This window comes from Pseudomonas sp. MYb541, assembly GCF_037479595.1.
Classification (GTDB): Bacteria; Pseudomonadota; Gammaproteobacteria; order Pseudomonadales; family Pseudomonadaceae; genus Aquipseudomonas; species Aquipseudomonas canadensis.
Window position 1 is genome coordinate 1 of record NZ_JBBGYS010000027.1, and the last position, 57,348, is coordinate 57,348.

A 57,348-nucleotide genomic window follows, 5' to 3' on the forward strand; every position below is an offset into this window, starting at 1 on the left:
GTGTTTGCCTACGCGCCACGTCCCTAAAGACGAGACCCCTTTGTAGGAGCCGGGGGGGGGGGGGGGGGGGGGGGGGGTGGGGGGGGGGGGGGCCCCCCCCCCCCCCCACAACAAGCCCGCTCACCACAGGATCCCCAGAGGTCTCGCGATGAAATATCTGCCCTTATTAGTCCTGCTATGCCTGCCCCTGGCCCACGCCGACGACGGTGACGACGCCCCCCTGGTCATCAACGGTTGCACTCTTGCCGAGCACAGCCAATGCCCCGGCGCCAATCTCAAGGGCGCCAACCTGCGCAACCAGAACCTGAGCGGCATGAACCTGGCCGGTGCCGATCTGCGCGATGCCGACTTGCGCCACGCCAACCTGGACCTTGCCAACCTGGAAAAAGCCCAGTTGCAAGGCGCCAACCTGACCCGCGCCAGCCTGCAACAAGCCAACCTGCGCCTGGCCGACTTTACCGGCGCCACGCTGATGGCCGTGCAAGGCTGGGGGATGTTTGCCCAGGGCGCGCAATTTGAAAACGCCAACCTGAGCGCCGCCTACCTGCAATTTGCGCGGCTGTCGGGGGCAAAAATGCACAAAACCAACCTGCGTGCGGCCGACCTGGAAATGACTTGGCTGAGCAAGGCTGACCTGCAAGGCGCGGACCTCAGCGACGCCAACCTGCAAGAAGCCAAGTTCGGTGAAAGCAACCTGGAACAGGCCACCCTCAGCGGCAGCCGCCAGCATTACGCTAACTTTCAGGACGCGAATATGGAAGGCTGCAAGGACTGCCCCACCACTTGGGACCGTTAACCCGCCACCCGCACCACGCCCATGTCGATGCCCAGGTGCACCAGTTCGGCATGGGAACTCACCTGCAACTTGCTCTTGAGCAAGGTCAGGTGGTTGGACACGGTCTTGCTGCTGATACTCAGCTGCGCCGCAATCGAACGAGCCGGGGTGCCCTTGGCGAGCATCAGGAAAATCTCCAACTCGCGTTGGGTCATGCTTTGGAGGCGGCGATCGGTGGGGTGGTACGCCAGCTGGGTGGCCAGGTCCTGTTCGATATAGGTGTGGCCGTCAAGGATGCGCTCAACCGCTTCAAGCATCACCGCAGGCGAAGCGCTCTTGGTGAGATATCCCGAAGCGCCCGCGTCCAAAGCCTGGCGCACCAGGGGCAGCTCGGCATGCTGGCTGAAAAACAGCACGCGCAATTGCGGCAGGCGCTGACGCAGGCGCCGGGTGGTTTCCAGGCCACTGATACCTGGCAGGCCAAAGCCGATGATCACCAGGTTAGGCACCGCCTCATGCACCCGCGCCACGGCCTCTTCGCCACTGGCCGCTTCACGCACCTCCATACCCGGCAGGCCGCTGCGCAACAGGCCGGCATAGCCCAGGCGGACCACGGCGTGATCGTCGACCAACAGGATGTTCATAGCGCCTCCAATGGCAGTGCGTGCTGTGCATGCTAGAACCCAATGGCCTGCGGCGACCTACTACTTTGGTACTGGTTTACCTGTCTATCGTCGCATTCCCAAGGCAGCGGGACTCGCGTGTAATGGGCGCATAACGATAAGGATTGGACCCGCCATGCTGCCCGCTCGACTGCCCCTTGCGGCACTGTTGTGCCTGTTCATCAGCCACGTACAGGCCGACACCCCATTGTTTTCCGCCGAGGGCTACCGCACCAGCCTGTACCGAAGCCCTACGCCCGATCATCTGCCCGGCGCAACCATCGTCGACACCCCAGCGCTGCAAACCCTGCTCAACCAGACGCCCGCACCGGTACTCATCGATGTGTACCGCCGCCAATGGCTGCAAGGTCGCTTCATCGAAGACCAGCCCCACGCCAACCTGCCCGGCAGCCACTGGCTGGCCAATACCGGCGACGGCGACCTCACGCCGGAATGGCAGGGCTACTTCGTGCGGCATCTGTACAAGTTCACCGACGGCCAGCTGGCACGCCCGCTGGTGTTCTACTGCCGCTCCGATTGCTGGCTGAGTTGGAACGCGGTAAAACGAGCCGCCAGCCTGGGCTATACCTCTGTGTATTGGTATCGCGATGGCTTGGACGCATGGGAAGCGGCAAAACTGCCAGTGATGGCTGCGACACCCGAACCCTTTGAATAAAAAACCACAACAAGAAGGTGAACGGCCATGTACAAAATTCTGATTGCCGACGATCACCCGCTGTTTCGCGAGGCGATTCATAACGTCATCAGCGACGGTTTCCCAGGCAGCGACGTGATGGAAACCGCCGACCTGGACAGCGCCCTCGCCCTGACCCAGGAACACGACGACCTCGACCTGATCCTGCTGGACTTGAACATGCCCGGCATGCACGGCCTCAACGGGTTGATCAACCTGCGCAACGAGTCACCGACCATCCCGGTGGTGATCGTCTCGGCCGAGCAGGACAAGCAAATCGTGCTGCAAGCCATCACCTACGGCGCCGTGGGTTTCATTACCAAGTCATCACCGCGCCTGCAAATGACCGAGGCAATCCAGCAGATTCTCAACGGCAACGTGTACTTGCCGCCCGACATCATCCGCACCCAGAAAAACCCCGGGCAACGGCGCATGCACGACAGCCCGGGGTTTGCCCCGGAGCTGCTGCAGGCCCTCACGCGCAAACAGTTGCTGGTGCTGGAACGCATGACCAAAGGCGAGTCGAACAAGCAGATCGCCTATACCCTGGAGATTGCCGAGACCACGGTGAAGGCCCATGTTTCGGCGATTTTGCGCAAGTTGAATGTGCACAATCGGGTACAGGCGATACTCAGTGCCGGGGATATTGATTTCGGCTCGTACCTGCGGCGCTGAACTGTCTGATGCATGGCGATCAAATGTGGGAGGGGCGACTGAGCAAATGGCTCATCGCGGTCTTGAGCTTCATTGGCCGCACCGGTTTATGCATCAACGTATGCCCCAGCTCGCGAATCTGCAGCTTCAACTCGTTGCTGTAGTTGGCCGTGATCATCAACGCCGGCACCGCACGGCCTCGTCGGGCGTTGATCCGCGCCACCGCGTCCACGCCGTTCTGGTCGTCGTCTAGGTGATAATCGGCAATCAACAGGTCTGCCTCGGCATGGTAGTTGTCCACCTGCCGGGCCAGGTCCTGTTCCGACAGCGCGGTGATCACCCGGCAACCCCAGCCTTCGAGCAAGGTGCGCATGCCGGCGCAGATCGCCGCGTCGTTATCCAGCACCCACACCCGCGCGCCTTGCAGGCGTTCGAGCATCGGCTCGCTCATGCACGGGGCCGGCAATGACTTGGGTGCAGTGGCGCTCAACGGCACCTCGACCGAAAACATCGAGCCCTTGCCTGGCCAGGATTTGACGCTGATACGGTGGCCGAGGATGCCGGCGATCTTTTCCACGATGGCCAGGCCCAGGCCCAACCCGCGATCCTGGTCCGGACGCTGCACATCGCCGCGCTTGAACTCTTGGAAAATTTCCTCCAGTCGGTCTTCGGTAATGCCCATGCCGCTGTCCCACACCTGGATCGACAGGCGCTGATGCTGGCGCCTGCACCCCAACACCACGCGACCTTTGTAGGTGTAGCGAAGGGCATTGCTCAGCAGATTGCGCAGGATCCGCGCCAGCAACTGGATATCGCTGCGCACCAGCGCCGAGCACCCGACAAAGTGCAGTTCGAGCCCTTCGGCACGGGCCAGTTCGGTGTACTCGGCAGCCAGGTTTTCCAGCAGTTCACTCAGGGCAAACGGCGCGATATCCGCCTTGATCACCCCAGCATCCAGCTTGGAAATATCTACCAACGTACCCAGCAGGTTTTCCACGTCTTCCAGGGAGTTGCTCACATTGCGCACCAGGGTTTCGCTGGGGCGCTCCAGCAAGGCACTGGTGAACAACCGCGCCGCGTTCAGTGGTTGCAGCAGGTCATGGCTGACGGCGGCAAGGAATTTGGTCTTGGACAGGTTGGCCTGCTCGGCCTCCAGTTTGGCTTCGCGCAACCTTGTTTCCATGCGGCGGCGCTCGTCGATTTCCTTCAATAATTGGTCATTGAGCGAGGTGAGTTCCGACGTGCGCTGCGCCACGCGCTGCTCCAGGTGCTGATAGGCCTGGTGCAAGGCCTCGGCGGTGCGGCGGCGTTCGGTGATGTCGCGGATCAACACGAAGATCCCCACCACCTCGCCACTGGCCAACAGGTTCGGCACATAGGAGCGCAGCATGTAGCGCTCCTGGTTGTTGATGTTGGTTTCGGCAAATTCGAAGGTCACGCTCTCCCCCGCCAACGCGCGGGCGACGTAGGCGTCCAGACGCCGACAATGTTGCTCACTGTGCACTTCGCGCAGGCTCTGGCCGAGCATCATGCCACGCGGCCAGCAGTACCATTCCTCATAGACTTTATTGGTGAATTCGTAGACCAGATCAGCATTCAGGTAGCCGATCAGCGCCGGCACGTTGTCGGTGATCAGGCGGATCCAGCGTTCGCTTTCCTGGGCCTTCTGCGCGGCGGCTTGCTCGCCGCGCAGGGTTTCGGCGCGTAGCCGGGCATTGATCAGCAGGTGGTTGCTGGCCTTGAGTTCGGCCATCGCCTGGTTCAGCGCGTCGGTGCGCTCGCGCACTTGCTCGGCCAGCACCACCGAATGCTGGAAGGTGGTGTAGGGGTTGTTGCCCTGGGTCATGCCGGACTCGATGCGCTCGATCAGCGCCGCATTGATCCGCGCCAGCTTGTGGTTGTCCTGTTGCAGCCGGGCCAGTTGAGCGGACAGGTCAGCGCCGGCCTCGGGCAATGGCGACCCCGGTGAAGGTCTGGTTGATGTGCATGCCATTGAACTGTTCTCCGTAGGTGTTGAAGCCCATCACCCGATGGTCGCGCAAATACCCGCCGATCTGTTCCAGGTTGCCGGTGTCTTCCAGTTCCAGGCGGCGCAGGAAGCAATCGCAGCCGATGGTCAGCAACAGGTCGCCAAGGCGCGCTTGCAGGCCGTCGAACAGGGTTTCCAGATTGGGCAGGATCGGGCCAGGCTTCATGACGGTGAGCACGATGCCGTTTTCCACCGCGCAGTAGAAACTCAGGCTGAGGTCGGCGTGTACTTGCTGGATCGAGCGCATGTAGTACTGGTCGTGAATGCGCACCGCCAGCGGGTGGGCGGCGAAGACGCGATGGTCGAGGTCGGCCACTGCCACGCCGATATGCCGTGCGTACTCTTCGGCAGCGGGCTCGGCGTTGAGTTCGAAGACGCGGCGTGACGGGCTGTCGGCGCCGGTGACCACCAGCTTTTCCGTGCGCGGCAGGATGTGGTGCGTGGTGAACACCTCGAAATCCAACCAGGTATTGACCAGCACTACCACCGCCGCGCCACTGTGGAATACACCGTTGAAATACACGTGGGTGTGGGTGAGGAAGTTGTCGTCACCGGCCGAGCCGCCGAAGTGCGGGATATCCCCGAGGGCTGCACTGAGCGCGGCCAATACCATTTCTTCGCGGCTGGACAGGCCGTCAAGCAAGGTCAGGGCGAACGTGTTGCCCTTGATCGGCGCCAGGGTATTGCTACGGCAACCGCCCACCAGTCGCTCGACCATGTCCTGGGCGTTGATCAGGTTGAAATGCTCCACCTGGTCGATGAGTTCGGTGGCGATGGAAAAGTGCGCATGGTTGAAGCCGACTGCCGTGATGCAGTTGCGACCGTAGCCTTGGGGGGTGATCTCACCGGCGCTGGTGCAGCCGACCACTCGCACATTGCCGAAGCACTGTTGCAAGGCCTGGCCCAGGGCCTGTAGATCGTAGGACGCGGAGCAGAAAAACAGCACGAAACCCAGGTACGGATGCAGCAGTTGCCGCGCCAGCTCCTCGGCGGCCTGCCCGGCATCGGTGGCCTGGGACATGGCGCTGACTGCGCCTTCACTGTTGTGCATCGTTGCCTCCCCCCTCTGAAGCATCAGTGTACGAAGGGCCTGGGAATGGACCTATGCTACTTGGGTACTGGGTGGGGGATTCAATGGGATGAATTGCCACTGCCTCTGCAGGGGCCGGCTTGCCGCCAATCCGGCTCCTGCAAAGTGAGGGGTTACCAAGTGAGGACTGCCGGCAAATTCGATTTAGTCCAGGTCCGGCACTTAGGACGTAAGACCGGCCTTGACCAACATGCCAACGGCCACCAGTACACACAGGCTGGCAAACCCCACCTGCAAGGTGCGCGCAGGAATCACCGAACACAGGCGTCGACCGGCCAGCATGCCGACGATGCTCGCGCCGATAAACACCCAGCCCACCGATTCGATGCGTACACCGGCATGGAACGCGCCAGCCACACCGACCAAGGAGAGCAGGCTGATCACCATCAAGGAGGTGGCGACGATGCCGCGCATCTGCACATCGGTGAGTTGCTTGAACGCCGGCACGATCAGGAAGCCACCGCCCACACCGAGCAGGCCGGATACCGCACCGGTCACCGCGCCGAGGGCGGCCAGGGTCGCGCTGCATTTGGCGGTCCAGGCGAAGCGCCCGGTCTGCTGATCGAGCATGCAGTTCTTCTGGCCCCAGGACGCCGTGCCATGGTCACTCGGCCCGGTCTCACGTTTTTCACGCTGCAACATGCGCCAGGCCACCAACACCATCAAGCCACTGAACAGCCCCATCAGCAACGCTTCCGGCAGTTGGTGGGCGAGAAACACCCCCACCGGCGAGAACAACGCACCGAGCATGGCGATCAACAACGCGGCGCGGTAACGCACCAGGCCATGGCGCAAACCATCGACCGCTCCCACCGCCGCCGCCGCACCAACCGCAAGCAACGACACCGGCGCGGCCTGGGTCATGCTCAAGCCCAGGCCCAGCACCAGCGCCGGCACCCCAAGGATGCCGCCGCCCGCGCCGGTCAGGCCCATGACCAGGCCCATCAATAACCCCAACACACTGGCCAGCAGCATTCAGTCCACCTTGCTCAGTCGGGTCAGCCACTCGCGGCCCTTGAGCATGCCATTCCAGTAGAACCACGGCAGCAAGGTGGCCTTGAGGAACCACATCGAACGCCGCGCCTGGGTCGGGTCCAGGGGAAAGGTCGGCAGCAGCTTGCCGCCGTAGCCGAACTCGGCCAACACCACCTTGCCCTTCTCCACCGTCAATGGGCAGGAACCATAGCCATCGTATTTGAGCGGCAGCGGCGCCTGTTTGCGCAGGGCCAGCAGGTTTTCGGCGACCACCACGATCTGCTTGCGCACCGCCGCCGCGGTCTTGGCGTTGGTGGTGCCGCACACATCACCCAAGCCGAAGATGTGTGGGTAACGCAGGTGTTGCAGGCTGTGCGGGTTCACTTCGCACCAGCCGGCGGCGTCGGACAGCGGGCTTTGGCGGATGAAGTCCGGAGAGACCTGCGGTGGGACCACGTGCAGCAGGTCGAAGGATTTTTCTTCAACGCGGGCATTGCCTTCGGCGTCCTTCACTTCGAACCAGGCCTTACGCGCTGGGCCGTCGACTTTCACCAGGTTGGCGTTGAACGCCAGGCGGGCGTTGTACTTCTCCACGTATTTCATCAACGGCGGCACGAAGGTCGCCACGCCGAACAGCGCGGCACCGGCCAGGTTGAATTCGACGTCGATGTTTTTCAGCGCGCCCTGCTTGAGCCAGTGATCGCAGGACAAATACATGGCCTTTTGCGGCGCGCCTGCGCATTTGATCGGCATGGCTGGCTGGGTGAAGATCGCCTTGCCGCCCTTGAGTTGCTGCACCAGTTGCCAGGTGTAAGCGGCGTGCTGGTAGCTGTAGTTGGACGTGACGCCATGCTTGCCGAGGGTGTCTTGCAGGCCTTCGATCTTCTCCCAGGCCAGGCGCAGGCCGGGGCAGACGATCAGGTTTTGCCAGCTGACACGCTGGCCGCTGTCGAGGATCAGGGTCTGCTCGTCGGGCAGTACTTCGGTGACGGCGGCTTGCACCCAGGTAACGCCGTTGGGCAAGACATCAGCCAGCGGGCGGCGGGTCTTTTTCAGGTCATAGGCGCCGCCACCCACCAGGGTCCAGGCGGGCTGGTAGCAATGATGGTCGCTCGGTTCGATCAGGATGATATTCAGGTGCGGGTCGCGCTTGAGCAGGCTGGCCAGCAGGCCAATGCCCGCCGAGCCGCCGCCGATGACTACGATGTCGCCACTGATGGTTGGGCCCCAGTGTTGGTCGGTCATGGTCTATCGCCTTTGTCATACATGCACACAAGGGTCGCTGCCGGATGGCGTCACGCCCAGCTTTTTATGACCGCGCCGCAGTACAAGCCGGACAGGGTCTTCATTACTTGAATCACTTCGTGGCTGGCCAACCCGTAGAAGATGTATTTACCTTCCCGACGGGTGGCGACCAACCCTTCGTCACGCAGGATGCCCAACTGTTGAGACAGCGTGGGCTGACGCACGCCGGTCAGGGCTTCCAGTTCGCCGACATTGCGCTCGCCCTGGGTCAACTGGCACAGGATCAACAAACGATCCTCATTGGCCAGGGCCTTGAGCAAGGAGCAGGCCTTGGACGCCGATGCGCGCAACTGGGCGACTTCGCCCTCACTCAGAGTAGATTCCATTTGCCTCGGGTCCTTTTTGTCACTTAAGCTCAAAACATTATGTGAAAACGTAAACTGATTGTAACTACTTTTTTCTTCATCCGGGACAACCGCCATGCCAGCGCTGATCCAAGCCTTTCTGGACGAGGCATCGTCGACCTACACCTATGTGGTTTATGAAACCGATGGCGGCCCCTGTGCCATCGTCGATTCGGTGCTCAACTACGACCCGGCCTCGGGGCGCACCGACACCGCCCAGGCCGACAAGGTAATCCGCTTTGTGCGCGAGCATGGGCTGCAGGTGCAATGGCTGCTGGAAACCCACGCCCACGCCGATCACTTGTCTGCCGCGCCATACCTGCGCCGCGCGCTGGGTGGCAAGATCGCCATCGGGCAGTCGATCAGCAAAGTGCAGGGGGTGTTCAAGAACCTGTTCAACCTGGAGCCGGAATTTCGCGTGGATGGCTCGCAGTTCGATCACCTGTTTGCGCCGGATGAGGTGTTTCACATCGGCACGATCAAGGCCCAGGCCCTGCATGTGCCAGGGCATACCCCGGCGGACATGGCCTACCTGATCGACGACCGACTGATCCTGGTGGGTGACACGCTGTTCATGCCGGATGTCGGCACGGCGCGCTGTGATTTCCCTGGCGGCGATGCGCGGCAGTTGTATGCGTCGATGCGCAAGTTGCTGGGCTTTCCCCTGGAAACCGAGTTGTACGTCTGCCACGACTACCCGCCTGAAGGCCGTGAGGCAAAGTGCCGGACCACGGTGGCCGAGCAGCGTGCGGGAAATATCCATGTACATGATGGCGTGGATGAAGCCACGTTTGTCGAGATGCGCACCACGCGTGACGCAGGGCTGGGGATGCCGACGCTGTTGCTGCCGGCGATCCAGGTAAATGTGCGGGCGGGGAATATGCCGCCGGCGGAGGACAATGGTGTGGTGTACCTGAAGATTCCGGTCAACCACCTCTAACCCAGGTTGATGCCGTTGGCCGGTAGCGGCAACGCGGTTTTGTAGCGCACCTGCTTGAGGGCGAAGCTGGAGCGGATGTTGGCGACGCCCGGCACCTTGGTCAAAAAGTCCATCATGAAACGCTCCAGCGACTGGATTGTCGGCACCAGCACCCGGATCAGATAGTCCGGGTCACCGGCCATCAGGTAACACTCCATCACTTCTGGCCGGTCCGAGATCGCGCCTTCGAACTGCTGCAACGCCAACTCATTCTGCTTTTCCAGGCTGACGTGGATGAACACGTTGACGTGCAGCCCCAATAGATCGGCGTCGAGCAGCGTGACTTGGTCACGGATCAAGCCCAACTCCTCCATCGCCTTCACCCGGTTGAAACACGGCGTGGGCGACAGGTTCACCGAGCGGGCCAGGTCGGCGTTGGTGATGCGGGCGTTCTCCTGCAGGGCGTTGAGAATGCCAATATCGGTACGGTCCAGTTTGCGCATGAGACAAAATCACCTGTTTATTATGCTTATGCAGTTTTTTTATCCGCAAATGATCCCGAGCGCAATGAAACACAGATAAATATTCTTCTACGCCCCGCCTATGATTGTTGTAGGACAAGATTTCTCCTATCCGGAGACTGACTGTCAGCTAGCGCGCCCACTACAAGAAATTCACAAGATAGAGCGTAGAAAGCCATGACCCAGCAGTATGAACCACTGCGCCTGCACGTCCCTGAACCCTCGGGACGCCCAGGCTGCAAGACCGACTTCACGTACCTGCGCCTGACCGACGCGGGTCTAGTGCGCAAACCCGCCATCGACGTAGAACCCGCCGACACCGCCGACCTGGCCAAAGGCCTGATCCGCGTGCTCGACGACCAGGGCCAGGCCTTGGGGCCATGGGCCGAAGGTGTTCCCGTCGAGATCATGCGCCGCGGCATGCGCGCCATGCTCAAGACGCGGATCTTCGACAACCGCATGGTGGTCGCCCAACGTCAGAAAAAAATGTCGTTCTACATGCAAAGTCTCGGCGAAGAAGCCATCGGCAGTGCCCAGGCCCTGGCCTTGAACATCGACGACATGTGCTTCCCCACCTACCGCCAGCAAAGCATCCTGATGGCCCGCGAAGTGCCACTGGTGGACCTGATCTGCCAACTGCTGTCCAACGAGCGTGATCCGCTCAAGGGCCGTCAATTGCCCATCATGTACTCGGTCAAGGACGCCGGCTTCTTCACCATTTCCGGCAACCTCGCCACCCAATTCGTACAAGGCGTGGGCTGGGGCATGGCCTCGGCGATCAAGGGCGACACCAAGATTGCATCCGCCTGGATCGGCGACGGTGCCACCGCCGAATCCGACTTCCACACCGCCCTCACCTTTGCCCACGTGTACCGCGCGCCGGTGATCCTTAACGTGGTCAACAACCAGTGGGCCATCTCCACCTTCCAAGCCATCGCCGGCGGCGAAGCCACCACCTTTGCCGGACGCGGCGTGGGTTGTGGCATCGCCTCCCTGCGTGTGGACGGCAACGACTTCATCGCGGTGTACGCTGCTTCCGCCTGGGCTGCCGAGCGTGCGCGCCGCAACCTTGGTCCTACGCTGATCGAGTGGGTCACGTACCGCGCCGGCCCGCACTCCACTTCTGATGATCCGTCGAAATATCGCCCAGCCGACGACTGGAGCCACTTCCCCCTGGGCGACCCGATTGCCCGCCTCAAGCAGCACCTGATCAAGATTGGCCAGTGGTCCGAAGAGGAACACGCGGCGGTCAGTGCAGAACTTGAAGCCGAAGTGGTCAAGGCACAGAAAGAAGCCGAACAGTACGGCACCCTCGCCGGCGGCCAGATTCCAAGCGCCGCGACCATGTTCGAAGACGTCTACAAAGAGATGCCGGAGCATTTGAAGCGCCAGCGTCAAGAGTTGGGGATCTGACATGAACGATCACAACAACAGTATTGAAGTGGAAACCGCCATGACCACCACCACCATGACCATGATCCAGGCCCTGCGCTCGGCCATGGATGTGATGCTCGAACGAGACGACAACGTGGTGGTGTTTGGCCAGGACGTCGGTTATTTCGGCGGCGTGTTCCGCTGCACCGAAGGTTTGCAGACCAAATACGGCAGCTCGCGGGTATTTGATGCACCGATCTCCGAGAGCGGCATTATCGGCGTGGCCGTGGGCATGGGCGCCTATGGCCTGCGCCCGGTGGCCGAGATTCAGTTCGCCGACTACGTCTACCCCGCCACCGACCAGATCATCTCCGAAGCGGCGCGCCTGCGTTATCGCTCGGCCGGCCAGTTCACCGCGCCACTGACCATGCGCATGCCGTGCGGCGGTGGCATCTACGGCGGCCAGACCCACAGCCAGAGTATCGAAGCGGTGTTCACCCAGGTTTGCGGGTTGCGCACGGTGATGCCGTCGAACCCCTATGACGCCAAGGGCCTGCTGATCGCCTCCATCGAAAACGATGACCCGGTGATCTTCCTTGAGCCAAAACGCCTGTACAACGGCCCATTCGATGGCCATCACGACCGCCCGGTAACCCCGTGGTCGAAACACCCGCAAGCCCAGGTGCCGGACGGTTACTACACCGTGCCGCTGGACGTGGCCGCCATCGTGCGTCCGGGCTCGGCCGTTACCGTGCTGACCTACGGCACCACCGTGTATGTGTCGCAAGTTGCCGCCGAAGAAACCGGCATCGACGCCGAGGTCATCGACCTGCGCAGCCTGTGGCCGCTGGACCTGGAAACCATCGTCAAATCCGTGAAGAAGACCGGCCGTTGCGTGGTGGTGCATGAAGCCACCCGCACCTGCGGCTTTGGTGCCGAGTTGGTGTCACTGGTGCAAGAACACTGCTTCCACCACCTGGAAGCGCCGATCGAACGCGTCACCGGTTGGGACACCCCCTACCCGCACGCGCAAGAGTGGGCGTATTTCCCAGGGCCGTCCCGAGTGGGCGCGGCGTTGAAACGGGTCATGGAGGTCTGAATGGGCACGCACGTTATCAAGATGCCGGACATTGGCGAAGGCATCGCGGAAGTTGAACTGTCGGTGTGGCATGTAAAGGTCGGTGACATGGTCGTGGAAGACCAGGTGCTGGCGGATGTAATGACCGACAAGGCGATGGTGGACATTCCCTCGCCCGTGCACGGCAAGGTGATTTCCCTCGGCGGCGAGCCGGGTGAAGTCATGGCCGTGGGCAGTATTCTGATCAGCATTGAAGTGGAAGGTGCCGGCAACGCCAAGGAAGCGCCCGCCGTGAAGGAAACGCCGAAGGCCACCCCTGTGGTTGAGGCCAAGCCTGCGCCGGTTGCGGTTGAAAGCAAACCTGCACCGGTTATCGCAGCCCAGGCGCCTCTGGCACGTGAAGCCGACGATCGCCCGCTGGCCTCCCCGGCCGTGCGCAAACACGCAATGGACGCCGGGATTCAACTGCGTCTGGTCCAGGGCACTGGCCCGGCGGGCCGGATTCTGCACGAAGATTTGGAGGCTTTCTTGCTCCAGGGTCCGACGCAGAATAAAACCGCTGCCAACCCTTACGCCGAACGCCACACCGAAGAACAGATCCCGGTGATAGGCATGCGCCGCAAGATCGCCCAGCGCATGCAGGACGCCACCCGGCGCGCCGCACATTTCAGTTATGTGGAAGAGATCGACGTCACCGCCCTCGACGAGTTGCGCGTGCACCTCAACGAGAAACACGGCGCCACACGCGGCAAGCTGACCCTGCTGCCGTTCATCGTGCGCGCCATGGTGGTGGCACTGCGTGACTTCCCGCAGATCAACGCGCGTTACGACGACGAGGCCCAGGTCATCACCCGCCTCGGCGCCGTGCACGTGGGCGTCGCCACCCAGAGCGATGTTGGCTTGATGGTGCCGGTGGTGCGTCACGCCGAAGCCCGCAGCCTGTGGGGCAATGCCGAAGAAATCGCACGTTTGGCCACGGCTGCGCGCAATGGCAAGGCCAGCCGTGACGAGCTGTCGGGCTCGACTATCACCCTGACCAGCCTGGGTGCCTTGGGCGGCATCGTCAGCACACCGGTGCTGAACCTGCCGGAAGTGGCGATTGTTGGCGTCAACCGCATCGTGGAACGGCCGATGGTGATCAAGGGCCAGATCGTGGTGCGCAAGATGATGAACCTCTCCAGTTCCTTCGATCACCGCGTGGTCGATGGCATGGACGCGGCGCAATTCATCCAGGCCATTCGCGGCCTGCTCGAACAACCCGCCAGCCTGTTCCTGGAGTAAGGCATGACACAGACATTGAATACCACGCTGCTGATCATCGGCGGCGGCCCTGGCGGTTATGTGGCAGCGATCCGTGCCGGGCAACTGGGCATTCCGACCATCCTGGTAGAAGGCCAGGCGCTGGGCGGCACCTGCCTGAATATCGGCTGCATCCCATCCAAGGCCTTGATCCACGTGGCCGAGCAGTTCCAGCAAACCATCCACCACAGCCAGGGTTCGCAATTGGGCATCGAAGTGGATGTGCCGACCCTGGACATCCGCAAAAGCGTGGAATGGAAAGACGGCATTGTTGACCGCCTGACCACCGGCGTCGCCGCCTTGCTGAAGAAACACAAAGTGCAGGTGATCCACGGCTGGGCCAAGGTGGTGGACGGCAAGACCGTCGACGTCGGCGACCAGCGCATCCAGTGCGAACACTTGCTGCTGGCCACCGGCTCGAAAAGCGTCAACCTGCCGATGCTGCCGATTGGCGGGCCGATCATTTCGTCCACCGAAGCCCTTGCGCCGAAAAGCGTGCCCAAGCGCCTGATCGTGGTCGGTGGAGGTTACATCGGCCTGGAACTGGGCATCGCTTACCGCAAGCTCGGCGCCGACGTGAGTGTGGTCGAAGCACAGGATCGCATCCTGCCCGCCTATGACGCTGAGCTAACGCAGCCGGTGAACGAATCCCTCAAGCAACTGGGCGTGAAGCTGTACCTCAAGCACAGCGTCACGGGTTTTGCCGATGGCAGCCTGCAAGTACGCGACCCGAATGGCGACACCCTGTCGCTGGCAACCGATCAGGTGCTGGTTGCCGTTGGTCGCAAACCCAACACCCAGGGTTGGAACCTTGAGGCGCTGAACCTGGAGATGAACGGCGCGGCGATCAAGATCGACAGCCGCTGCCAGACCAGCATGCGCAACGTGTATGCCATCGGCGATCTGAGCGGCGAGCCAATGCTCGCGCACCGAGCGATGGCCCAGGGTGAAATGGTCGCCGAACTGATCAGCGGTCAATCCCGCGAATTCAACCCGGCCGCGATCCCGGCGGTGTGCTTTACCGACCCGGAACTGGTGGTGGTCGGCAAGACCCCGGACGACGCCAAGGCCGCCGGATTGGATTGCATCGTGTCGAGCTTCCCGTTCGCGGCCAATGGCCGGGCGATGACCCTGGAGTCCAAAACCGGCTTCGTGCGGGTAGTGGCGCGGCGTGACAACCACCTGATCGTCGGCTGGCAAGCCGTGGGGGTTGGTGTCTCGGAACTGTCCACCGCCTTTGGCCTGAGCCTGGAGATGGGTTCGCGCCTGGAAGACGTGGCGGGCACCATCCACGCCCATCCAACCTTGGGCGAAGCCGTACAGGAAGCCGCATTAAGAGCGTTGGGGCACGCGCTGCACCTGTAAAACCGAGGTGAGGCCATCGCGGGCAAGCCCGGCTCCCACAGTGGAATGCATTGCAAATGTGGGAGCTGGCTTGCCTGCGATAGCGGCGGATCAGCCAATACAGAGGCTGAATGGTCCGCCCACCCGCTCCCACACCGGCCAAGAATGAAGTATTGTTGCGCCCATCCAGAAAAAAACCGACTTGACCAACGATAGAGGGTGTCATGGGTAACGAAAGCATCAATTGGGACAAGCTGGGTTTTGACTACATCAAGACCGACAAGCGGTTTCTCCAGGTCTGGAAAAACGGCGAATGGCAAGAAGGCACCCTGACCGACGACAACGTGCTGCACATCAGCGAGGGCTCCACCGCCCTGCACTACGGCCAGCAATGCTTTGAAGGCCTCAAGGCCTATCGCTGCAAGGACGGTTCGATCAACCTGTTCCGCCCGGACCAGAACGCCGCCCGCATGCAGCGCAGCTGCGCCCGCCTGCTGATGCCGCATGTGCCGACCGACGTGTTCATCGACGCCTGCAAACAAGTGGTCAAGGCCAACGAGCACTTCATCCCGCCGTATGGCAGCGGCGGCGCGCTGTACCTGCGCCCGTTCGTGATCGGCACCGGTGACAACATCGGCGTACGTACCGCGCCGGAATTCATCTTCTCCGTGTTCTGCATCCCGGTCGGCGCCTACTTCAAAGGCGGCCTGGTGCCGCACAACTTCCAGATTTCCACCTTCGACCGCGCCGCGCCACAAGGCACCGGTGCCGCCAAGGTCGGTGGCAACTACGCCGCCAGCCTGATGCCAGGTTCCGAAGCGAAGAAATCCGGTTTTGCCGATGCGATCTACCTGGACCCGATGACCCATTCGAAAATCGAAGAAGTCGGCTCGGCCAACTTCTTCGGGATCACCCACGACAACCAGTTCATCACGCCGAAGTCGCCTTCGGTGCTGCCAGGCATCACCCGCCTGTCGCTGATCGAACTGGCCAAGACCCGCCTGGGCCTGGACGTGATCGAGGGCGAAGTGTTCATCGACAAGCTGGACCAGTTCAAGGAAGCCGGCGCCTGCGGTACGGCTGCGGTGATCTCGCCAATCGGCGGCATCCAGTACAACGGCAAGTTGCACGTGTTCCACAGCGAGACCGAAGTCGGCCCGATCACCCAAAAGCTCTACAAAGAGCTGACCGGTGTGCAGACCGGCGACGTTGAAGCGCCGGAAGGCTGGATCGTCAAGGTCTAACCCATAAACCCTGCAGGAGCCGGCTTGCCGGCTCCTACAGGTTTACGCGCAGTTCTTGGGGATGTTTTCGGCAATCTTCTTGCCCATGCTGATCCTCGGTTCCACTCCATACCCCAACGCCTCATAAAACCCCGCCACCGCGTCGTTGCCACTGGTGATCTGCAAGTTGATCTTCATGCAGCCCAGCGCCGTCAATGCCTGTTCCGCATGGCGCACCAGCGACGACCCCAGGCCATGCCGCCGATAGTCGGCGTGCACTGCCACCGAATACAGCCAGCCGCGATGTCCGTCATAGCCGGCCAGAATCGTCCCGATCACGGTTTTTTTGTCCATCGCGACGAAAAACAGCCCGTCGTTGACCGCCAGCTTTTTATCAATCGCCAGCGTCGGCAGGTTATGCGCCGTGTCATAGCCAAATGCTTCCTGCCATAACGCCACCACCTGCGCCCGGTGCGGGCGGTCGCGGTACGGCCCGATAGGGTGGCGGGACAGCAGCGCTTTTTCCATCACCAGCGTACGCTCGTTGCCGTGGTAGACGTCGCGCACAGTATGGAACCCCAGCTTGGCGTAGAACGGCTCGGCCGTCAGCGAAGACGGTACGCTCAGCACCGTCACTCCGGCTTCGCGGGCGCGTAGCTCAATCTCGATCATCAACAGCCGACCAATGCCCTGCCCTTGCAGCGCCGGGTTGACGAACACCGAGCGCACCACATTGCCGTCGAGGGCCGCAGTGGCGACGATTACCCGTTCCTGAACCGCCACCAGCACCACGCGACGCTTGAGCAGTTCCAGCACCGCCTCCGGCGTGAAGTTAGCGGCAACCCGCGCGATCACATCCGCCGGATAGTCCCGCGCATTGCTGCTGTGCAGTGCCGCCAGAATGACCTGGCTGATCCCCTCGGCATCAGCGGTTTGGGCCGTACGAACAGCGGTAGACATGCATTCTCCTTCCTGGTTCGGGTTTCGCGACCGCCCCCATACTAATGTAGGAGCTGGCTTGCCAGCGATAGCGGTCTGTCAGACCCAGCGCTATCGCTGGCAAGCCGGCTCCTACCATTTGATCGCATTTCAACCTCCACAGCCGATTCGGCTGCCATACCCCACTTTTCAGCTTTCCCGGCTGAGCCGCCCTCAGGTTTCAGCCGGGATTCATCGGCCATACCGCACAAAATAGCCCCACAGCTCACCCCATGGACCCGTGCACCCATGCAAACCACCAATACTGTCTTGATGATTCGCCCGGCGCGCTTTGCCTTCAACCCGGACACCGCGATCAACAACCGCTTCCAACGCCGCCCCCTCGACCCGCTCAGTGCACAGCAGAAAGCGCTGGAAGAATTCGACGGCTATGTCGATACCCTGCGCCAGCACGGCGTGGAAGTACTGGTGGTGCAGGACACCCCGGCACCTCACACCCCCGACTCGATCTTCCCCAACAACTGGTGGAGCAGCCACGCCGACGGCAGCCTGGTGCTGTACCCGATGGAAGGCCAGAACCGACGACTGGAGCGCAACAAAGGCGTGCTGCAAGTGTTGGAACAACGATTTACGGTCAAGGACACCATCGACCTCAGCCACCTCGAACAACAGAACATCTTCCTCGAAGGCACCGGCAGCATGGTGCTCGACCGCCAGCACCGCATCAGCTACGCCTGCCACTCCGGGCGCACCCATCACGACGCGCTGCGCCAGTTCGCCGAACGCCTCGACTACCAGCTCTGCGTGTTTCACGCCGTCGACCGCCATCACGCGCCGATCTACCACAGCAACGTGATGATGAGCGTCGGCCGCGACCTCTCGGTGGTGTGCCTGCAAGCCCTGCCCGACGCCAGCGAACGCCAGGCCCTGGAAAGCTCTCTGCGCGATACCGGCAAAGACATCCTCACCCTCGACTTCGACCAATTGGAAGCCTTCGCCGGCAACATGCTTGAAGTGCATGACCGCGACGGCCAGCCGCTGCTGGTGATGTCGGCCAGCGCCTGGGGCGCCCTGCAACCCGCCCAGCGCCAGCACGTGGAGCGCCATACGCGCCCGGTGGTGGTGAACATCGACAACATCGAACGCATCGGCGGCGGCAGTGCCCGCTGCATGCTGGCGGAAGTGCACCTGCCCGCCCGCGCCACCGTCCAATAACTCAAGGAGTCTTGCCATGACCCGCTATATCGACGTCAACGATCTCTGCTACCTGGTCTCGCAAAAAGGCCTGCAAACCTGCATCACCGAGATGGCCGAGTACATCCGTGCCGACTACCTGCGCTGGCAGGATTTCGAAAAATGCGCGCGCCTGGCCAACCACTCGCCGGACGGCGTGATCGAGCTGATGCCAGTCTCCGACGCGTCGTTGTACGCGTTCAAATACGTCAACGGTCATCCGAAAAACACCCTGGCCGGCATGCTCACCGTGATGGCCTTCGGCGCCTTGGGGGATGTAGACACTGGCCTGCCCGTGCTGCTGGCGGAAATGACCCTGACCACCGCAATTCGCACTGCCGCCACCTCGGCGCTGGTCGCCCGCTACCTGGCCCGCGACAACAGCCGCAGCATGGCTGCTGATCGGCAACGGCTCGCAAAGCGAATTCCAGGCCCTGGCCTTCCACGCCATGCTCGGCATCAATGAGATCCGCCTGTTCGATATCGACGCCAAAGCCACCGCCAAGCTGGCGGCCAACCTCAAGGCGTTCCCGGCGATCAAGGTGATCCTGGCAGCCAGCGTCGCCGAAGCGGTGAAAGGCGCCGACATCGTCACCACCGTCACGGCCGACAAGGCCTACGCCACCATCCTGACGGACGAGATGATCGAGCCCGGCATGCACCTCAACGCCGTCGGCGGCGACTGCCCCGGTAAGACTGAACTGGACCGACGTATCGTCGAGCGCGCCCGCGTGATCGTCGAGTACGAACCGCAAAGCCGTATCGAAGGCGAAATCCAGCACATGCCGGAAAATTCGCCGGTCACCGAACTGTGGCAAGTGATCAACGGCCAGCAGCCCGGCCGCGAAAATGCGCGCCAGGTCACCCTGTTCGATTCGGTAGGTTTTGCCATCGAAGACTACTCGGCCCTGCGCTATGTGCTGGACGTGGCCAAGGCACTGGATGTAGGCAGCGACCTGGAGCTGGTACCGGACCTGGCCGACCCGAAAGACCTGTTCGCACGCCTGGCCCAACAACCACGCGTACAGCAGAAAAAGCGCGCCTGAAAACGCTCTGGCCTGCCGCTTTGCGTCGAGGGCGGGCCAGATTCACCTTGGTGAAAAGCCGATTCAGCGGGTGCCTCAGCCGATTCCGCTGCATTGCACGTTTTAACAGCGTAATTCGCGCTTTGTGGGAGGGGTAAACGACACAAAAAACGCACCACCATGAAGCATTCTCTCCCTCCAACAAAAACTATTTGTTTCAATTTAAAGACTGCCCTGACATCAATTACAAAATATAGGGACTCCACATGACTCCACTGCGATCACTCTTCGCCGCGTTGCTGTTGCCACTCTGCGCCACCGCCGCCCACGCTCAGGACTGGAAGGAAATCCGCTTCGGCGTATTCCCCGAGTATCCCCCCTTCGAATCCGTCGCCGCCGACGGCAGCCTGCAAGGCTTCGATATCGAGTTGGGCAACGCGATCTGTGCCAAGCTGGAAGTGAAATGCACCTGGGTTCACAACGAATTCGACGGCATGATCCCGGCCCTGCGCGCACGCAAGTTCGACGCAATCATGTCCTCCATGGCCGTGACCCCGGCCCGCGAAAAGATCATCGACTTCAGTGATCGTCTGTTCCTCAGCCCGACCTCCGTGATCACGCGCAAGAGCGCCGACTTCGGCGACACGCCGGAATCTCTGAAGGGCAAGCAAGTCGGCGTGCTGCAAGGCTCGCTGCAAGAAGCCTATGCCCGGGCGCATCTGGCCAAACTCGGCGCGCAGATCAAGGCGTATCAGTCCCAGGACCAGAACTACGCCGACCTGCAGAACGGCCGACTCGACGCGACCCTGACCGACAAGCTCGAAGCCCAGCTCAACTTCCTGTCCAAGCCCGAAGGCGCCGACTTCAAGACCGGCCCGGCCTTCAAGGACCCGACACTGCCCCTGGACATCGCCATGGGCCTGCGCAAGAACGATCAGGAGCTGCGCGCGCTGATCAACAAGGGCATCGCCGCCGTACAGGCCGATGGCACCTACGCACAGATCCAGAAGAAGTACTTCGGCGATCAGGACATCTACAACGAGTGACGCCCTCACCTCCCTGTGGAAACTTGCTTGTGTGGGAGGGGGCTTGCCCCCGATTGCAGTGGGTCAGTCAACTGATTTGGCACTGATACACCTCTATCGGGGGCAAGCCCCCACCCACAAAAGGCAGCGTTCACAGTCAATCTCTGTGCTCCATCGAGATCATTTCCATGAATGAATTCCTCAACTTGCAGGGCTACGGCCCGATGCTCGCCCAGGGTGCGTGGATGACGCTCAAACTGTCATTCCTCGCCTTGGCCCTCAGCCTTGCCCTGGGCCTGATTGCCGCCGGCGCCAAGCTTTCCAGCGCCAAATGGCTGCGCGTGCCGGCCACGCTCTACACCACCTTGATTCGCAGCGTGCCGGACCTGGTGCTGATCCTGCTGATCTTCTACAGCCTGCAACTGTGGCTCAACGACCTGAGCGAAGTGTTCGGCTGGGATTACTTCGAAATCGATCCGTTTACCGCCGGGGTGATTACCCTGGGTTTTATCTACGGCGCGTACTTCACCGAGAATTTCCGCGGCGCGATCCTCAGCGTGCCGGTGGGCCAACTGGAAGCGGCGACCGCTTATGGCCTGAGCCGCTGGCAGCGCTTTCACCTGGTGCTGTTCCCGCAACTGATGCGCTTTGCCCTGCCGGGCCTGGGCAATAACTGGCTGGTGCTGCTCAAGTCCACGGCGCTGGTGTCGATCATCGGCCTGTCGGACCTGGTCAAGGCCGCGCAGAACGCCGGCAAGACGACCAACGAGCCACTGTATTTCCTGATCCTCGCCGGCCTGGTGTACCTGGTGATCACCACCCTCTCCAACCGCATCTTCAAGCGCCTCGAACGGCGCTACAACCTCGGCATCAAAGGGATGGCGCGATGATCGAACTGTTCCAGCAATATGGACTGGCCTATCTGTTCAGCGATGGCACAGGATTGTCCGGCGTAGCGATGACGTTGTGGTTGTTCATCATCTCTGTCGTGTTCGGTTTTTTCCTATCGATACCGTTGGCACTCGCGCGGGTTTCCGAGCACGTCTGGCTGCGCTGGCCGGTGGAGGTCTACACCTACCTGTTTCGCGGCACGCCGCTGTATATCCAACTGCTGATTTGCTACACCGGGCTGTACAGCCTGGAAGTGGTGCAGGACAACGCCCTGCTCAACCAGTTTTTCCGCAACGCGCTGAACTGCACGCTGCTGGCCTTTGTGCTCAACACCTGCGCCTACACCGTGGAAATCTTTGCCGGGGCGATCCGCAATATTCCCCATGGTGAAATCGAAGCGGCCCGTGCGTATGGCCTGCACGGCTGGCGTCTCAACCTGTTCGTGGTGGTGCCCGCCGCACTGCGCCGCGCATTGCCGGCCTACAGCAACGAAATGATCCTGATGCTGCACGCCACCTCCCTGGCGTTTACCGCCACCGTGGCTGACATCCTCAAGGTGGCCCGCGACGCCAATGCCGAGACGTTCCTGACGTTCCAGGCGTTCGGCATCGCTGCCCTGCTCTACATGCTGCTGTCCTTTGCACTGGTGGGCCTGTTCCGACTGGCCGAACGTCGCTGGATGCGTTTTCTTGTTCCTACCCGAGGCTAACCCATGAATCAGTCCGCGCAGGCCCTGGCCGCTTATCCCGTTGATGAACCCGTTGCCAAACCCGCCACCGCCGCCATCAAGCTACAAGTCGAAGGCATCCACAAACGCTACGGCGAACATGAAGTGCTCAAGGGGGTTTCCCTGAATGCGCGCCATGGCGACGTGATCAGCCTGATCGGCGCCAGCGGGTCCGGCAAAAGCACAATGCTGCGCTGCATCAATTTCCTCGAACAGCCGGACGCCGGGGTGATCACTCTGGACGGCATCAGCATCGAAATGCGCCAGGGCCGCGCCGGCACCCGTGCGCCGCATCAAGATCAATTGCAGAACCTGCGCACGCGCCTGGCCATGGTGTTCCAGCACTTCAACCTGTGGAGCCACATGACCGTGCTGGAAAACATCACCATGGCCCCGCGCCGGGTGTTGGGCGTGAGCGCCGCCGAAGCGGAAAAACGCGCACGGATGTATTTGGACAAGGTCGGCCTGCCGGGCCGCGTGGCGGATCAATACCCGGCGTTCCTCTCCGGTGGCCAACAACAGCGCGTGGCGATTGCCCGGGCGCTGGCGATGGAGCCGGAGATCATCCTGTTCGATGAGCCGACGTCCGCGCTGGACCCCGAACTTGTAGGAGAAGTCCTCAAAGTCATACAGACGTTGGCCGAGGAAGGCCGTACCATGCTGATGGTCACCCACGAAATGGGCTTTGCCCGCCAGGTGTCCAGCCAAGTGCTGTTCTTGCACCAGGGCCGGGTCGAGGAACACGGCGACGCCAGGATCCTCGACCACCCCAATAGCGAACGCTTGCAGCAATTTCTTTCCAACCGTTTGAAGTGAAACCCATGGATACCAAGGCCAACGGACCCCATTCCTCCCCCGCGCTGGACCGCATCGATGAAGCCATCATCGAAGTCCTACGCCACCAGGGGCGTATCACCTACGAAAAGCTCTCGTCGCTGGTGCACCTCACGCCCAGGCCCTGCCTGGAACGGGTGCGCAAGCTGGAGCGGCGCGGGGTGATCCGTGGGTATGGGGCGATCATTGATGTGCAGATGGTGTCGCCTGGGTTGTCGTTGCTGGTGCTGGTGGCCTTGTCGAACCAGAGCGGGCGCTCGGCGCAGAAGGCTTTTGAAGCCTGTGTGAAGGCCTGCCCGCAAGTGTTCGAATGCCAGTTGATCAGCGGCCCGTTTGACTACAGCCTGCGCATGCGCTGCCGGGACATGGAGCATTACCGGGTGCTGACGGAGACCTGGTTGAACAATGACGAGTTGCACATCGATAAGTTGGTGGCGCATCCGGAGTTGGCGGTGGTCAAGAACACCGCCACCGAACTGGCCTGAGCCCCAATTTCACCAAACACTGCATAACCCCTGTGGGAGCGGGCTTGCTCGCGAATGTGGAGTGTCAGTCACTTAATTTGTCACTGATACACCGCATTCGCGAGCAAGCCCGCTCCCACATTTTTTAACCGTGCCCACTTAGTATTTTCTTGCCAGGCTTGACCCCAATCATCTTCGCCTGCCCATCCTTCTGCTTCCCCGTCCGCGCTTCGCTGATCAACCCCGGTATCAACTTGCCCTCCGGCAGATTCTTCCAGAACCGGCTGGGCAAATGCCCTTCCATCACCTTGGGGTTCAACCGCGCCGGATTGAAGATGTGGCTGTAGTAGGTCAGCCACATCGCACTGTGGGGGTCTTCGACATTCTGCGCCAATTGCCGCCATGCCTCGGGACACTCGCGCTGATGGATCAACTGCTCACCGTCGTAATACACCCCGTCCAACGGCGTGGCGATCATCCAGCGATGCCGCCCCATGCGCCCGATGAAATGCTGGCTGGCCGATTTCAGGATGTCGTGGGCAGGCTCATGCCAGGCCACGTACTCGGGCAATTGCGGCCCGGCCTCGGCGGGTAACGCGATAAACCGCACAAACGCATGCAGGTGGTGCGCCTCACGACTGACCTGCTTGATCCGCCGTTGCAACTCACTGCCCAGCTTGTCCCCCGCCAGCATTGCCGTGCGGTCACCATGACTGACGCGCCACAACACTTCGTACAACAAGCTCCAGCGCTGTTCGCCGTGGTAACAGGCGGCCGACTCCAGCAACTCCAACAGGGCCTTGGGTACCCGCGTCTGGTAAGGCCCCAAGCCTTCGGGAACCGGTTCGTCGGTGGCAAACAGGTCCGCCACCTCGGCCTCGCCCCAGCTCACCTGGCTAGGGTCGACCTGATGGCTTAGCAGCCAGCGCGCCTGCTCGCGCCAGGTGCTGAACAGGTTTTTGCATTCCAGGCTGATCATCCCCACAGCCCCATTTGCTGCGGTTGCGGACGGTCACGCAGTTGTTCGCGCAGCAACACGCTGGTGCTGTCGGCCTGTTGCGGATGGTAGTCGCTGGTGATGAAAAACGGCTTGGCCTTGGCCAGCACGCAGCGCATGCGCGCCAGGTCTTCGAAGCGGATCTTGCGCTCGCGGCGCAGATCCACCAGCCGCTGGGTGGTGCGCAGGCCGATGCCTGGGATACGCGCGATCAAGGTCGGCTCGGCGCGGTTCAGGTCCAGGGGGAACACCTCACGGTTTTCCAGGGCCCAGGCCAACTTGGGGTCGATATCCAGCGCCAGGTGGCCGGGACCTTTGAACAGTTCATTGGCGTTGAACCCATAGCTGCGCAGCAGGAAATCGGCCTGGTACAAGCGATGCTCACGCATTAACGGAGGCGCAGCCAGGGGCACGCTTTTCGGGCTGTTGGGGATGGGGCTGAACGCCGAGTAATACACGCGGCGCAGCTTGAAGTTGCCGTACAACGCCTCGGCACCGTGGAGGATGGTGCTGTCATCGGTGTCATCCGCGCCGACGATCAGTTGCGTGCTCTGCCCGGCCGGGGCAAAACGCGGCGCGCGCGGCTCGTTGCGGACCGTCTGCTCGCCGGTATAGATGGTCTGCATGGCCTGCTTGATCGACACGATCTTTTTTTCTGGCGCCAGGGTCTGCAGGCTGGCCTCGGTCGGCAATTCGATGTTCACGCTCAGGCGATCGGCATACTTTCCGGCTTCGGCGATCAGCGCCGGGTCGGCATCGGGAATGGTCTTGAGATGGATATAGCCGCGAAAGTCATGCTCTTCGCGCAGCAATTTGGCGACCCGCACCAACTGCTCCATGGTGTAGTCGGACGAACGGATGATGCCGGAACTGAGAAACAGCCCGCTGACGCAATTGCGTCGGTAGAAATCCAGGGTCAGGGTGACCACCTCCTCCGGGCTGAAACGCGCGCGGGGCACGTCGCTGGAGCGGCGGTTGACGCAGTACTGGCAGTCGTAAAGACAGAAGTTGGTGAGCAACACCTTGAGCAGCGACACACATCGCCCGTCCGGCGTGTAGCTGTGGCAGATGCCCATGCCATCGGTAGACCCCAGCCCCGCCTTGCCTTCGGAGCTGCGCTTGGGTGCGCCACTGCTGGCGCAGGACGCATCGTACTTGGCGGCGTCGGCGAGAATACTGAGTTTTTCGATCAACTGCATGGAGGGTTACCAGTACTGGTTTTTTGTACAGTATCAGCCAACCCTCCAGGTCACAAGTGCAGCCTGTCAGCTCGCGGTGGCGAGCAACAGGTCCTGCACCGAACGCCCTTTGCCGCGACCACGGTCCAGCGCATACAACGACGCCGCAATCTCATCCGCGCGAATCGGCAGCACCGACAGCAAGGTATCGCTCAAGCCGTGGCTGGCCTGGCTGAACCCTTGGATGTAGATGCCGGCGTTGCAACGCTCGTCAGTGACGATGCGGTAGTCACGCGCGACGTCGAAGTCACCCAGGTAGTCTTCCAGCGGTGCGAGCAAGGCGCGGTGCGTCTGGCGCTCATAGCCAGTGGCCAGGATTACCGCGTCGTAGTGGTTGATGCTGGTATCGCCGTTGGCGTTGTTGCGCAGCACCAATTCAATGCCCAGCGGGCCTGGGGTGGCCTTCTCGACCACGGTCATGGTGCGGAACGCCTGGCGGGCGATGCCGGAGACTTTCTGGCGGTAGAAGATGCCGTAGATACGCTCGATCAGGTCCAGGTCCACCACCGAATAGTTGGTGTTCTGGTACTCGGCGACCAAACGTTCACGCTCGGCGCCCTCTTGCTGGAACACCAGGTCGGTGAAGGCCGGCGAGAACACTTCGTTGACGAACGGGCTGTCATCCGCCGGCTTGAGCGCCGAACCACGCAGAATCATATCGACCTGCACCGACGGGAAGCTGTCGTTCAGGTCGATGAAGGCTTCCGCCGCGCTCTGGCCACCGCCGATGATGGCGATGCGCATGGCCTTGCCCTCGACACACGGCTGGCTGGCCATGCGCTCCAGGTACTGGGAATGATGGAACACCCGGCTGTCGCCCTTGAGCGCCTTGAACGCTTCAGGAATGCGCGGCGTGCCCCCGGCGCTGACCACCACCGAACGGGTGGTGCGCACGTGTTGCTCACCGAGCGCATCGCGGGAAATCACGCGCAGCGCTTCAACCTGCTGCTGGTGCAGGATCGGCTCGATGGCCAGCACTTCCTCGCCATAGCGCGCCTGGGCCTGGAACTGCCCGGCGACCCAGCGCAGGTAGTCGTTGTACTCCATGCGGCACGGGTAGAAGGTGCCCAGGTTGATGAAGTCGACCAGGCGATCGTGGGCTTTCAGGTAGTTGACGAAGGAATACGGGCTGGTGGGGTTGCGCAGGGTCACCAGGTCCTTGAGGAATGAAATCTGCAGCTCGCTCTGGGTCACCAGGGTATTGCCGTGCCAGCGGTAGTCGGCCTGTTTGTCGAGAAACAGCACGTCCAGTTTGCCCTGGGCCTTTTCGCGCTCCTGCAGGGCGATGGCCAGCGCCAGGTTCGAAGGGCCGAAACCGATACCGATCAGGTCGTGAACCGCGGGCGAAGCAATTGCCTGTGTCATTCCAGTGTCCTCTGGATAAGCCCCTTGGCGGTGGGGCGGGAATACCTTCAAGACCTGAACAACAGGTCGTGTGTTGATAGGAAACGAGGACAGTGAAATAAAATTTAACTGATCATTGATCAGTGCGCTTCCCACTCGCGCATCCGCACCCGGCAGTGCTTCATGGCGTTGACGATGTGTTTCTCCACCAAGGCGCGAGAAATGCACAGGCGTTCGGCGATTTGCAGGTGGGTCAGGCCTTCGAGCTTGCGCAGCAGAAAGCTGTCGCGACAGGCCTGTGGCAGCTCGGCCAGGGCGCGTTCGAGCAGTTCCAGGCGTTGGCCGTGGTCGTGGTTAGTGTGCGGCGAACTGCTGGCGAAGCGTTCTTCGGCATCCAGCACATCCAGGGGTTCGACCTGGCGCAAGGCATTGCGCCGATGGCCGTCGATCACCAGGTTGAGCGCCGTGCGGTACAAAAAGGCACGGGGTTGTTCGATGGGCGTGTCGCTGGAACGCTCCAGCACCCGGACATAAGCGTCATGCACCACATCCTCGGCCACCTGACGGTTGCCCAGCTTGGCGTTGAGGAAACACACCAGCTCGCGATAGTAGTTTTCCAACATGACTCCCGACCGCCGGGTGGCGGCATTAGGTCCTTGGGTGCAAATAAAGACAGCATTCAGGTGATGGCAGTTTGAGTGCGTGCAATTTATAGTAATTCTCATCTACTTTTAAAGCAGACTTGTATCAACGGACGATTTTTTTCTTCAAGGGAGCTGTAACTGCTTATGTAACCGCCTAAATCCCCGCGCAATTCTCTCGTTTACTTGTCAGCTCCCCGCAACTGCGGTCCGAACTTTCCTGGCTGGAACCAAAGCATGAAACGCCCTCGACCTGCCCGACGCGCCTTGCTTGTTATCGCGTGCCTGATCCCCATTTTCGCCATCGCGGCCTGGCAAGTGCTGCCGCCGGGGCGTGACACCCTCACCACCGTCACCGTCACCCGCGGCAGTATCGAAAACAGCGTGACCGCCCTCGGCACCCTGCAGCCGCGCCGTTATGTGGACGTGGGGGCCCAGGCCTCCGGACAGATCCGCAAGATCCACGTCGAGGCCGGCGACCAGGTCCAGGAAGGCCAGTTACTGGTGGAGATCGACCCCTCCACGCAAAAAGCCAAGCTGGACGCCAGCCGCTACGCCATCGAAAACCTCAAGGCCCAGTTGCAGGAACAAAAGGCCCAGCACGAACTGGCACGCCAGAAGTACCAGCGCCAGCAACGCCTGGCCGCCGGCAACGCCACCCGTGAAGAAGACGTGCAAACCGCCAAGGCCGAACTGAGCGCCACCCAGGCGCGGGTCGACATGTTCCAGGCGCAGATCCAGCAAGCCCAGGCCAGCTTGCGCAGCGACGAAGCTGAATTGGGCTACACGCGCATCTATGCGCCCATGACCGGCACCGTGGTCGCGGTGGACGCGCGGGTCGGCCAGACCCTGAACGCCCAGCAGCAGACGCCGCTGATCCTGCGCATCGCCAAATTGTCACCGATGACCGTGTGGGCTGAGGTCTCGGAAGCCGATATCGGCCACGTCAAACCGGGCATGACCGCGTATTTCACCACGTTGAGCGGCGGCAACCGGCGCTGGACCAGCACCGTGCGGCAGATCCTGCCGATTCCGCCCAAGCCATTGAATGAAACCCAAGGCAGCGGCAGCCCCAACAGCACCAGCAAAAGCGGCAGCGGCCGCGTGGTGCTGTACACCGTGCTGCTGGACGTGGACAACAGCGACAACGCGTTGATGGCCGAAATGACCACTCAGGTATTTTTCGTTGCCAGCCAGGTCAAGGACGCCCTCACCGCGCCGGTCGCCGCGTTATCGGGCACGGCGAACCCCAACGAGCAGATCGCTCAGGTCGTGGGCAAGAATGGCCGAATCGAGCAGCGCCAGGTGCAGGTGGGCATCAGCGACCGCCTGCGCGTCCAGGTGCTCGACGGTTTGAGCGAAGGCGATCACCTGCTGATCGGCCCGGCCGACGGCAACGGGGGTTGAGTTGACCACGCCCCTGATCGAACTCAAGAACATCCGCAAGTCCTACGGCGGCGGCGACAGCCCGCAGGTCGACGTGTTGCGCGGCATCGACCTGTCGATCCATGCCGGGGAATTTGTCGCCATCGTCGGTGCCTCGGGCTCCGGCAAGTCCACGTTGATGAATATCCTTGGCTGTCTCGACCGTCCAAGCACAGGCGACTACCTGTTCGCCGGGGAAAACGTCGCCCATCTGGACAGCGACGAACTGGCCTGGCTGCGCCGCGAAGCCTTTGGCTTCGTGTTCCAGGGCTACCACCTGATCCCGTCGGGCTCGGCCCAGGAAAACGTCGAGATGCCGGCGATCTACGCCGGTATCAGCGCCGCCGAACGCCATGCCCGCGCCAACGCCCTGCTCACGCGCCTGGGCCTGGCCGAGCGCACCGGCAATCGTCCGCACCAGCTTTCCGGCGGCCAGCAACAGCGGGTGTCCATTGCCCGTGCGTTGATGAACGGCGGGCATATCATCCTCGCTGACGAACCCACTGGCGCCCTCGACAGCCACAGTGGCGCCGAGGTCATGACCCTGCTCGATGAACTCGCCAGCCAGGGCCACGTGGTGATCCTGATCACCCACGACCGCGAAGTGGCGGCGCGGGCCAATCGCATCATCGAGATTCGCGATGGCTTGATCATCAGCGACTCGGCCGACGGCAGCGACGTTGCGCCAGTATTAGCGAGCGGCGCCTTGCAAGCCGTGGACCTGCGCCAACGCCTGGCCGACGGTGCCGAACACAATGGCGCGTGGAAAGCCGAGCTGGTGGACGCAGTGCAAGCCGCCTGGCGGGTGATGTGGATCAATCGTTTCCGCACCGCGCTGACCCTGTTGGGGATCATCATCGGCGTGGCGTCGGTGGTGGTGATGCTGGCCGTAGGTGAGGGCAGCAAGCGGCAAGTCATGGCGCAGATGGGCGCATTCGGCTCCAACATCATCTACCTCAGCGGCACGTCGCCCAACCCGCGGACACCGCTGGGCATCGTCACCCTCAATGACGTCCACGCGCTGGCGGCCCTGCCCCAGGTGAAACACATCATGCCGGTCAACGGCAGCGAAGTGGGGGTGCGTTACGGCAACGTGGACTACATGGCCTACGTGGGCGGCAATGACACCAACTTCCCGGAAATTTTCAATTGGCCGGTGGTCGAGGGCAGTTACTTCACGGCCGCCGACGAGCGTGCCGCCGCCACCGTGGCGGTGATCGGCCATCGCGTGCGCGAGAAGCTGTTCAAGGGCGAGGTCAACCCACTCGGCCAGTACATCCTGATTGAAAACGTGCCGTTCCAGGTGATCGGAGTGCTGGCGGAAAAAGGCGCCGCCTCCGGCAACAAGGACAGTGACGACCGTGTGGCCATCCCTTACACCGCCGCCAGTGTGCGCCTGTTTGGCAGCTACAACCCTGAGTATGTGGTGATCGCGGCGGCGGATGCGCGCAAGGTCCAGGAAGCCGAAGTGGCCATCGACCAGTTGATGAAAAAGCTGCACAACGGCAAGCGTGACTATGAGCTGACCAACAACGCGGCGATGATCCAGGCCGAGGCCCGTACGCAGAACACGCTGTCATTGATGCTCGGTTCTATTGCAGCGATATCTTTGCTGGTGGGCGGGATCGGCGTGATGAATATCATGCTGATGACCGTACGCGAGCGCACCCGTGAAATCGGCATCCGCATGGCCACCGGCGCACGCCAACGCGATATCCTGCGCCAGTTCCTCACCGAAGCGGTGATGCTCTCGGTGGTCGGCGGCTTGTGCGGCATCGCCCTGGCGCTGTTGGTTGGCGGCGTGTTGGTGCTGGCCAAGGTGGCAGTGCAGTTCTCCCTTTTGGCGGTGTTTGGCGCCTTTGGTTGTGCACTCGTCACCGGTGTCGTATTCGGCTTCATGCCGGCCCGTAAAGCTGCCCGGCTCGATCCGGTTAAGGCGTTGACCAGTGAATAAACAGTCCTTCTACCTGCCTGCCTTGTGCGTGTTACTCAGCGCCTGCACCGGCAACCCGCCCGCGCTCGACAGCGGGATTGCAGCGCCTGCCGCCTGGCAATTTGCCGAACGCGACGCCGCCCAGGTCACCAACCAGCAATGGTGGACGCAGTTCGGTAGCCCACAGCTGAACCGTCTGGTCGAACAGGCCCGGCGAGACAGCTTCGACGTGGCCGCCGCCACCGCGCGCGTGCGCCAGGCCCAAGCCAGCGCAGTGATCGCCGGTGCGCCGCTGTTGCCGGAAGTGAAGCTCAACCTCACCACCAGCCGCCAAAAGTTGTTACGTGGCCCGGGTGGACCGGACCTTGACGCTTCGCAAAGCGATGACGCCGTCGACAACTTTGGCGCCAACCTCACCGCCAGCTACGAAGTGGACTTCTGGGGTGGCCGCGCAGCCGCCCGCGACAGTGCCCTGCATACCCTGCGCGCCAGCGAGTTTGACCAGGCCACCGTGGAGCTGACCTTGCTCAGCAGCGTGGCCGACCGCTACGCACAAACCCTGGCCGCGCAGCAGCGCCAGCAGATTGCAGAACTGAACCTGGCCAATGCGCGTAACGTGCTCGACCTGGTGCAGACCCGCTATGACGCCGGCTCCGCCACCGCCCTGGAACTGGCCCAGCAAAAAAGCCTGGTGGCCAGCCAGCAACGTCAATTGCCGCTGATTCAACAGTTGACCGAAGAGTCCCGGATCACGCTGGCCGCCCTTCTCGGCCAACCCGTCCAAGCCCTGGACCTTGGCAGCGAACCGTTTCAAGCCTTGACCTGGCCTGCCATCGGCGCCGGCATGCCCAGTCAATTGCTCAGCCGCCGTCCCGATATCGCCAAGGCCGAGGCGCAATTGGCGGCAGCACAGGCCGACGTCACCGTGGCCCGCGCGGCCATGCTGCCCGCCATCACCCTCGGCGCGACCCTGGGTTCCGACGCCTACAAGGCCGTGGATATCCTGCGCAGCCCCTACTACACGCTGACCGCTGGGCTGGTGGCGCCGATCTTCAACAACGGCCGTTTAAGCGCTGAACGCGACAAGGCCCGCGCGCGCCAGGATGAACTGCTGCAAACCTATCGCGGTGCGATCATCAACGGCTTTGCCGACGTGGAAAAATCCCTCAGCAGCATCACCCGTCTCGACCAGCAGCGCGAATGGCAAAGCGAAGAACTACAACAGGCCCAGACTGCCTTCCAGATCGCTGAAAGCCGCTACCAAGCAGGCGCCGAAGACCTGCTCACGGTACTGGAAACCCAGCGGACGCTGTACGCGGTCCAGGACCAGAACGTGCAACTGCGACTGTCGCGCCTGCAGGCCAGTATCGCGTTGTACAAAGCCCTGGGCGGCGGCTGGCAGACGCAGATCCGATAAACAAAACTCCGCTTTCGTACACCAACTATCTTCTAGTCCTACATTCTTGAGCAAAGGTCCTTGGTAAAAAAACCGTACTCACACGGTTGCCCAGGACCTCTTGATGACTGTCGCAAAATACCTGACATGCGCCTGTCTCTGGGTGACTGCAAGCGCTGCCCAAGAACTGATTCCCCCCACCGCCATTGACTGGTTGCTGGATTGCCCCCTGCCCACCACTGAACGCCTGGACCCCGAAGTGCTGCAACGCACTCAATGCGGCGTCGTGAGCGTGCCGCGTAATTACGCTGCGCCCCGGCAAGGCAACCTGCGCCTCCACCTGACCCGCGTCGGCGCCCGAGACCCGCTGAATCGCGAAGGCGTGGTGTTTGCCCTGGCCGGCGATGCGTCCAAAAGGAACCAGGGCGGCACCTTTGTCATTCACCTGACCAGCCTCTGGGGCTCTTACTCCAACCCGGCGTATCGCACACTGGTCAACCGCTACGACGTCATCGAACTCACCCCCCGCGACCTCGGCAACGACAATGGAGTCGAACAAGCCGCCCAAGACCTGGAGTTTGTCCGCACTCAACTGGGCGACGCCCAACTGCTCTACCTGGGCAATGCCGATGCGGCCCGCCTGGGCAACCGTTACGCGGCCCTGTTTCCCGAACGGGTGGCGCGCATGGTACTGGTCAATGCAAAGCAACCCGAGTCGGCGGCACCCAAGGTCGAACAACTGCGCCTGAAAGAAACAGCCCAACAGGACGCCAGCAGCTGCATCAACCGCTGGATGGGCGACTTTCTGGTGTTCGGCAAGCAACCACCGCCGTCCACGCGCTGCCTCGATTCAGGCAACGGGGAGTAACCACCCGATTGCGACCTGTTGCCATCGAAAACGACACCCGCTGTTGACGCTGCATTCCGATCGCTATTAAGTGCTATTAATCCGCATTAATACGATAAATCGAACCTATGCTAAGCCGCCCGCTACGACGCAAACGCCAGAAGCTGTCCGATGTGATTGTCGAGTCGGTCAAGCGCTCCATCGTCACCGACGCCTTGAAGCCCGGCGACCGCCTGCCCACCGAACGCGAACTGATGGAAAGCTTCCAGTGCTCCAAAGGTTCGGCCCGCGAAGCGCTCAAGGCACTGGAAGTGGAAGGCCTGGTGAGCACCCGCACCGGGCCCAGCGGCGGCGCCTACCTGAACCAGGCCGGCACCGAACCGGCCAGCCGCGCGTTGCGCAACTACCTGCACTTCCAGCACCTGGACGGCGAACAGGTGTACCAACTGCGCAAAGTCATCGAAGTGGAACTGGCGGTGTCGGTGCTTGGGCGCTTGAGCGAGGACGACTACCAGGCCCTGCAAGACAATGTGGATTTTTGCAGCGCCCCCGAAGACAGCGAGGCCGGCCAGCGTGAACAGCGCCTGGCGGAACTGGAGTTCCATAACCTGCTGGCCAAGGCCTGCCCCAACCCGTTGCTGAGTTTCATGGCGCAGTTCCTCAACGATCTGCTGCGCGACCTGGTGGTGCTGAAAAAAGCCTACAAGCCCAAGCGCAAGCAGTTCGACGCCGCCAACCTGGACTATCACAAGCAGTTGCTGATCGCCTTTCGTGCCGGGGATGAAAGCGCGGTGCGCAGCTTGATGCATGAACACATGTGCGATGCCGAACACCACATGACCGCCCTTGAAGGCCAGGTCAGCCCGCACTTTTTGCTGGAGTTCGACCACTCTTAAAAAACACCACAGGCCCCATGTGGGGGGGGCTTGCCCCCGATGACGCCAGCACACTCAACATTAATGTCGACTGACACACCGCTATCGGAGGCAAGCCACCTCCCACATTTGGGCTGCATTTCAACCACACATCGTTTCATCCAATAACAGGCCTGCCCACAGGCCCTTGCTCCACCGTATCGCCATTGCCACTCCTGCCAATAACTAAACCAGGGAGTCACCCCATGCAGCGTCGTACGTTGTTGAAAGCCAGTCTTACCGCAGCCGCCGCCCTCAGCCTCCCGCTGAGCGTTCGGTCTGCATTCGCCGCCGAGCCCTTTACCTTTTACGGCCTCAAGTCCATGTCTGGCGCCTTTGCCAGCTATGGCAAGTTTGCCGACATGGGTTCGCGTCTGGCGGTGGAACAACACCCCGAGCTGCTCGGCCGCCCGCTGAACTACAAGGTGATCGACACCGAAGGCAACGCCGGCAAGGCCGTGCGCAAGGTGCAGGAAGCCATCCAGCAGGACGGCGCGCGGTTCTTCCAGGGCTGCACCCTGTCGTCGTCGGCACTGGCGGTGGCGAAGGAGGTGGACAAGGTCGGCGGTGTGTTCATGACCCCGGTGGGCGCCGATGAAGTCACCGGCAAGGACTGCAACAAGGCAACCTTCCGCTGGTCGGTGCCCACCTACGGCGCGATCCGTGAAACCATGGTGCCGCTGATCAAGCTGCTGCCGGACGCCAAGCGTTGGTACACCATCACCCCGCAATACGTGTTCGGCGAAGCGCTGCTCGAAGGCGCGAAGAATGTGCTCAAGGAAAACGGCCTGGAACACATCGGCAACAGCTACCACTCGTTGCAGGAACAGGAATTTTCCGGCTACCTGACCAACGCCATCGCCGCCAAGCCCGATGTGCTGGTGCTGCTCAACTTCGGCAGCCAATCGTCCAACACCCTGCGCCAGGCGGTGAACTTCGGTATCAAGGAACGCATGAAGGTGTTGCTGGTATGGTCCGCCGGCCTCGACCAGTTCCAGGAACTGGGCAGTGATGTGCTGGAAGGCGTGTACCTCGGCGCGCAGTACTGGCACCAGGTCGACACCCCGCTCAACCGTGAACTGGTCAAGCTCACCCAAGCCAAATACGGCATCAACCCTACCTACCCGCTGGCCGCCGATTACATCAGCACCAAGGTCATGCTCGAAGCCATCATTTCTACCGGCAGTTTCGACGGACCGACCGTGGCCAAGGCCCTGCAGGGCCTGAGCTACGAAGGGCCCACCGGCAAGGAATCGATCCGCGCCGGCGACCACCAGGTGATCAAGGATTACTACCTGCTGATCGGCAAGGCCACCGCCGACATGGCCGACAAAGATGACCTGGCCAAGGTACTCAGCGCCGGCCAGTCGTTCCCGCCCGTGGACGCCACAGGCTGCACGCTCGGCTGATCCCCTGAATTTGGTAGCGCAGGGCCGTGCAAGCGGCCTCCTGCAGAGGGTTCCTGCATGCTTAATCTTTATCTGTTCCAGATCCTCAACGGCCTTGGGCTGGGGATGATCTACTTCTTGATCGCGGTCGGGCTGACGATCATTTTCGGCCTGCTCAACTTCGTCAACTTCGCCCACGGTGCGTTCTTTCTGCTGGGTGCCTATATCTGCTACACCGCGGTGAGCCTCACTGGCAACTTCTGGCTGGCGTTGCTGATTGCGCCGCTGGTGGTGGCCGCGCTGGCCTGGGCCATCGAGCGGTTGTTGATCCAGCGCATTTATCACTTACCGCACATGTTCCAGATCCTGGTAACCCTGGGGATCGCGCTGATCATCCAGGAGGCCAGCGTGATGATCTGGGGCCCGGTGGGCAAAAGCGTCGCCGTGCCGGAACTGCTGCGCGGCGTGCTGGTGGTGGGTGACTTCGTCTACCCCTACTACCGCCTGTTTCTCATCGTGTTTTCCGGGCTCGTCGGCCTGGGCCTGTGGTTGCTGCTGGAACGCACGCGCTTCGGCGCCCTGGTGCGGGCCGGCAGTGAAAGCACCGAGACCGTGTCGCTGCTGGGCACCAACATCTTCCGGCTGTTCTCCATGACCTTCGCCCTCGGCGTAGCCCTGGCCGGCGTCGCGGGCGTGCTTTTCGCCCCGTTGCGCGGCGCCCAACCCTTTGTCGGCCCGGAGATTCTCGGCGTGGCCTTCGTGGTGGTGGTGATCGGCGGCATGGGCTCGTTCAGCGGTGCGCTGGTCGGCGGTTTGCTGGTGGGCGTGGTGCAAAGCCTGATGACCACACTCTGGCCCCAGGGCGCGAGCCTGATGATCTACGGCGCAATGGCCGTGGTGATTCTGGTCCGTCCTTACGGCCTGTTTGGGAGAGCCTGACATGAGCGAAAAAAACCCCCTGCCGTTTGCCAAGACGCAATCGCGCGCGATGTTGCTGTGGGTGTTGGCGGTGCTGATCGGCCTACCGTTGATATTGCCCTCGGCGACCCTGGCCACCGAGATCCTGATCTTTGCGATGGCGGCCTTGGCCTGCAACCTGCTGCTGGGCTACACCGGCCTGCTCTCCTTCGGCCAAGGCATCTTCTTCGGGGCCGGCGCGTATTGCGCGGCGTTGCTGATGATCCACCTGCAACTGGGCCTGTTCACGGCGTTGCTCGGCGCCGCCGTGGCCGGTGGTTTCCTGGCGTTGCTGGTGGGCGCCCTGGCGATCCGTCGCACCGGCATCTACTTCGTGATGCTGACCCTGGCGTTCAGCCAGATGGCCTACTTTGTCGCCTACACCCTCAGCGACTGGACCGGTGGCGACAACGGCCTGCTCAGCGTGCCGCGCCCGGAGATCCGCGTGGGTGAAACGGTGCTGCTGTCACTGGCCGACGCCCGCGCCTTCTACGGCTTTGTCGCAGTGCTGTTCCTGCTGATCTTCATCGGCGCCCGCCGGGTGATCGCATCACCGTTCGGCAGCACCTTGATGGCGATCCGCGAAAACGAAACCCGCGCCTCGGCCATCGGCTATGACACACGCCACTTCAAGATCCTGGTGTTTGTGCTGTCCGGCGCGGTCACCGGAATTGCCGGCGCGCTTTACGCCATGCTGCTGCACTTTGTGCCGCTGTCGAATATCGACCTGGCAATGTCGGAAAACATCCTGATCATGACCATCGTCGGCGGCACCGGCTCGTTGTTCGGCTCATTGCTCGGTGCCGGTTCCATCGTGCTGCTCGGGGATTTCCTCTCCGACCTGTGGCCGCGCTGGCTGATGCTGCTGGGGGTGATCCTGATCCTGGTGGTGATCTTCATGCGCGGCGGTTTGTGGGGCGGCCTCGCGTCGCTGTTCGAAAAGGTACGCGGCCATCGCAAAACGGCCGTTGTCGCCAAGGAGGAAGGGCTATGAGCATCCTTTTGGAAACCAGAGACCTGGAACTGGCCTACGGCGCGTTCCATGCGGTGAACGGCGTGAACCTCAAGGTCGAGGCCGGCACTATCCATACCATCATCGGGCCCAACGGCGCGGGCAAGACCAGCCTGTTCCACTGCCTCACCGGCGAACGCCAGGCCACCGCCGGGGCGATCCACTTCGACGGCAAGAACCTGATGCGCAAGCCTGCCCACGGCCGCGTCGGCCTGGGTATGGCGCGCTCGTTCCAGCTCACCAGCCTGTTCCAGAACCTCAGCGTGCGCGAAAACCTGCGCCTGGCCGCCCAAGGTCGTGACGGCGCGCGCGCGTTGAATTTCTGGCGCCGCGTCGACAGCAAGCGCGAACACCTGGAGATGGCCGACCAGGTGCTGGAACGCCTGCAACTCACCGCCCGTGCCGACACCCTGGCCGGCGAGTTGTCCCACGGCCAGCAGCGGGTGCTGGAGGTGGGCATGTCGATCTGCTCCAAACCGAAACTGTTGATGCTGGATGAGCCTACCTCGGGCATGGGCATCGATGACATCCCAATCATGACGCAGTTGATCAGCGACCTCGGCCGCGACCACACGGTGCTGCTGATCGAACACAACATGAGCATCGTCATGTCCATCAGCCAACGCATCACGGTGATGAGCCACGGGCAGATCCTGGTCGAAGGCACACCGGAATTCGTGCGCGCCGATGAGCGCGTGCGCACCGCTTACCTTGGGGAGGCTGCCTGATGCTGATCGTTGAGAATATCCATTCCTACTACGACAAGAGCCACGTGCTGGAAGGCGTGTCGCTGACCGTCAACCCTGGCGAACTGGTGACGTTGCTGGGGCGTAATGGCGCCGGCAAGACCACCACCCTGCGCAGCATTCTCGGCATCATCTGCCCGCGCCAGGGCCAGATCCACTTCAACGGCCAGGCACTGGTGGGCCAGAAGATCTTCGAAATTGCCCGCCAGGGCCTGGCGTTGGTGCCGGAGAACCGTGGGATCTTCCGCCTGCTTACGGTCGAGGAAAACCTGCGCATCGCCGCACGCAAGGCCAGCCGCTGGCAGCTCGAAGACGTGTACGCCATGTTCCCGCGCCTCAAGGAGCGGCGCAAAAACGCTGGCCACGCGTTGTCCGGCGGCGAGCAACAAATGCTCGCCATCGCCCGCGCCCTGCTCAACGATCCCAAGCTGCTGATCCTCGATGAACCCACCGAAGGCCTGGCCCCGGTCATTGTCGACGAGCTGGTGAAGATCCTGCGTAAGGTCAAGGACGACGGCCTGCCGGTGCTGCTGGTGGAACAAAACCTGATGGTCTGCGACAAGCTCGCCGACCGCCATTACGTGCTTGAACAGGGCCGCGTGGTCTACGAGGGCAGCGCCGAAGCCTTCCGCGCCGACCCGACCATCAAAAACCGTTATTTGGCCCTGAGTGCCTGACCGGAGACTACTGATGAATAGTTTTGCGCAACCGCTCAAGAGCAACGCCCCGCTGATCAACCGCGACCGCTTGTGGCAATCGCTGATGGACCTGGCCCAGCTCGGCGCCACCGTCAAAGGTGGCGTGTGCCGCTTGGCGCTGACCGACCTGGATCGCCAGGCCCGCGACCTGTTTGTGCAATGGTGCGAGGCCGCCGGGTGCAGCGTCAGTGTCGACGCTATCGGCAATATCTTTGCGCGCCGTGCCGGGCGCAACCCGGCCCTGCCCCCGGTGATGACCGGCAGCCACATCGACACCCAACCCACCGGCGGCAAGTTCGACGGGTGCTACGGGGTAATGGCGGGACTGGAAGTGATCCGCACCCTGAATGATTTGAAGATTGAAACCGAAGCGCCGATCGAAGTGGTGGTGTGGACCAATGAAGAAGGCTCGCGTTTTCCGCCGTGCATGATGGGTTCCGGGGTGTTTGCCGGTAAGTTCGATTTGCAGGACACCCTCGATAAGCTCGATGACCAGGGCCTGTCAGTCGGCGCCGAATTGCAGCGCATTGGATACGCCGGCTCCCGCGCCGTGCTCGGCCACCCGGTCGGTGCCTACTTCGAAGCACATATCGAACAAGGCCCGGTACTGGAAGACCAGGCCACTACCATTGGCGTGGTCATGGGTTGCCTGGGCCAGAAATGGTTCGACCTGACCTTCACCGGCGTCGAAGCCCACGCCGGCCCGACGCCGATGCATCTGCGCAAGGACGCCCTGGTCGGCGCCGCCGAGGTGGTTAGCGCGGTCAACCGCATCGCCCATCAACAGCAACCCCACGCCTGCGGTACGGTCGGTTGTCTGAGCCTGCATCCCGGCTCGCGCAACGTGATTCCCGGCCAGGTGCACATGACCCTCGACCTGCGTCATCTGCACGCGGACAAGCTGCAAGCCATGGTTGATGAAGTGCGCAGCGTGATCGAAGCCGCCGCCGCCAGGCACGGGTTGGCATATGAACTGACGCCAACCGCCGACTTCCCACCGCTGGACTTCGCCCCAGCCTGCGTCAATGCCGTGCGTGAAGGCGCCGAGGCCTTGGGCTTGAGCCATATGGACATCGTCAGCGGTGCAGGCCACGACGCGATTTTTGTCGCCGAACTGGGTCCGGCCGGGATGATCTTTGTACCGTGCGAAGGCGGTATCAGCCATAACGAAATCGAAAACGCCGCGCCGGACGACCTGGCGGCAGGCTGCGCGGTGTTGTTGCGCGCCATGGTCAACGCAGCGCAGGGGGACGTGGCATGAGCGAGATCGGCCAACTGACGGCGGTGCAACTGCTGCAGCATTTTCGCGACAAGACCTTGTCGCCGGTGGAAGTGACCGAGGACGCCTTGCTGCGTATCGAACGCTTCAATCCGGTGGTGAATGCCTATTGCCACGTGGACCCGGAAGGCGCGCTGAATGCGGCGCGCGCCTCGGAACAACGCTGGCTGAACGGCCAACCCTGCGGTCCGTTGGACGGCGTGCCGTCTTCGATCAAGGACCTGACGCTGACAATCGGCATGCCCACCCGCAAGGGCTCACGCACCTCGTCCGCCGACGGGCCGTGGGAGGTGGACGCGCCCTTCCCGGCCTTTATGCGCAAGGCCGGTGCGGTGCTGCTGGGCAAAACCACCACCCCTGAATTCGGCTGGAAAGGCGTCACCGACAATCCGCTGTACGGCATCACCCGCAACCCCTGGGACACCCGCACCACAGCAGGCGGTTCATCCGGCGGCGCGGGCGCGGCGGCGGCATTGAACCTGGGCGTGCTGCACCAAGGCAGCGATGCGGGCGGTTCGATTCGGATTCCCTGTGCATTTACCGGCACCTTCGGGATCAAGCCGACCTTCGGTTATGTGCCGCAATGGCCGGCCAGCTCCATGACGATCCTCTCGCACCTGGGGCCGATGACCCGCACGGTGGAAGACAGCGTATTGATGCTGCAGACCATCTCGCAACCGGATGCTCGGGACGGGTTGATCGGTGCGCCGAGGACCACACCGTGGTTGTCGGGCGCGGCGGATTTGAAAGGGCTGCGCGTGGCTTACAGTCCGAACTTCGGTTACGTGGAGGTCGACCCGCAAGTGGCCAAGGTGGTCACGGAGGCGGTGCGAGGCCTGGAACAACTTGGCGCCCATGTCGAGCAGATCGACCCCGGCTTCAGTGACCCACTGGAAGTCTTCAGCACCTTGTGGGCAGCCGGCGCTGCACGCCTGACCGCGCCCATGAGCGAGGCACAAAAACAACTGCTGGACCCCGGGCTGCTGCGCATAGCCCAACGCGGCGAGCGTTTGAGCCTTGACGACTTCAGCGCGGCCCTTGAAGCACGCGCAGCCCTGGTGGCACGCATGGCGGCGTTCCATGAGCACTACGATGTACTGGTGTCGCCGATGATGCCGATCACCGCGTTCGACGCCGGGCATGACGTGCCACCGGGTTCGGGTTTGCAAGAATGGACACAGTGGACACCGTTCACCTACCCCTTCAACCTCACCCAGCAGCCGGCGGCATCGGTGCCGTGTGGGTTGGCAGCGAACGGCTTGCCGGTGGGTTTGCACGTGGTGGGCGCGCGGTTTGCGGATGAGCAGGTGTTGAGGGTGTGCCAGGCGTACGCCAAAGCCTTCCCTACCCCGCACTTACAGGCACCAAAAACCCCAGTCTGAAATGCAATCTACTGTGGGAGCTGGCTTGCCTGCGATGGCGGCGTATCAGAGACAACTGGGTTGACTGAATCACCGCTATCGCAGGCAAGCCAGCTCCCACAGTTTCAACCACATTCCATTACACTGTCCCCCATTCATCCCCGGGGGCTTCATGGACATCGAACTGGCACGCACCTTCCTCGAAATCACCCGCTGCGGCAGCCTGGCCGCAGCAGCCGAGAAACTGCACGTCACCCAGACCGCCATCACCGCGCGGGTCAAAAGCCTCGAAAGCCAGCTAGGCAGCACACTGTTCATCCGCAACCGCGCCGGCGCCCGGCTGACCGCCGACGGCGAGGCCTTCGTGGTATACGCCAACCAGTTGCTGCAAACCTGGGAAGCCGCCAAACGCGACCTGCCGCTGCCCGATGGCTATCGCAACGTGCTGCACATCGGCGGCGAGGTCAGCCTGTGTAACCCGTTGATGCTCGGCTGGGCCCAAGCGTTACGCCAACACATCCCCGGCCATGCCCTGCGCACCGAAATCCGCGAAGGCGATTACCTGTTGCGCCAGCTGGAACTGGGCGTACTCGACGCTGCATTGGTGTTCCAGCCGCAATACTGGCCAGGTTTGCAGGTGGAACAGGTGCTGGAGGAAAAACTGATCCTGGTGCAGTTGGTGAGTAACCCGGCGCCCTACGTGTATATCGATTGGGGGCCCGGGTTTCGTCAACAACACGACGCCGCGCTGCCCGACAAGGCCCGTGCCGCGTTGAGTTTCAACCTGGGGCCGCTGGCATTGCAGTACATCCTTGAGAACGGTGGCGCCGGTTATTTCCGCACCCGCGTGGTGCAGAGTTACCTGGACAGCGGCGTAATGCAGCGTGTGCCCAAGGCGCCGGAATTCAGCTTCCCGACATACCTGGTGTATTCACGGGCGCGAGATTCGGCAGTGTTGCAACAGGCACTGGGGTTGCTGCGTGAGGTGGTCAAGGCCGAAAGCGACTGGTCGCAGCGTTGGGACCCATTGATTTGAAGCAACAATCTCCACCGCGCATGCTAGCCTGCGGGTGTTTCCTTTTGCAGCCTGACCGATGAACAAGAAGAAGTCCGTCACTATCAGCGACATCGCCAAACGGGTTGGCATGACCACCATCACGGTGTCTCGCGCACTGAGCAAACCCGACCTGGTCAAACCGGCCACTCTGGCGCGCATCCTCGAAGTGGCGCGGGAGATGGACTACGTGCCCAACGCCTTCGCACGCGGGCTCAAGCGCAGTGAGAGCCTGATCATCGGCGTGATCACCGCCTCCGTGGACAACCCGTTCTACAGCGAAATGATCAAGGCGATTTCCCGCGAGGCCAAACAGCACGGCTACACCATCATGCTGGTGGACACCGATGAGCTGGAAGAGCTGGAAAGCAAGGCCGTGGACACCCTGTTGGGCTACCGCGTGGCGGGGATCATTCTGTCGCCGGTCTCGGATGAACCGAGCTACCAGCCCGATTACCTCGAACGCTTGGGCAACGGCAAAACCCCAGTGGTGCTGCTCGATCGCACAATCCACGACAGCCCGTTCAGCCGCGTGGTGCTCGACAACTACCACAGCGGCATCCAGGCCGCGCACTACCTGCTGCGCCAGACGCCCGACCTCAAGCGCCTGCTGGTGCTGACCGGCCCCGAGCACTCACGCATCACCGTCGAACGCCTCAAGGGCCTGCGCGAAGTGCTGGCCGAGCACCCGCAGGTGCAGGTCGAAGTACAGGCCGGCGACTACACGCTGATGCCGTCCTACCTGCACACCCTCGACTACCTGGCCGAACACTCGGCGCCGGACGCGATCATGGGCTTCAACCAGTTGATCACCCTCGGCGCCTTGCGCGCACTGCGCATGCACAACATCGCCCATGACAGCCTGACCATCTGCGGCATTGACCGCCTGCCCTTCGCCGATATCTTCGGCGTGCCCATCGCCTGCGTGGCTCACGATGCCTCTTTGGCCGGCAGCAGTGCGGTGCGCCTGTTGCTTGATCGCCTGGAAGACCCGTTCAAGCCACGGGACAAGGTGGTGATCGCCGGTCAGTTGGAAAACGGCTAGCGGCTGGTGTAGCCACCGTCGATGGGCAGGCTCACGCCGCTGATCATGCTGGCAGCGCTGCTCAGCAGGAACAGCACCGGCAACGCCACTTCGACGGTTTCAGCAAAACGCCCCAATGGAATGGCCGCCAGCGCCGGGTCGCGCTTGGCCGGTTCGGACCAGGCCATGGCGGCCATCGGCGTGAGCGTGACGGTGGGGTTGACGCTGTTGACGCGAATGCCAAAGCGGCCCCACTCGGCGCATTGCACACGGGTGATCGCATCCAGCGCGGCCTTGGAGGCGCAGTAGCCGAGGTGATCGTCCAGGGCCACCAGCGAGGCCTGGCTGGAGACATTGACGATGCTGCCGGCGATTTGTGCTTCGATCATTTTCGCCGCCACGCGGCTGGCGACCTGGGCGGCGGCGCGGGCGTTGACCTGCATCACTTGGTCAAAGGCTTCGGCGCTGATGGCGGCAGCCGGCTCCAGCCGCGAGATGCCGGCGCAGTTGACCAGGCCGTGCAGCGGCGGCAGGTCCTTCAAGACGTTGTCGAGGGCGGCGCTGTCGGCGATGTCCAGGCACAAGGTGTGGCAGCCGAGTTCGGCCAAGGCTTGGGCGTCGCGGCCGAGAGCAAAGACATCGGCGCCGCTGGCGATCAGTTGCAAAGCGATTTCGCGCCCAATGCCGCTGCTGGCGCCGGTGACGAGGATGCGATGGTGGGTGAAGTCGAAGGCTGCGTTCATGAATAGAGATCTCAAAAACAATGAAGATCCAATGTGGGAGCTGGCTTGCCTGCGATAGCGGTGGTTCAGCTAGTACATTTGCGACTGATACACCGCTATCGCAGGCAAGCCAGCTCCCACATTTGGACTGTGTTGAATCAGTTGGTTTGTAGGTTATGCATGATCGGTTTCAGGGCGGGATACAGCTTCAAATACTCGGCAAACGCCCGGTCATAAACCCCGACGTTTTCAACCTTTGGCTCCGCCCGCAGCGCCAACTGCACCCACCCTTTATCCATCTCCCCATCGCTCACCAACCCCACCGTGTGCGCCGCCAACAACGCCGCCCCCAGCGCCGCTTCCACCTCCTGGACAATGGTGTACACCGGGTAGCGCGTGACATCCGCGATGATCTGCATCCACAGATCCGAATGGCTCGCCCCGCCCACCACGATCAAGCGCGGGTCCAGGGAATGCGCGCCGCGTGTGCCCGCTTCGATGTTGTGTCGCAGGGCAAAACTCACGCCCTCCAGCACCGCGCGATACAGGTGAATACGGCTGTGGTAGAGGTTCAAGCCGACAAAACTGCCACTGGCACGGTCATCCCACACCGGACTGCGCTCGCCCATCAGGTACGGCAGGAACAACAGGCCTTCGCTGCCGGCCGGGATGTTCATCGCGCGCTGTTCCAGCAGCACCAGGCTGTCCTGGCCGGTGGCCTTGGCTTGTTGCTCTTCGGCCTGGCAGAACTGCTCGCGAAACCAACTGACCGACGCGCCTGCCGTGATCGCACCGCCAAAGATGTACAGGTCGCGGTGGCCGTTGTAGACGTGGGGCATGCTCACCAAGCCATGGTGTGCATCCACTTGCTGGTTGAGGTAACCCCAGCACATGCTGGTGCCGATCATTGCCACGTGATTGCCTGGCTGCGTCACCCCTGCGGCCAGCGTTGCCATGGCCGCATCGACGCCACCGGCCAGAATCGGTGTGCCCGCCTGCAGGCCCAGACGCGCAGCCCAACCCTCCAGCAACCCACCGACGACTTCCCCGGAATACACCAGGCGCTCCGGCATCATGGTGTGCGGTATGCCCAGCGCATCAAGCATTTCGGCGGACCAGCCGCGCACCTTCACGTCGTAGACGCCACCGATATTGCCGGCGCTGCTATGGTCCACCGCCAACTCGCCGGTGAGGCACCAGTTGATGTAGCTGTTGGGCGGTAGCAGGTAGCGAGTCTTGGCCCACACCTCGGGCTGGTGCTGCTTGAGCCAGAGCATCTTGGTAAAGCCGTAATAGCTGTCCACCGAGTTGCCGGTGATCGCGAACAGCCGCTCCAGGTCCACTTGCTCGCGCACCCAGGCCACCTGCTCGCCAGCACGGCGGTCCATCCAGATCAGGCACGGGTGCAGCGGCGTGATTTGCGCATCCACCGCAATCCCCGAGCCGCCGTACAGGCTGCTGATACACAACGCCTTGATCTGCTGCGCCGCCACGCCGGCCTTGGCCATACACTGCGCAACGCAAGCCTCGACGGCGTCCAGCCAGACCTGCGGCCATTGCTCGGCCCAGCGCACTTTCGGGGTATCCACACGATACCCCTGGCTGTGCTGGGCGATGATCGTACCTTGACCATCCACCAGCAGCGCCTTGGTGCTCTGGGTTCCTATATCAACACCCATCACGTAGTTCATTTTCAGGCCACCGGCTTCAACAGCACCTTGATCGACTTGGTCGAGTTGGCCAACGCGAAGGCTTCGGCAAAGTCGTCCAGCGGGAAGTCATGGGTAACGATGCCCTTGGACGTGACCAGGCCACGCTCGAACAGGTCGATGGCGATCGGGTAGCAATACGGCCCGAGATGAGCGCCGCGTACGTCCAGCTCCTTGCGGTCGCCGATGATCGACCAGTCGACGCTGGTCTCGGCACCGAACACGCTGAACTCGACAAAACGCCCGAGCTTGCGGATCAGGTCCAGGCCCTGGGTCACGCCGGCCGGAACGCCTGTGGTTTCGATGTAGACGTCGCAGCCATAGTTGTCGGTCAGGCCGTTGATAATCGCGCGGGCGTTATCGCGCGACGGGTTGATCACCACATCGGCGCCGAATTTTTTCGCCAGTTCCAGGCGCTCGTCGACCATGTCGATCACCACCAGTTTCTTCGGGGTTTTCAACGCAGCGACCTGGACCATGCACAACCCGAGGGTGCCGGCACCGGCGATCACCACCACGTCGTCGAGCTGGACATCGCCACGGTTGACGGTATGGATCGAACAGGCCATCGGTTCCACCAGCGCCGAGTCTTCCAGCGACACCGACTCGGGGATCTTGTGCACGATGGCGGTCTTGGGAATGCGCATATACTGGGCCATGCCGCCTTCGGCCACTTCACGCTGGAAGCCGAAGATGTTGTGCACTTCGCACATCCAGTACTTGCCCGACTTGCAGAAACGGCACTTGCCGCACGGCACGATCTGTTCGGCGATCACCTTGTCGCCCACCGCGACGTCGAAGTGCTCTTCGGCGCCCTCGCCCACTTCCACCACATAGCCAAAAAATTCGTGCCCCGGTACGACCGGCGCCTTCACCCACGGGTTGTCGCCGCCCCAGAACATCGCTGCGCCCGAGTGGCACTTGCAGTCACTGGCGCAGATGCCACAGGCAGCGATACGGATCACCAGTTCATTGGCGCGTGCCTGGGGTTTGCCGATGCGTTCCAGGCGGTAGTCTTTGGGGCCGTGGCAGACGACGGCTTGCATTTCGGTGTGCTTGTCCATGGTGTCGGGTCCTGTGCTTGTGAGGAGTTTATTTGTGGCGCTGACGACTGATAAAAATCGCCAGCAAAATGATTGCGCCCTTGATCACGCTCTGGACATAGGGCGACACACCCAGCATGTTCAGGCCGTTGTTCAACACGCCGAGCAACATGGCGCCGAGTAAGGTGCCAACGATCACCCCGCGCCCGCCGGCAATCGAGGCACCGCCGAGTACCACGGCGGCAATCGCGTCCAGTTCGAACGACACGCCGGCGTTCGGCTGGCCGCTCATCAGGCGCGAGGTCAATACCAGCCCGGCAATCGCCGCCGTAAGGCCGCTGATGCCGTACACCAGCAACTTGAAACGCGCCGCACGCACGCCGGACAACCGCACCGCTTCTTCATTGCCGCCGATGGCGTAGATGTAGCGGCCGATGCGCGTGTGTTGCAGCAGCACGTAGGCCGCCAGGTAGGTGAGCAGCATGATCAGGATCGGCACCTGGATACCGAACAGGCTTTCGCGGCCAAAAAACGCAAACCAATCCGGCAACCCGGAAATCGGGTAGCCATCGGTGTACATCAGGCCCAGGCCACGGGCGATGCCCATGGTCGCCAGGGTCACGATGATCGGCGGCATGTGCAGGTAGGCGACGAACAAGCCGTTGCCGATGCCAAAGGCCACGCCGATCAACATGCCCGCGCCAATCGCCAGGCCGGGCGGCAGGCCCGCGACCATCAACCCGGCTGTGAGCGTGCCGGACAAGGCCATCACCGGCCCTACCGACAGATCGATGCCGCCGGTGAGGATCACGCAGGTCATGCCCACCGCGATGATCGCGTTGATCGACACCTGGCGGGCGATGTTCGACAGGTTGCTGGCGGTGAGGAAGGTGTCGCTGGCGAGGATCATCACCAGGGTCACCACCACCAGCCCGACGAAGGGATAAAATGCCGGCGAGCGCACCAGCCGCGCCAGGTTCAGGCGCAACCGGCTGCTGTCGCCGGTACTAATGGACGTATTCACTTGAGCCCCCTGTTGCATGGCGCATGACCTCTTGAGGATTGACGGCAGATGCTTCGAGTACCTTGACGATGGCGCCCTTGTGGAACACGGCGACGCGGTCGCACATGCCGATGACTTCCGGCAATTCGGAGGAAATCATGATGATTGCGTAGCCTTGTTCGGTGAGGCTGCGCATCAGCGCGTAGATCTGCGCCTTGGCCCCCACGTCGATGCCACGGGTGGGTTCGTCGAACACCAGCACGTCGCAGTGATGGTTGATCCAACGGGCAATCACCACTTTTTGCTGGTTGCCGCCGCTGAGGTTGAACACCCGGCTTTCACTGCTGGGGGCCTTGATCGACAGTTGCTTCATCAGGCCTTCGACGCTGGCGCATTCGCGGTTCTTGTCGATCAGGCCCGAGGCGTTCTGGTATTTGGGCAGGTTGTTCAGCGAGATGTTTTCGCGAATGCTGAAGTCGGTGATCAGCCCTTCGCTCTTGCGGCTTTCCGGGAGCAGGCCGATGCCGTGGGCCAGGGCCTGGGCCGGGTCGTCGAGGGTGATTTTCTCACCGCGCAGCCACACGTCTTTGCTCACCGACGGCAGCGCGCCCATCATGCCCAGGGCCAGTTCGGTACGACCGGAACCAACCAGGCCGGCAAAGCCGAGGATCTCGCCCTTGTGCAGCTGGAAGCTGTTGTGCGGGCCGTTGCGCACCAGTTGGATGTCCTTGACCTCCAGCAACAGCGGGCCGCGCTCGGTGTTCGGTTTGGGTGGAAAACTGCATTCCAGGCGGCGCCCGACCATCATCTCGACCAGCCGGTCGATATCACTGTCAGCTACATCGGTAACGCCCACATTGCCGCCGTCGCGCAACACGCTGATGCGGTCGCACACCTGGAAAATCTCCTCTAGGTGATGGGAGATGAAAATCACCGCCACACCCTGGCGCTTGAGTTCGCGCATGATGTCGAACAGCAGCTCAGCCTCGCTCGGTGTCAGCGTGGCAGTCGGTTCATCCAACACCAGCAGGCGCGCATCCAGGGCCAGGGCCTTGGCGATTTCGACAAACTGCTGCTCGGCCACGCTCAGGTGCTTGACCGCACATTGCAGGTCGATGGTCACGCCGAGGCGCTTGAACAACGCCTCGCTGGCCTCGACCATTTCGCGCTTGCGCAACAGGCCGAAACGGTTACTCAGCTCATGGCCGAGGAAGATGTTTTCCACGGCAGTGAGGTAGGGAATCAGGCTGAACTCCTGGAACACGATGCCGATACCGGCGGCGATTGCGTCGCGATAGGTCGCGAACTGCTGCGCCTGGCCATCGATCAGGATCTGGCCTTCGTCTTGATGCTCGACGCCGCCGAGGATCTTCATCAGCGTCGATTTGCCCGCGCCATTTTCGCCGAGCAAGGCATGAATCTCACCGCGCTCGACTTGCAGGTTGATGGACTTGAGGGCCTGTACGCCCGGGTACCGCTTACAGATGTTTTCCAACTTCAGAAGACTGCTCATACCGCCGACCTCGTATTCAGAAGGATGACCTGGGCCCCACGGTAGGCGTGGGGCCTGGGCGATTTACCAGCTGAAATCCTTGGCCTTGGCCTGGTCGATCAGGGTGATATCCACCGGGATGGTGGCCGGCACCTGCGAGCCCCACTTCTTGGCCAGGGCAATGCCCAGGGCCAGGCGGATCTGGTCGCGCGGATACTGCGCTGAGGTGGCGATGAACTTGCTACCGGGCTTCTGGATCGCCTTGACCGCTTCCGGCGCGCCGTCGACGCTGACCAGCTTCACGTCCAACCCGCTGGCTTCGATGGCCGAGAGCGCGCCGAGGGACCCGTTGTCATTCACACTGAAAATGCCCTTGAGGGTGGGCTGGGCCTGCAGCATGTTTTCGGTGACGGTCAGCGCCTGGTCACGTTCCTGCTTGCCGTTCTGGATGCTGACGATCTTGATATCGGGGTGCTTGGCCACGGCCTCTTTGCAACCGCGCACACGCTCCAGGATCGGCACCACGGCGATGCCGTCGAGGATCGCGATATTGCCTTTGTCGCCGATGTTCTTGGCCAGGTATTCACAGGCCTGGAAGCCAGCGTCAAAGTTCTTCGAGCCGACGAAGGAATCCAGCGGGCCGTCGGCTTGGGCGTCTACCGCGACGACCACAACACCGGCGGCGTGGGCAGACTTGACCGCCGATTGCACGCCGACCGAATCCGTAGGGTTGATCAGCAGGATGTCGATGCCTTTTTGCAGCATGTCTTCGACGTCACTGACTTGCTTGGACACGTCGTGACGGGCGTCGGTAATGATCAGTTTCGCGCCGATGGTCGCCCCGGCTTCTTCCAGGGCGTTTTTCATGGTGACGAAATAGGGATTGTTGATTTCCTGGAAGGACGCGCCGATGCGGATCGGCTTGGCAGCTTCGGCGAATGCTGGGGAGACAGTGCCGAGGGTGATGCTTACAGCCAATAAACACAGGGTTTTCGGGAGCATTTTCATGGCGTGATTCTCTGTTTTGTTTTTATTGTTAGAGCAAATGTTATCGTTAACATTTTGCGAGAAACTAACAAGGAAAACAGGCGTGTGCAAGCCCCCACTGGTCGGTCGGGGTGGGATAACACTCAATAGAGAACTCGGTTAAATGTGGGAGCTGGCTTGCCTGCGATGGCATCACCTTGGTCTGACTGAAAGACCGAGGCGTCTGCATCGCAGGCAAGCCAGCTCCCACACTTGATTGGCGTTGCCTTCGAAAACTCGCACATTCCCTGGCGCCAACTAAGCTCACTTTCCAACAAAAAAACACCGAGCAACCCGCCATGGACCACCCCACCGAGACCTTTCGCGCCCGTTACCGCGCCACTGTCGCGCCCCACTACAACCCTTGGCTGCACGCCAGTTTCGTGTTCGGCTACGGCATCGTGTGCATCGCCCTGGCCTGGTCATCCACGCATCAGATCAGCGCTGTGCAATGGCTGACCGTGCCGCTGACCCTGGTGTTCTTCAACCTCTGCATCTACCTCGTGCACCGTCACCTCGGCCACCACAAGCACGCCTTGGCCCGGCTGTTCTACGCACGCCACACCGGCGATCATCACAGTTTCTTCACCCCTGGCCACATGACCTACGACAGCCCCCGTGACTGGCGCGTCATCCTGTTCCCGGCCTGGCTGATCGTGCTGCACAGCCTGACAATCACCCTGCCTGCCTGGTGGTTGCTCAAACAATTGAGCCTCAATGTCGCCGGCCTGTTCGCGGGGTGCATGATCCTCGGGTATTTACTTTACGAAGTGTTTCACGCCTGCGAGCACCTGCCCGCCAGCCACCCGGTGGCGCGCTTGCCGTGGATCCGCCAGATGCACCATTTGCACGCCCTGCATCACCGCCGTGAACTGATGCAGGGGCGCAACTTCAACATCGTCCTTCCCCTGATGGATTACCTGTTCGGCACCCTGCATTGGGAACCGAGCATCAACGACAACCAGGAATCGTCATGAGTACCCGTCCCAAAAAACTGCGTCATCTGCTGTTTCTACTGCTTCTGACGGTGGTCGCCTTTCTGCTGTTGATGCCGACCAAAGTGCAACCCGTAAACTGGACGCCACCCACGGCGCCGTCGGTGAAGAGCGGCCTTTACACCGAGAACCAGCGCCTCAAGGGCGTGCAGAAAATCGGCGCCCAGGACATCGCCGGGCCCGAGGCCTTGCTGCTGGATGCCCAGGGTTTTTTGATCAGCGGCTTGCACGACGGGCGCATCATCCGCACCTCGCCCGACAGCCGCAGCCTGGAAGTATTGGCCAATACCGGCGGAAGGCCCCTGGGCCTGGCGCTGCACCCGGATGGGCGCCTGATCATTGCCGACGGGATCAAGGGCTTGCTCGCCCTGGATGCAAAACACCAACTCACTACGTTGAGCACCAGTGCCAACGGCCTGCCCTTCGGTTTCACCGATGACGTCACCGTGGACGCCATCGGGCGCTATGCCTATTTCAGCGATGCGTCGAGTCGCTGGGGCTACGGGCAGGACGGCGAAGCGGTGATCGAACATGGCGGCGACGGTCGGCTGCTGCGCTATGACTTCAACAACGGCAGCACCGAGGTGCTACTGGACAAACTGCAATTCGCCAACGGCGTGGCCTTGGGGCCGGATGAAAACTTCGTGCTGGTGAACGAAACCGGCGCCTACCGTATCAGCCGTTACTGGCTCAAGGGCGACCGCGCCGGCACCCATGACTTGTTTATCGACAACCTGCCCGGCCTGCCGGACAACCTTAGCTTCAACGGTCAGGACCGTTTCTGGGTAGCGCTGTATTCGCCACGCAATCCGTTGCTTGACAGCTTTGCCGGCTACCCATTGCTGCGCAAGGTGATGGTGCGGGCGCTGATGGTGGTGCCCAAGCCTATCGAACGCAAAGCCTTCGTACTGGGCTTGGATACCGAAGGTAAGGTCATCGCCAACCTGCAGGACGGCAGCCCGGGGAACTACTCGCCGATCACCACCGCACGGGAATATGGAAACTGGTTGTACCTGGGCTCGTTGAAAGGCACGAGCATGGCGCGGCTACCGCTGGACCTGGCATTGGCGGGCGACTAAAAAAAGGGGCAGCCTCGTCAGGCTGCCCCTTCTCACTCACACCGTTGAATCAGTGAACGATGTTCTGGGTGCAGATGTGCCCGAAGGTCACGTAAGGCACGTTCTCGCCACCCACGCCCACGCCAGGGAACTCGTCCAGCTCGATACGCCAGCCGCCAAAGTTGAAAGTGGTGTCCCAAGTGTAGGTGACGCCCGTGCTGCTGTCCGGATACTGCACACGGTTCTCGCCGAAGCAGTCGCCGATACCGGAACTGGCCTGGGATGTGCCCGCACTGTTGGTGGTGGCCTTGAAGTCGGTCCAGTGGAACTCGGCACCGTCAAAGCGTTTGTCGATACGCAGAACCGGCGTGACGCCCAGCAGCGGTGCGCCCGTGGAGTCGGACCAATTGGTGGTCCAGTTCACCGTACGTCCCGCCTGGGTCGCCATCCAGAAAATCGACGCCGGTACACGCACGATATTGTCACCCTTCACATCAGACGTGTTCAGGCGCGGCGTAGAGCCCAGGCTCAACTGGTATTGTTTGGTCGAATCCTGAACCACGGCCGGATTGGCCCGCACACGCACCTTCACCGTGGTGCCCGGCGTGACACTCGGGTAGGTCGAGGTCGAGCCGGCAGGGATGGTGACCCAATTGACGCCGTCAAAACGATCGAAAATCCATTGGTTGCGGCTGCCGTTCGCGTCACCGGCCAGGTACATGCTCACGCTTTGGCCACGCACCGCCTTGAAGTCGAAGTAATCGACATCGTTGGCGTTGTCGAGGTTGCCGGTCACCTTGTTCATCGAGTCCGGCAGCACAAAGGCGGTTTGCGGCGTGTCATTGGGCTCATAGGCATCGACGTTGGTATCCACCGCCACGCCAAAGCTGAATTGCGAGCTGCTGGCGACCTTGGCGACCATGTACCAGTAGTAATCACCGGCCGGCAGCACGCCGTTGAGGTACTCGTCGGCATTGCCTGCGGCATCCGAGGAACCCACCACGCTCAGGTTGCCCTGGCCGTCGTCCTGGAACAGGGTCAGCGACATGTCGGAGCCCGCGCTCTGGTTGACCAGTTGCACCTGGACCCGCGCGTTTTCTGGCAGGTTGAAGTGATAAGCGAACTCTTCACCTTGAGCCACACCCGAGATGGTGTAGAGCGTGTTGATATCCAGGGTGGGGAACAGCGGGACGAAGGCCGCAACGGCAGCGCTCTTCAGCTCGGCCTGGCCGGGCTTTTTCAACTCACCGACCACGGTGTTGAAAGGCGCGGATTTAAGGGACTGCGTGACAGCCTTGGACTGACCGGTCTTGGCTGCCTTCAGCTTTTGCTTGAGGCTGTCCGGGACCTTCGCCGCGTCCAGCTTGCCGCCGGATTTCAGGGCTTTGTCCACGGCCTGTCTGACCGCTTCGGCATTGAGTTTCTGAGGGTATTGCTCGGCCAGGGCAAAGGCCGAAACGAAGCAGGAGGCCGCCATGGCCGCGCCCAGCATAAAGGCTTTTTTCGATTTCATTTTTTATCCATCCATAGTTAAAAACTGAAGGTCAGGTGACATCCGGTCACCTGGGATGGAATGTAGAATATGACTGGATGGATGTACAGTATTTTTTATGAAAAAATCATTCCTATGGAATCGGGATGTCGTACCACCAGCGCCAGAAGACCCACACAGCTGTTGCAATCAACCAAACGAACCCAAGGTAATAGGGCCAAACCACCCAGCGTTTAAGCGATAAAGGAACAGAAGCCAGTTCGGCTTCACTCACCACCCCTGCCTTGAGATGGCGCTTTGAATCTGAAAGTAACTCCGCAATCAGCATCATGCGATATTGCCTGTCGATCCACCGGTTTCGGCTCCAAAATCGCTTATTGCCGCAGACCATTTCGTTTTCGCGGAAGTAACTCTCCACCTCGTCGAGCTTTGTATATTCGGCGAAAAAACCGAGCCCCAAAACGACAAACGCTCCGGCAAAATGCACTATGGTGAAGACAAGAAAAAACGACACGATTAAGCTCCCTCCGGCACAAAGATCATATCTCCGTTGGCCTCTTGGATCTCTCCACCCAATAAGGCACCTTCATGACCAAGAACATTACCTACGGCCTGCCCACCCGCAGCGCCGCCAATAATTGCGCACGCAAGCTCACCGCGTCCCTTCATCGCAATACCCAAAAACATGCGACAGCCTCGAATCGCGAGTTTGGCACCATACTTTCCCCCTACTGCGGCCCCCGTCACTGACCCCACCAACCTCCCCGTCTCCACATACTTCGCCCTTCGACACTGCGCCTCCCTCCCCGTCACACACGCCTCCTTGATCTCCAACCCTGCCACACCCACATCCAACGCCAACCCCACATACGTCCCGCTCCCCAACCACTTCGACATCTGCGCCATCGCTCGCATCCGCGTCGCATACCCCGCAATCTCACCCTTATGCAGATAACTCCTCGTCGAAATCCCCAACACCTTCTTCAACGACGCATTGCCCTGCAAGCCCGTACCAAACCGCGCAGCCCCCTGCAGTTGCACCTCCAAACCCCGGAACAACGCTTGGCGCCGCTGGATAAACGCCGCCCTGTCCAACCCGCCGTCTTTCAACCGCTGATGCAGCCGTTGTATTTCCTCCAGCGTTTGCGCCACTTCATCCAAGTGCCGCGCCCAGGCCGAGGTCGCACTGCCGACGCCAATCGAGCCATTGGCCATGAAACTCTGCAGCAAGTCATAGTTGCCGAGCATTGCCGTACCGGCCGCCGCATTCAGTTCCAGGTGACGACGGACTTCTTCGGCATGACGCATCAACCACGCTTCCTCGACCGAACAATTCCGGCTGTGGCTGTCGGGAACAATCACCAGTTGCCCCGGTGCCACCAAGGCGGGCCGCAGGTGCCGATTCAGCACATCAAAATGATCCGAGCGCGGGCGGCTCAGGCTGCCGCCCATCAATCGGGATTTGAGGCTTTGGTAATCCGTTGCGCGGTCGTTGATAAAGCTCTGCGCCATGCCCTACATCCAGGATGCAATTGAGATGGCGTCGGAATATAAGCAAGCGACTGCGCCCCGGACACAAGCCAAGGGTGGCTGCTTTACATTTGGGAAGCTGCCTACGCAGCGGTGAAATAGAGCCTACAGAAACCGCCTTAATACCCGGTCATTTCCAGGTAACCCACCCCACCGTCAAACCGTACCGGCCCTTCCCAGTACGGAATGCTCAAGTTCATCCAAGCGTTCGGGTTGACGGCTTGGGTGATGATATCCAACTGTTTGCCAGGGATTTTCAGCGACCAGCGCGTGGGAATCTTGCGCCCATCAATCGTGGTGGTTTCCAACGGTACCAGTTGGATATCAGCGTTGTGCAGCGTCTGCGTCTGGCCTTGCGCGTCGATCCAGGTGCCCGTGAGATACCCAGCGTCGTCGGCTTGCCGTACCCGAAACAACATCAACTGCTCGCCCCGGTCCAGGTGCAGGGAAAACCAGTCCCAGCCGGTCTGGCCGGCGCTCAGCGGTTGGCTGCTCCACTCGCGGTCGAGCCAGGCCGGGCCGGTGACTTTATAGACCTCGCCATCGATAGTGACGCGACCACTGGCACTGAAAAACGGCTGGCTGTAGTAGTACGACGCCTGGCCCTGGTCGGACTTGCGGCTGTAGCCGTTGTCGCCCTGCAACACCAGTGGGCGACTGGACGTCAGGTGCAGGTCATAGGCGAATTGCGCACCACTGGCCTTGAGTTGCATGTCGGCCAAGCTGCTCGCGGCGCCGGGACGGGTGACAAAATTCCAATCGTCGATCCAGGCGTTGAACGGCTGCGCCTGGGCCCCGGCCTGGCCCACGCCGCCGCGCGCAAAGCGTTCGGCGGCGTAGTGGTGAGTGGCGGACGTCACGGCGGCGTGGCCAAGCCAGATCGTCGAATCACGCCAGCCCGCCTCGGTCGGCCCCGCCTTGAGCGCATTGCGGAACAACGTCCACTGCACGCCGAAGACATTGCCCTGCGCGTCCTTGAGGTTGGCGGTGACGTACCACCACTCGATACGAAAGCCCTGATGGGGCCCATGGTCCTCGGGAAAACTGAACACTTTGCCGGGCACCACTTGGGCAAAGTCCGCCGCGTCACTGCCCAGGCCGGCGAAGCTTTCCTGCGGCTCAGGGACTTTGTCACATGCGGCCAGTAAGCAGCACATCCACAACAGGCACTTAATCTTCATTGGCAAACGTCCTCAACAGATCCGCCGGACGGCTGCGATACAACTGCCACAACGGCCATGCCGAGGCCAGCAACGTCGCAACCATCGCCAACCCGAGCAATTGCGCGAGTTGCCACGGGAACACCTGCAACGGCAGGCGCCAACCGAAAGCCTGCACATTGATCACCGCATCCAGGCACCAAGCCAACAGCAAGCCGAGCGGCAAGGCCAGGACCAGGGTAAGCACCGCCAACAGCCAGGTCTGGCCGAGATTGAGCAGCATCAATTGCCGGCGCGTGACGCCCAATGCCCACAGCGGTGCGAGCTGGCCCAGGCGACTCTGGCTCTGGGTCAACAGGCTGATGAACAGCGCCACGCCGGCCACGCCCAGCGTCAGGCTGTTCAGGGCAGCAGTGGCGGCGAAGGTACGTTCGAACACC

54 protein-coding genes and 1 pseudogene (1 of these 55 only partly in view) are annotated in these 57,348 nt (G+C 61.8%); 32 read left to right on the forward strand and 23 right to left on the reverse strand.

Annotated elements, in window-relative coordinates; all coding sequences use genetic code 11:
• Positions 1–148: 148 nt before the first annotated feature.
• On the forward strand, positions 149–796 hold the full coding sequence (locus WH299_RS17390; protein WP_339550876.1) for a pentapeptide repeat-containing protein: 648 nt from the start codon (positions 149–151) through the stop codon (positions 794–796).
• Here the strand turns inward: WH299_RS17390 and WH299_RS17395 are convergent.
• Positions 793–1,419 carry a response regulator transcription factor gene (locus WH299_RS17395; protein WP_323625415.1) on the reverse strand — a complete coding sequence of 209 codons (627 nt, stop codon included), beginning with the start codon at positions 1,417–1,419 and terminating at the stop codon, positions 793–795. The genes WH299_RS17390 and WH299_RS17395 overlap by 4 nt on opposite strands.
• 154 nt (positions 1,420–1,573) lie before the next feature.
• On the opposite strand from WH299_RS17395, the gene WH299_RS17400 reads away from it, so the two are divergent.
• Both WH299_RS17400 and WH299_RS17405 read left to right on the forward strand, forming a co-directional pair.
• Positions 1,574–2,113, forward strand: coding sequence for a PQQ-dependent catabolism-associated CXXCW motif protein (locus WH299_RS17400; RefSeq protein WP_122729259.1), 540 nt, complete (start codon positions 1,574–1,576; stop codon positions 2,111–2,113).
• Between the two features lie 27 nt (positions 2,114–2,140).
• Entirely contained in the window at positions 2,141–2,806 is a 666-nt protein-coding gene (locus WH299_RS17405; RefSeq protein WP_033899773.1) for a response regulator transcription factor, read from the forward strand.
• Between the two features lie 19 nt (positions 2,807–2,825).
• On the opposite strand, the gene WH299_RS17410 is transcribed toward WH299_RS17405, so the two are convergent.
• The 5 genes from WH299_RS17410 to WH299_RS17430 all read right to left on the reverse strand — a co-directional run bounded on the left by WH299_RS17410 (position 2,826) and on the right by WH299_RS17430 (position 8,510).
• Entirely contained in the window at positions 2,826–4,778 is a 1,953-nt protein-coding gene (locus tag WH299_RS17410) for a PAS domain-containing hybrid sensor histidine kinase/response regulator (protein ID WP_445262713.1), read from the reverse strand.
• The gene (nosP, locus tag WH299_RS17415) at positions 4,720–5,865 is read right to left on the reverse strand and encodes a nitric oxide-sensing protein NosP (protein ID WP_339550877.1); all 1,146 of its coding nucleotides are present in this window, start codon (positions 5,863–5,865) and stop codon (positions 4,720–4,722) included. The genes WH299_RS17410 and nosP overlap by 59 nt, the downstream gene beginning before the upstream one ends.
• Positions 5,866–6,066: 201 nt before the next feature.
• Entirely contained in the window at positions 6,067–6,879 is an 813-nt protein-coding gene (locus tag WH299_RS17420) for a sulfite exporter TauE/SafE family protein (RefSeq protein ID WP_339550878.1), read from the reverse strand.
• Complete coding sequence (locus WH299_RS17425; RefSeq protein ID WP_339550879.1) at positions 6,880–8,124, reverse strand: FAD/NAD(P)-binding oxidoreductase; 1,245 nt, start codon at positions 8,122–8,124, stop codon at positions 6,880–6,882.
• Between the two features lie 50 nt (positions 8,125–8,174).
• On the reverse strand, positions 8,175–8,510 hold the full coding sequence (locus WH299_RS17430; protein ID WP_005789341.1) for an ArsR/SmtB family transcription factor: 336 nt from the start codon (positions 8,508–8,510) through the stop codon (positions 8,175–8,177).
• A gap of 94 nt (positions 8,511–8,604) precedes the next feature.
• Here WH299_RS17430 and WH299_RS17435 point away from each other — a divergent pair, with 94 nt between their 5' ends.
• The gene (locus tag WH299_RS17435; protein WP_339550880.1) at positions 8,605–9,468 is read left to right on the forward strand and encodes an MBL fold metallo-hydrolase; all 864 of its coding nucleotides are present in this window, start codon (positions 8,605–8,607) and stop codon (positions 9,466–9,468) included.
• On the opposite strand, the gene bkdR is transcribed toward WH299_RS17435, so the two are convergent.
• Positions 9,465–9,950: a Bkd operon transcriptional regulator BkdR gene (gene bkdR, locus WH299_RS17440; protein ID WP_010209335.1), complete on the reverse strand. Its 486-nt coding sequence runs from the start codon at positions 9,948–9,950 to the stop codon at positions 9,465–9,467. The two genes, WH299_RS17435 and bkdR, sit on opposite strands and share 4 nt — an antisense overlap.
• 195 nt (positions 9,951–10,145) lie before the next feature.
• Between bkdR and WH299_RS17445 the strand changes: the two genes are divergently transcribed.
• From WH299_RS17445 to WH299_RS17465, 5 genes are all read left to right on the forward strand, one after another.
• Positions 10,146–11,381 (forward strand): 3-methyl-2-oxobutanoate dehydrogenase (2-methylpropanoyl-transferring) subunit alpha, encoded by a 1,236-nt coding sequence (locus WH299_RS17445; RefSeq protein ID WP_028616979.1) that lies wholly within the window; start codon positions 10,146–10,148, stop codon positions 11,379–11,381.
• A gap of 1 nt (position 11,382) precedes the next feature.
• Positions 11,383–12,441, forward strand: a complete 1,059-nt coding sequence (locus WH299_RS17450) for an alpha-ketoacid dehydrogenase subunit beta (RefSeq protein ID WP_016978112.1) — start codon at positions 11,383–11,385, stop codon at positions 12,439–12,441.
• Positions 12,442–13,701, forward strand: coding sequence for a dihydrolipoamide acetyltransferase family protein (locus tag WH299_RS17455; RefSeq protein WP_339550881.1), 1,260 nt, complete (start codon positions 12,442–12,444; stop codon positions 13,699–13,701).
• Positions 13,702–13,704: 3 nt separating this feature from the next.
• Complete coding sequence (gene lpdA, locus WH299_RS17460) at positions 13,705–15,084, forward strand: dihydrolipoyl dehydrogenase (RefSeq protein ID WP_122729274.1); 1,380 nt, start codon at positions 13,705–13,707, stop codon at positions 15,082–15,084.
• A gap of 203 nt (positions 15,085–15,287) precedes the next feature.
• Positions 15,288–16,307 carry a branched-chain amino acid aminotransferase gene (locus WH299_RS17465; protein WP_028616982.1) on the forward strand — a complete coding sequence of 340 codons (1,020 nt, stop codon included), beginning with the start codon at positions 15,288–15,290 and terminating at the stop codon, positions 16,305–16,307.
• 42 nt (positions 16,308–16,349) lie between these two features.
• On the opposite strand, the gene WH299_RS17470 is transcribed toward WH299_RS17465, so the two are convergent.
• Positions 16,350–17,246: a GNAT family acetyltransferase gene (locus WH299_RS17470; protein ID WP_339550883.1), complete on the reverse strand. Its 897-nt coding sequence runs from the start codon at positions 17,244–17,246 to the stop codon at positions 16,350–16,352.
• 267 nt (positions 17,247–17,513) lie between these two features.
• On the opposite strand from WH299_RS17470, the gene ctlX reads away from it, so the two are divergent.
• The 7 genes and pseudogenes from ctlX (at position 17,514) to WH299_RS17505 (ending at position 23,445) form a co-directional block, all read left to right on the forward strand.
• Positions 17,514–18,440, forward strand: coding sequence for a citrulline utilization hydrolase CtlX (ctlX, locus tag WH299_RS17475; RefSeq protein ID WP_339550885.1), 927 nt, complete (start codon positions 17,514–17,516; stop codon positions 18,438–18,440).
• A gap of 16 nt (positions 18,441–18,456) precedes the next feature.
• Positions 18,457–19,504, forward strand: a pseudogene (locus WH299_RS17480) (ornithine cyclodeaminase).
• Between the two features lie 245 nt (positions 19,505–19,749).
• Positions 19,750–20,529, forward strand: a complete 780-nt coding sequence (locus tag WH299_RS17485) for an ABC transporter substrate-binding protein (protein ID WP_028616986.1) — start codon at positions 19,750–19,752, stop codon at positions 20,527–20,529.
• Between the two features lie 167 nt (positions 20,530–20,696).
• Entirely contained in the window at positions 20,697–21,398 is a 702-nt protein-coding gene (locus WH299_RS17490) for an ABC transporter permease (RefSeq protein WP_122729282.1), read from the forward strand.
• Positions 21,395–22,108 carry an ABC transporter permease gene (locus WH299_RS17495; RefSeq protein WP_028616988.1) on the forward strand — a complete coding sequence of 238 codons (714 nt, stop codon included), beginning with the start codon at positions 21,395–21,397 and terminating at the stop codon, positions 22,106–22,108. The genes WH299_RS17490 and WH299_RS17495 overlap by 4 nt, the downstream gene beginning before the upstream one ends.
• A 3-nt stretch (positions 22,109–22,111) precedes the next feature.
• Complete coding sequence (locus WH299_RS17500) at positions 22,112–22,942, forward strand: ABC transporter ATP-binding protein (protein ID WP_016974876.1); 831 nt, start codon at positions 22,112–22,114, stop codon at positions 22,940–22,942.
• A gap of 5 nt (positions 22,943–22,947) precedes the next feature.
• Entirely contained in the window at positions 22,948–23,445 is a 498-nt protein-coding gene (locus WH299_RS17505; protein WP_016974875.1) for an Lrp/AsnC family transcriptional regulator, read from the forward strand.
• 124 nt (positions 23,446–23,569) lie between these two features.
• Here the strand turns inward: WH299_RS17505 and WH299_RS17510 are convergent, their stop codons facing one another.
• The 4 genes from WH299_RS17510 to WH299_RS17525 form a co-directional block, all read right to left on the reverse strand.
• Positions 23,570–24,403, reverse strand: a complete 834-nt coding sequence (locus WH299_RS17510; protein ID WP_339550887.1) for a TIGR03915 family putative DNA repair protein — start codon at positions 24,401–24,403, stop codon at positions 23,570–23,572.
• Positions 24,400–25,620, reverse strand: a complete 1,221-nt coding sequence (locus WH299_RS17515; protein ID WP_016974873.1) for a putative DNA modification/repair radical SAM protein — start codon at positions 25,618–25,620, stop codon at positions 24,400–24,402. Before WH299_RS17515 ends, WH299_RS17510 begins: the two co-directional genes overlap by 4 nt.
• Before the next feature lie 66 nt (positions 25,621–25,686).
• Positions 25,687–27,024, reverse strand: a complete 1,338-nt coding sequence (locus tag WH299_RS17520; RefSeq protein ID WP_123476042.1) for a lysine N(6)-hydroxylase/L-ornithine N(5)-oxygenase family protein — start codon at positions 27,022–27,024, stop codon at positions 25,687–25,689.
• 119 nt (positions 27,025–27,143) lie between these two features.
• A complete protein-coding gene (locus tag WH299_RS17525) occupies positions 27,144–27,626 on the reverse strand; it encodes a sigma-70 family RNA polymerase sigma factor (RefSeq protein WP_028616992.1) in 483 nt (160 codons plus the stop codon).
• 255 nt (positions 27,627–27,881) lie between these two features.
• Between WH299_RS17525 and WH299_RS17530 the strand changes: the two genes are divergently transcribed.
• The 14 genes from WH299_RS17530 (at position 27,882) to WH299_RS17595 (ending at position 43,699) form a co-directional block, all read left to right on the forward strand.
• Entirely contained in the window at positions 27,882–29,051 is a 1,170-nt protein-coding gene (locus WH299_RS17530; RefSeq protein ID WP_028616993.1) for an efflux RND transporter periplasmic adaptor subunit, read from the forward strand.
• A gap of 1 nt (position 29,052) precedes the next feature.
• The gene (locus tag WH299_RS17535; RefSeq protein ID WP_339550889.1) at positions 29,053–31,023 is read left to right on the forward strand and encodes a MacB family efflux pump subunit; all 1,971 of its coding nucleotides are present in this window, start codon (positions 29,053–29,055) and stop codon (positions 31,021–31,023) included.
• Positions 31,016–32,419: an efflux transporter outer membrane subunit gene (locus WH299_RS17540; protein WP_339550890.1), complete on the forward strand. Its 1,404-nt coding sequence runs from the start codon at positions 31,016–31,018 to the stop codon at positions 32,417–32,419. The genes WH299_RS17535 and WH299_RS17540 overlap by 8 nt, the downstream gene beginning before the upstream one ends.
• Before the next feature lie 103 nt (positions 32,420–32,522).
• A complete protein-coding gene (locus WH299_RS17545) occupies positions 32,523–33,266 on the forward strand; it encodes an alpha/beta fold hydrolase (RefSeq protein WP_126571353.1) in 744 nt (247 codons plus the stop codon).
• Positions 33,267–33,373: 107 nt separating this feature from the next.
• Positions 33,374–34,141 (forward strand): FadR/GntR family transcriptional regulator, encoded by a 768-nt coding sequence (locus WH299_RS17550; RefSeq protein WP_015884774.1) that lies wholly within the window; start codon positions 33,374–33,376, stop codon positions 34,139–34,141.
• 224 nt (positions 34,142–34,365) lie between these two features.
• Positions 34,366–35,568, forward strand: a complete 1,203-nt coding sequence (locus tag WH299_RS17555; RefSeq protein ID WP_339500152.1) for an ABC transporter substrate-binding protein — start codon at positions 34,366–34,368, stop codon at positions 35,566–35,568.
• Between the two features lie 57 nt (positions 35,569–35,625).
• Positions 35,626–36,486 (forward strand): branched-chain amino acid ABC transporter permease, encoded by an 861-nt coding sequence (locus WH299_RS17560; protein ID WP_016974865.1) that lies wholly within the window; start codon positions 35,626–35,628, stop codon positions 36,484–36,486.
• 1 nt (position 36,487) lies between these two features.
• A complete protein-coding gene (locus WH299_RS17565) occupies positions 36,488–37,498 on the forward strand; it encodes a branched-chain amino acid ABC transporter permease (protein ID WP_028616998.1) in 1,011 nt (336 codons plus the stop codon).
• Positions 37,495–38,244 (forward strand): ABC transporter ATP-binding protein, encoded by a 750-nt coding sequence (locus tag WH299_RS17570; protein WP_038849033.1) that lies wholly within the window; start codon positions 37,495–37,497, stop codon positions 38,242–38,244. The genes WH299_RS17565 and WH299_RS17570 overlap by 4 nt, the downstream gene beginning before the upstream one ends.
• Positions 38,244–38,939: an ABC transporter ATP-binding protein gene (locus WH299_RS17575; RefSeq protein ID WP_126571354.1), complete on the forward strand. Its 696-nt coding sequence runs from the start codon at positions 38,244–38,246 to the stop codon at positions 38,937–38,939. The genes WH299_RS17570 and WH299_RS17575 overlap by 1 nt, the downstream gene beginning before the upstream one ends.
• 13 nt (positions 38,940–38,952) lie before the next feature.
• The gene (locus WH299_RS17580) at positions 38,953–40,221 is read left to right on the forward strand and encodes a Zn-dependent hydrolase (RefSeq protein WP_028617001.1); all 1,269 of its coding nucleotides are present in this window, start codon (positions 38,953–38,955) and stop codon (positions 40,219–40,221) included.
• Positions 40,218–41,621: an amidase gene (locus WH299_RS17585; RefSeq protein WP_339550893.1), complete on the forward strand. Its 1,404-nt coding sequence runs from the start codon at positions 40,218–40,220 to the stop codon at positions 41,619–41,621. The genes WH299_RS17580 and WH299_RS17585 overlap by 4 nt, the downstream gene beginning before the upstream one ends.
• 151 nt (positions 41,622–41,772) lie before the next feature.
• Entirely contained in the window at positions 41,773–42,636 is an 864-nt protein-coding gene (locus tag WH299_RS17590) for a LysR family transcriptional regulator (RefSeq protein WP_122729302.1), read from the forward strand.
• A 58-nt stretch (positions 42,637–42,694) separates the two neighbouring features.
• Entirely contained in the window at positions 42,695–43,699 is a 1,005-nt protein-coding gene (locus WH299_RS17595; protein WP_028617004.1) for a LacI family DNA-binding transcriptional regulator, read from the forward strand.
• Here the strand turns inward: WH299_RS17595 and WH299_RS17600 are convergent.
• From WH299_RS17600 to WH299_RS17625, 6 genes are all read right to left on the reverse strand, one after another.
• A complete protein-coding gene (locus tag WH299_RS17600) occupies positions 43,696–44,421 on the reverse strand; it encodes an SDR family oxidoreductase (protein ID WP_122729304.1) in 726 nt (241 codons plus the stop codon). The genes WH299_RS17595 and WH299_RS17600 overlap by 4 nt on opposite strands.
• A gap of 137 nt (positions 44,422–44,558) precedes the next feature.
• The gene (locus WH299_RS17605) at positions 44,559–46,091 is read right to left on the reverse strand and encodes an FGGY-family carbohydrate kinase (protein WP_339550894.1); all 1,533 of its coding nucleotides are present in this window, start codon (positions 46,089–46,091) and stop codon (positions 44,559–44,561) included.
• A 2-nt stretch (positions 46,092–46,093) separates the two neighbouring features.
• Positions 46,094–47,173: an alcohol dehydrogenase catalytic domain-containing protein gene (locus WH299_RS17610; RefSeq protein WP_122729309.1), complete on the reverse strand. Its 1,080-nt coding sequence runs from the start codon at positions 47,171–47,173 to the stop codon at positions 46,094–46,096.
• A 28-nt stretch (positions 47,174–47,201) separates the two neighbouring features.
• The gene (locus WH299_RS17615; protein ID WP_122729311.1) at positions 47,202–48,194 is read right to left on the reverse strand and encodes an ABC transporter permease; all 993 of its coding nucleotides are present in this window, start codon (positions 48,192–48,194) and stop codon (positions 47,202–47,204) included.
• Positions 48,160–49,668, reverse strand: coding sequence for a sugar ABC transporter ATP-binding protein (locus WH299_RS17620; RefSeq protein ID WP_028617009.1), 1,509 nt, complete (start codon positions 49,666–49,668; stop codon positions 48,160–48,162). The genes WH299_RS17615 and WH299_RS17620 overlap by 35 nt, the downstream gene beginning before the upstream one ends.
• Before the next feature lie 63 nt (positions 49,669–49,731).
• On the reverse strand, positions 49,732–50,655 hold the full coding sequence (locus WH299_RS17625; protein ID WP_339550898.1) for a substrate-binding domain-containing protein: 924 nt from the start codon (positions 50,653–50,655) through the stop codon (positions 49,732–49,734).
• 317 nt (positions 50,656–50,972) lie between these two features.
• On the opposite strand from WH299_RS17625, the gene WH299_RS17630 reads away from it, so the two are divergent.
• Positions 50,973–51,650, forward strand: coding sequence for a sterol desaturase family protein (locus tag WH299_RS17630; protein ID WP_339550900.1), 678 nt, complete (start codon positions 50,973–50,975; stop codon positions 51,648–51,650).
• The gene (locus WH299_RS17635; RefSeq protein ID WP_339550902.1) at positions 51,647–52,747 is read left to right on the forward strand and encodes an SMP-30/gluconolactonase/LRE family protein; all 1,101 of its coding nucleotides are present in this window, start codon (positions 51,647–51,649) and stop codon (positions 52,745–52,747) included. Before WH299_RS17630 ends, WH299_RS17635 begins: the two co-directional genes overlap by 4 nt.
• A gap of 49 nt (positions 52,748–52,796) precedes the next feature.
• Here WH299_RS17635 and WH299_RS17640 read toward each other — a convergent pair whose 3' ends face one another.
• From WH299_RS17640 to WH299_RS17660, 5 genes are all read right to left on the reverse strand, one after another.
• Positions 52,797–54,239, reverse strand: coding sequence for a pre-peptidase C-terminal domain-containing protein (locus WH299_RS17640; RefSeq protein ID WP_122729317.1), 1,443 nt, complete (start codon positions 54,237–54,239; stop codon positions 52,797–52,799).
• A gap of 112 nt (positions 54,240–54,351) precedes the next feature.
• Complete coding sequence (locus tag WH299_RS17645; protein WP_122729318.1) at positions 54,352–54,732, reverse strand: hypothetical protein; 381 nt, start codon at positions 54,730–54,732, stop codon at positions 54,352–54,354.
• 2 nt (positions 54,733–54,734) lie between these two features.
• Entirely contained in the window at positions 54,735–55,730 is a 996-nt protein-coding gene (locus WH299_RS17650; RefSeq protein WP_339550904.1) for a hypothetical protein, read from the reverse strand.
• A 137-nt stretch (positions 55,731–55,867) separates the two neighbouring features.
• Positions 55,868–56,929, reverse strand: coding sequence for a lipocalin-like domain-containing protein (locus WH299_RS17655; protein ID WP_122729322.1), 1,062 nt, complete (start codon positions 56,927–56,929; stop codon positions 55,868–55,870).
• Positions 56,919–57,348 carry the final stretch of an FtsX-like permease family protein gene (locus tag WH299_RS17660; RefSeq protein ID WP_122729324.1) on the reverse strand. It continues 2,033 nt past the right edge of the window, so the window shows 430 of its 2,463 coding nt (coding positions 2,034–2,463); its start codon lies beyond the right edge, outside the window; the stop codon is at positions 56,919–56,921. Before WH299_RS17660 ends, WH299_RS17655 begins: the two co-directional genes overlap by 11 nt.

Coding starts and splice junctions, on each gene's coding strand:
- WH299_RS17600 (WP_122729304.1), bottom strand. CDS start 44,421: ATGAACGCAGCCTTCGACTTCACCCACCATCGCATCCTCGTCACCGGC.
- lpdA (WP_122729274.1), top strand. CDS start 13,705: ATGACACAGACATTGAATACCACGCTGCTGATCATCGGCGGCGGCCCT.
- WH299_RS17420 (WP_339550878.1), bottom strand. CDS start 6,879: ATGCTGCTGGCCAGTGTGTTGGGGTTATTGATGGGCCTGGTCATGGGC.
- WH299_RS17510 (WP_339550887.1), bottom strand. CDS start 24,403: ATGATCAGCCTGGAATGCAAAAACCTGTTCAGCACCTGGCGCGAGCAG.
- WH299_RS17470 (WP_339550883.1), bottom strand. CDS start 17,246: ATGTCTACCGCTGTTCGTACGGCCCAAACCGCTGATGCCGAGGGGATC.
- WH299_RS17620 (WP_028617009.1), bottom strand. CDS start 49,668: ATGAGCAGTCTTCTGAAGTTGGAAAACATCTGTAAGCGGTACCCGGGC.
- WH299_RS17570 (WP_038849033.1), top strand. CDS start 37,495: ATGAGCATCCTTTTGGAAACCAGAGACCTGGAACTGGCCTACGGCGCG.
- WH299_RS17650 (WP_339550904.1), bottom strand. CDS start 55,730: ATGGCGCAGAGCTTTATCAACGACCGCGCAACGGATTACCAAAGCCTC.
- WH299_RS17565 (WP_028616998.1), top strand. CDS start 36,488: ATGAGCGAAAAAAACCCCCTGCCGTTTGCCAAGACGCAATCGCGCGCG.
- WH299_RS17640 (WP_122729317.1), bottom strand. CDS start 54,239: ATGAAATCGAAAAAAGCCTTTATGCTGGGCGCGGCCATGGCGGCCTCC.
- WH299_RS17530 (WP_028616993.1), top strand. CDS start 27,882: ATGAAACGCCCTCGACCTGCCCGACGCGCCTTGCTTGTTATCGCGTGC.
- WH299_RS17580 (WP_028617001.1), top strand. CDS start 38,953: ATGAATAGTTTTGCGCAACCGCTCAAGAGCAACGCCCCGCTGATCAAC.
- WH299_RS17635 (WP_339550902.1), top strand. CDS start 51,647: ATGAGTACCCGTCCCAAAAAACTGCGTCATCTGCTGTTTCTACTGCTT.
- nosP (WP_339550877.1), bottom strand. CDS start 5,865: ATGCACAACAGTGAAGGCGCAGTCAGCGCCATGTCCCAGGCCACCGAT.
- WH299_RS17625 (WP_339550898.1), bottom strand. CDS start 50,655: ATGAAAATGCTCCCGAAAACCCTGTGTTTATTGGCTGTAAGCATCACC.
- WH299_RS17610 (WP_122729309.1), bottom strand. CDS start 47,173: ATGGACAAGCACACCGAAATGCAAGCCGTCGTCTGCCACGGCCCCAAA.
- WH299_RS17545 (WP_126571353.1), top strand. CDS start 32,523: ATGACTGTCGCAAAATACCTGACATGCGCCTGTCTCTGGGTGACTGCA.
- WH299_RS17390 (WP_339550876.1), top strand. CDS start 149: ATGAAATATCTGCCCTTATTAGTCCTGCTATGCCTGCCCCTGGCCCAC.
- WH299_RS17585 (WP_339550893.1), top strand. CDS start 40,218: ATGAGCGAGATCGGCCAACTGACGGCGGTGCAACTGCTGCAGCATTTT.
- WH299_RS17605 (WP_339550894.1), bottom strand. CDS start 46,091: ATGAACTACGTGATGGGTGTTGATATAGGAACCCAGAGCACCAAGGCG.
- bkdR (WP_010209335.1), bottom strand. CDS start 9,950: ATGCGCAAACTGGACCGTACCGATATTGGCATTCTCAACGCCCTGCAG.
- WH299_RS17425 (WP_339550879.1), bottom strand. CDS start 8,124: ATGACCGACCAACACTGGGGCCCAACCATCAGTGGCGACATCGTAGTC.
- WH299_RS17445 (WP_028616979.1), top strand. CDS start 10,146: ATGACCCAGCAGTATGAACCACTGCGCCTGCACGTCCCTGAACCCTCG.
- WH299_RS17405 (WP_033899773.1), top strand. CDS start 2,141: ATGTACAAAATTCTGATTGCCGACGATCACCCGCTGTTTCGCGAGGCG.
- WH299_RS17615 (WP_122729311.1), bottom strand. CDS start 48,194: ATGCAACAGGGGGCTCAAGTGAATACGTCCATTAGTACCGGCGACAGC.
- ctlX (WP_339550885.1), top strand. CDS start 17,514: ATGCAAACCACCAATACTGTCTTGATGATTCGCCCGGCGCGCTTTGCC.
- WH299_RS17515 (WP_016974873.1), bottom strand. CDS start 25,620: ATGCAGTTGATCGAAAAACTCAGTATTCTCGCCGACGCCGCCAAGTAC.
- WH299_RS17500 (WP_016974876.1), top strand. CDS start 22,112: ATGAATCAGTCCGCGCAGGCCCTGGCCGCTTATCCCGTTGATGAACCC.
- WH299_RS17590 (WP_122729302.1), top strand. CDS start 41,773: ATGGACATCGAACTGGCACGCACCTTCCTCGAAATCACCCGCTGCGGC.
- WH299_RS17595 (WP_028617004.1), top strand. CDS start 42,695: ATGAACAAGAAGAAGTCCGTCACTATCAGCGACATCGCCAAACGGGTT.
- WH299_RS17575 (WP_126571354.1), top strand. CDS start 38,244: ATGCTGATCGTTGAGAATATCCATTCCTACTACGACAAGAGCCACGTG.
- WH299_RS17455 (WP_339550881.1), top strand. CDS start 12,442: ATGGGCACGCACGTTATCAAGATGCCGGACATTGGCGAAGGCATCGCG.
- WH299_RS17450 (WP_016978112.1), top strand. CDS start 11,383: ATGAACGATCACAACAACAGTATTGAAGTGGAAACCGCCATGACCACC.
- WH299_RS17395 (WP_323625415.1), bottom strand. CDS start 1,419: ATGAACATCCTGTTGGTCGACGATCACGCCGTGGTCCGCCTGGGCTAT.
- WH299_RS17495 (WP_028616988.1), top strand. CDS start 21,395: ATGATCGAACTGTTCCAGCAATATGGACTGGCCTATCTGTTCAGCGAT.
- WH299_RS17505 (WP_016974875.1), top strand. CDS start 22,948: ATGGATACCAAGGCCAACGGACCCCATTCCTCCCCCGCGCTGGACCGC.
- WH299_RS17560 (WP_016974865.1), top strand. CDS start 35,626: ATGCTTAATCTTTATCTGTTCCAGATCCTCAACGGCCTTGGGCTGGGG.
- WH299_RS17555 (WP_339500152.1), top strand. CDS start 34,366: ATGCAGCGTCGTACGTTGTTGAAAGCCAGTCTTACCGCAGCCGCCGCC.
- WH299_RS17630 (WP_339550900.1), top strand. CDS start 50,973: ATGGACCACCCCACCGAGACCTTTCGCGCCCGTTACCGCGCCACTGTC.
- WH299_RS17410 (WP_445262713.1), bottom strand. CDS start 4,778: ATGGCATGCACATCAACCAGACCTTCACCGGGGTCGCCATTGCCCGAG.
- WH299_RS17520 (WP_123476042.1), bottom strand. CDS start 27,024: ATGACACAGGCAATTGCTTCGCCCGCGGTTCACGACCTGATCGGTATC.
- WH299_RS17430 (WP_005789341.1), bottom strand. CDS start 8,510: ATGGAATCTACTCTGAGTGAGGGCGAAGTCGCCCAGTTGCGCGCATCG.
- WH299_RS17525 (WP_028616992.1), bottom strand. CDS start 27,626: ATGTTGGAAAACTACTATCGCGAGCTGGTGTGTTTCCTCAACGCCAAG.
- WH299_RS17655 (WP_122729322.1), bottom strand. CDS start 56,929: ATGAAGATTAAGTGCCTGTTGTGGATGTGCTGCTTACTGGCCGCATGT.
- WH299_RS17485 (WP_028616986.1), top strand. CDS start 19,750: ATGACTCCACTGCGATCACTCTTCGCCGCGTTGCTGTTGCCACTCTGC.
- WH299_RS17490 (WP_122729282.1), top strand. CDS start 20,697: ATGAATGAATTCCTCAACTTGCAGGGCTACGGCCCGATGCTCGCCCAG.
- WH299_RS17465 (WP_028616982.1), top strand. CDS start 15,288: ATGGGTAACGAAAGCATCAATTGGGACAAGCTGGGTTTTGACTACATC.
- WH299_RS17435 (WP_339550880.1), top strand. CDS start 8,605: ATGCCAGCGCTGATCCAAGCCTTTCTGGACGAGGCATCGTCGACCTAC.
- WH299_RS17400 (WP_122729259.1), top strand. CDS start 1,574: ATGCTGCCCGCTCGACTGCCCCTTGCGGCACTGTTGTGCCTGTTCATC.
- WH299_RS17550 (WP_015884774.1), top strand. CDS start 33,374: ATGCTAAGCCGCCCGCTACGACGCAAACGCCAGAAGCTGTCCGATGTG.